General features: G+C 68.9%; 44 protein-coding genes, 3 pseudogenes and 1 riboswitch (2 of these 48 only partly in view). Of the genes and pseudogenes, 26 read left to right on the forward strand and 21 right to left on the reverse strand.

The features are described 5' to 3' along the window. On the reverse strand, positions 1-1023 hold the beginning of the coding sequence (locus ABT294_RS03410) for a DNRLRE domain-containing protein (RefSeq protein ID WP_350803210.1). 1671 nt of this gene lie to the left of the window's left edge; 1023 of the gene's 2694 nt are visible here — the first part of the coding sequence; it begins with the start codon at positions 1021-1023; its stop codon lies beyond the left edge, outside the window. Between the two features lie 575 nt (positions 1024-1598). Between ABT294_RS03410 and ABT294_RS03415 the strand changes: the two genes are divergently transcribed. From ABT294_RS03415 to ABT294_RS03425, 3 genes are all read left to right on the forward strand, one after another. Continuing rightward, positions 1599-3092 (forward strand): nitrilase-related carbon-nitrogen hydrolase, encoded by a 1494-nt coding sequence (locus ABT294_RS03415; RefSeq protein WP_350803211.1) that lies wholly within the window; start codon positions 1599-1601, stop codon positions 3090-3092. A gap of 61 nt (positions 3093-3153) precedes the next feature. Continuing rightward, a complete protein-coding gene (locus tag ABT294_RS03420; RefSeq protein WP_350803212.1) occupies positions 3154-4371 on the forward strand; it encodes a sensor histidine kinase in 1218 nt (405 codons plus the stop codon). 44 nt (positions 4372-4415) lie between these two features. After that, positions 4416-5006 (forward strand): LuxR C-terminal-related transcriptional regulator, encoded by a 591-nt coding sequence (locus ABT294_RS03425; protein WP_350803336.1) that lies wholly within the window; start codon positions 4416-4418, stop codon positions 5004-5006. Between the two features lie 88 nt (positions 5007-5094). On the opposite strand, the gene ABT294_RS03430 is transcribed toward ABT294_RS03425, so the two are convergent. Then, the gene (locus ABT294_RS03430; RefSeq protein ID WP_350803213.1) at positions 5095-5499 is read right to left on the reverse strand and encodes a hypothetical protein; all 405 of its coding nucleotides are present in this window, start codon (positions 5497-5499) and stop codon (positions 5095-5097) included. Between the two features lie 319 nt (positions 5500-5818). Further along, positions 5819-6733, reverse strand: a complete 915-nt coding sequence (locus tag ABT294_RS03435) for a helix-turn-helix domain-containing protein (RefSeq protein ID WP_350803214.1) — start codon at positions 6731-6733, stop codon at positions 5819-5821. 100 nt (positions 6734-6833) lie between these two features. Between ABT294_RS03435 and ABT294_RS03440 the strand changes: the two genes are divergently transcribed. Then, positions 6834-7625 (forward strand): phytanoyl-CoA dioxygenase family protein, encoded by a 792-nt coding sequence (locus ABT294_RS03440; protein WP_350803216.1) that lies wholly within the window; start codon positions 6834-6836, stop codon positions 7623-7625. A gap of 350 nt (positions 7626-7975) precedes the next feature. Here the strand turns inward: ABT294_RS03440 and ABT294_RS03445 are convergent, their stop codons facing one another. Next, a complete protein-coding gene (locus tag ABT294_RS03445; protein WP_350803217.1) occupies positions 7976-8665 on the reverse strand; it encodes a FadR/GntR family transcriptional regulator in 690 nt (229 codons plus the stop codon). Between the two features lie 460 nt (positions 8666-9125). Continuing rightward, on the reverse strand, positions 9126-11045 hold the full coding sequence (locus tag ABT294_RS03450) for an exo-alpha-sialidase (protein ID WP_350803218.1): 1920 nt from the start codon (positions 11043-11045) through the stop codon (positions 9126-9128). Positions 11046-11582: 537 nt separating this feature from the next. Between ABT294_RS03450 and ABT294_RS03455 the strand changes: the two genes are divergently transcribed. Next, the gene (locus ABT294_RS03455; RefSeq protein WP_350803219.1) at positions 11583-13052 is read left to right on the forward strand and encodes an FAD-dependent oxidoreductase; all 1470 of its coding nucleotides are present in this window, start codon (positions 11583-11585) and stop codon (positions 13050-13052) included. A 222-nt stretch (positions 13053-13274) separates the two neighbouring features. On the opposite strand, the gene ABT294_RS03460 is transcribed toward ABT294_RS03455, so the two are convergent. After that, the gene (locus ABT294_RS03460; protein ID WP_350803221.1) at positions 13275-14732 is read right to left on the reverse strand and encodes an ankyrin repeat domain-containing protein; all 1458 of its coding nucleotides are present in this window, start codon (positions 14730-14732) and stop codon (positions 13275-13277) included. Between the two features lie 517 nt (positions 14733-15249). Then, positions 15250-16512 carry a trypsin-like serine peptidase gene (locus ABT294_RS03465; RefSeq protein WP_350803222.1) on the reverse strand — a complete coding sequence of 421 codons (1263 nt, stop codon included), beginning with the start codon at positions 16510-16512 and terminating at the stop codon, positions 15250-15252. A gap of 119 nt (positions 16513-16631) precedes the next feature. Here ABT294_RS03465 and ABT294_RS03470 point away from each other — a divergent pair, with 119 nt between their 5' ends. Continuing rightward, positions 16632-17192 carry a TetR/AcrR family transcriptional regulator gene (locus ABT294_RS03470; RefSeq protein ID WP_350803223.1) on the forward strand — a complete coding sequence of 187 codons (561 nt, stop codon included), beginning with the start codon at positions 16632-16634 and terminating at the stop codon, positions 17190-17192. A 16-nt stretch (positions 17193-17208) separates the two neighbouring features. On the opposite strand, the pseudogene ABT294_RS03475 reads toward ABT294_RS03470, so the two are convergent. After that, positions 17209-17678: pseudogene (locus tag ABT294_RS03475) on the reverse strand (ISL3 family transposase); the annotation flags it as partial. Positions 17679-17816: 138 nt separating this feature from the next. Continuing rightward, the gene (locus ABT294_RS03480; protein WP_350803224.1) at positions 17817-18512 is read right to left on the reverse strand and encodes an SDR family NAD(P)-dependent oxidoreductase; all 696 of its coding nucleotides are present in this window, start codon (positions 18510-18512) and stop codon (positions 17817-17819) included. Positions 18513-18606: 94 nt separating this feature from the next. Between ABT294_RS03480 and ABT294_RS03485 the strand changes: the two genes are divergently transcribed. Then, on the forward strand, positions 18607-19206 hold the full coding sequence (locus ABT294_RS03485; protein ID WP_350803225.1) for a TetR/AcrR family transcriptional regulator: 600 nt from the start codon (positions 18607-18609) through the stop codon (positions 19204-19206). Between the two features lie 531 nt (positions 19207-19737). Here the strand turns inward: ABT294_RS03485 and ABT294_RS03490 are convergent. Continuing rightward, positions 19738-20718: a threonine ammonia-lyase gene (locus ABT294_RS03490; RefSeq protein ID WP_350803226.1), complete on the reverse strand. Its 981-nt coding sequence runs from the start codon at positions 20716-20718 to the stop codon at positions 19738-19740. Between the two features lie 597 nt (positions 20719-21315). Here ABT294_RS03490 and ABT294_RS03495 point away from each other — a divergent pair. Then, entirely contained in the window at positions 21316-22509 is a 1194-nt protein-coding gene (locus ABT294_RS03495) for an Nramp family divalent metal transporter (RefSeq protein ID WP_350803337.1), read from the forward strand. Between the two features lie 290 nt (positions 22510-22799). Here the strand turns inward: ABT294_RS03495 and ABT294_RS03500 are convergent, their stop codons facing one another. The 3 genes and pseudogenes from ABT294_RS03500 to ABT294_RS03510 all read right to left on the reverse strand — a co-directional run bounded on the left by ABT294_RS03500 (position 22800) and on the right by ABT294_RS03510 (position 25448). Then, entirely contained in the window at positions 22800-23843 is a 1044-nt protein-coding gene (locus ABT294_RS03500) for a cupin domain-containing protein (RefSeq protein WP_350803227.1), read from the reverse strand. A gap of 560 nt (positions 23844-24403) precedes the next feature. Next, a pseudogene (locus ABT294_RS03505) lies at positions 24404-24816 on the reverse strand (IS5 family transposase); the annotation flags it as partial. Positions 24817-24899: 83 nt separating this feature from the next. Then, positions 24900-25448 carry a GNAT family N-acetyltransferase gene (locus ABT294_RS03510; protein WP_350803228.1) on the reverse strand — a complete coding sequence of 183 codons (549 nt, stop codon included), beginning with the start codon at positions 25446-25448 and terminating at the stop codon, positions 24900-24902. A gap of 1493 nt (positions 25449-26941) precedes the next feature. Between ABT294_RS03510 and ABT294_RS03515 the strand changes: the two genes are divergently transcribed. The 3 genes from ABT294_RS03515 to ABT294_RS03525 all read left to right on the forward strand — a co-directional run bounded on the left by ABT294_RS03515 (position 26942) and on the right by ABT294_RS03525 (position 34443). After that, positions 26942-30553 carry an NPCBM/NEW2 domain-containing protein gene (locus ABT294_RS03515; protein ID WP_350803229.1) on the forward strand — a complete coding sequence of 1204 codons (3612 nt, stop codon included), beginning with the start codon at positions 26942-26944 and terminating at the stop codon, positions 30551-30553. Between the two features lie 414 nt (positions 30554-30967). Further along, complete coding sequence (locus ABT294_RS03520; protein WP_350803230.1) at positions 30968-31363, forward strand: hypothetical protein; 396 nt, start codon at positions 30968-30970, stop codon at positions 31361-31363. 203 nt (positions 31364-31566) lie between these two features. Then, on the forward strand, positions 31567-34443 hold the full coding sequence (locus tag ABT294_RS03525; RefSeq protein ID WP_350803231.1) for a LamG domain-containing protein: 2877 nt from the start codon (positions 31567-31569) through the stop codon (positions 34441-34443). A 147-nt stretch (positions 34444-34590) separates the two neighbouring features. Here ABT294_RS03525 and ABT294_RS50800 read toward each other — a convergent pair. Next, positions 34591-34688: pseudogene (locus ABT294_RS50800) on the reverse strand (transposase); the annotation flags it as partial. Positions 34689-34861: 173 nt separating this feature from the next. Continuing rightward, complete coding sequence (locus tag ABT294_RS03530) at positions 34862-35635, reverse strand: SDR family NAD(P)-dependent oxidoreductase (RefSeq protein WP_350803232.1); 774 nt, start codon at positions 35633-35635, stop codon at positions 34862-34864. A 116-nt stretch (positions 35636-35751) separates the two neighbouring features. On the opposite strand from ABT294_RS03530, the gene ABT294_RS03535 reads away from it, so the two are divergent. Further along, positions 35752-36483: a FadR/GntR family transcriptional regulator gene (locus ABT294_RS03535; RefSeq protein WP_350803233.1), complete on the forward strand. Its 732-nt coding sequence runs from the start codon at positions 35752-35754 to the stop codon at positions 36481-36483. A 26-nt stretch (positions 36484-36509) separates the two neighbouring features. On the opposite strand, the gene ABT294_RS03540 is transcribed toward ABT294_RS03535, so the two are convergent. Genes ABT294_RS03540 through ABT294_RS03550 form a run of 3 tightly spaced genes read right to left on the reverse strand, consistent with a single transcriptional unit; the run spans position 36510 to position 39454 of the window. Then, positions 36510-37469, reverse strand: coding sequence for a DUF4432 family protein (locus tag ABT294_RS03540; protein ID WP_350803235.1), 960 nt, complete (start codon positions 37467-37469; stop codon positions 36510-36512). 2 nt (positions 37470-37471) lie between these two features. Further along, positions 37472-38335 carry an SMP-30/gluconolactonase/LRE family protein gene (locus tag ABT294_RS03545; RefSeq protein ID WP_350803236.1) on the reverse strand — a complete coding sequence of 288 codons (864 nt, stop codon included), beginning with the start codon at positions 38333-38335 and terminating at the stop codon, positions 37472-37474. A gap of 12 nt (positions 38336-38347) precedes the next feature. Continuing rightward, a complete protein-coding gene (locus ABT294_RS03550; RefSeq protein ID WP_350803237.1) occupies positions 38348-39454 on the reverse strand; it encodes a mannonate dehydratase in 1107 nt (368 codons plus the stop codon). 123 nt (positions 39455-39577) lie between these two features. On the opposite strand from ABT294_RS03550, the gene ABT294_RS03555 reads away from it, so the two are divergent. The 6 genes from ABT294_RS03555 to ABT294_RS03580 all read left to right on the forward strand — a co-directional run bounded on the left by ABT294_RS03555 (position 39578) and on the right by ABT294_RS03580 (position 45723). Beyond that, positions 39578-40288, forward strand: a complete 711-nt coding sequence (locus ABT294_RS03555) for a FadR/GntR family transcriptional regulator (protein ID WP_350803239.1) — start codon at positions 39578-39580, stop codon at positions 40286-40288. A gap of 162 nt (positions 40289-40450) precedes the next feature. Further along, positions 40451-41434 carry a substrate-binding domain-containing protein gene (locus ABT294_RS03560; protein WP_350803240.1) on the forward strand — a complete coding sequence of 328 codons (984 nt, stop codon included), beginning with the start codon at positions 40451-40453 and terminating at the stop codon, positions 41432-41434. Positions 41435-41458: 24 nt separating this feature from the next. Then, entirely contained in the window at positions 41459-42985 is a 1527-nt protein-coding gene (locus ABT294_RS03565; protein ID WP_350803241.1) for a sugar ABC transporter ATP-binding protein, read from the forward strand. Further along, complete coding sequence (locus ABT294_RS03570; protein ID WP_350803243.1) at positions 42975-43982, forward strand: ABC transporter permease; 1008 nt, start codon at positions 42975-42977, stop codon at positions 43980-43982. Before ABT294_RS03565 ends, ABT294_RS03570 begins: the two co-directional genes overlap by 11 nt. Before the next feature lie 31 nt (positions 43983-44013). Beyond that, a complete protein-coding gene (locus tag ABT294_RS03575; protein WP_350803244.1) occupies positions 44014-44679 on the forward strand; it encodes an RraA family protein in 666 nt (221 codons plus the stop codon). Between the two features lie 84 nt (positions 44680-44763). Then, a complete protein-coding gene (locus ABT294_RS03580; RefSeq protein WP_502911946.1) occupies positions 44764-45723 on the forward strand; it encodes a mannonate dehydratase in 960 nt (319 codons plus the stop codon). Positions 45724-45876: 153 nt separating this feature from the next. Here ABT294_RS03580 and tsaD read toward each other — a convergent pair whose 3' ends face one another. Further along, on the reverse strand, positions 45877-46890 hold the full coding sequence (gene tsaD / locus ABT294_RS03585) for a tRNA (adenosine(37)-N6)-threonylcarbamoyltransferase complex transferase subunit TsaD (RefSeq protein ID WP_350803246.1): 1014 nt from the start codon (positions 46888-46890) through the stop codon (positions 45877-45879). A 23-nt stretch (positions 46891-46913) separates the two neighbouring features. Between tsaD and ABT294_RS03590 the strand changes: the two genes are divergently transcribed. From ABT294_RS03590 to ABT294_RS03620, 7 genes are all read left to right on the forward strand, one after another. Further along, entirely contained in the window at positions 46914-47081 is a 168-nt protein-coding gene (locus tag ABT294_RS03590; RefSeq protein WP_350803247.1) for a (2Fe-2S)-binding protein, read from the forward strand. A gap of 164 nt (positions 47082-47245) precedes the next feature. Continuing rightward, on the forward strand, positions 47246-47434 hold the full coding sequence (locus ABT294_RS03595) for a CbtB domain-containing protein (RefSeq protein WP_350803248.1): 189 nt from the start codon (positions 47246-47248) through the stop codon (positions 47432-47434). Between the two features lie 8 nt (positions 47435-47442). Further along, the gene (locus ABT294_RS03600; RefSeq protein WP_350803250.1) at positions 47443-48180 is read left to right on the forward strand and encodes a CbtA family protein; all 738 of its coding nucleotides are present in this window, start codon (positions 47443-47445) and stop codon (positions 48178-48180) included. A gap of 5 nt (positions 48181-48185) precedes the next feature. After that, positions 48186-48743: a histidine phosphatase family protein gene (locus tag ABT294_RS03605; RefSeq protein ID WP_350803339.1), complete on the forward strand. Its 558-nt coding sequence runs from the start codon at positions 48186-48188 to the stop codon at positions 48741-48743. Further along, complete coding sequence (locus ABT294_RS03610) at positions 48740-50851, forward strand: putative cobaltochelatase (protein WP_350803251.1); 2112 nt, start codon at positions 48740-48742, stop codon at positions 50849-50851. Before ABT294_RS03605 ends, ABT294_RS03610 begins: the two co-directional genes overlap by 4 nt. Before the next feature lies 1 nt (position 50852). After that, positions 50853-51455: a cob(I)yrinic acid a,c-diamide adenosyltransferase gene (gene cobO / locus ABT294_RS03615; RefSeq protein WP_350803252.1), complete on the forward strand. Its 603-nt coding sequence runs from the start codon at positions 50853-50855 to the stop codon at positions 51453-51455. Beyond that, positions 51449-52762 (forward strand): cobyrinic acid a,c-diamide synthase CobB, encoded by a 1314-nt coding sequence (locus ABT294_RS03620; RefSeq protein WP_502911947.1) that lies wholly within the window; start codon positions 51449-51451, stop codon positions 52760-52762. The genes cobO and ABT294_RS03620 overlap by 7 nt, the downstream gene beginning before the upstream one ends. Here the strand turns inward: ABT294_RS03620 and ABT294_RS03625 are convergent. Both ABT294_RS03625 and ABT294_RS03630 read right to left on the reverse strand, forming a co-directional pair. Then, positions 52734-53354, reverse strand: coding sequence for a precorrin-8X methylmutase (locus ABT294_RS03625; RefSeq protein ID WP_350803254.1), 621 nt, complete (start codon positions 53352-53354; stop codon positions 52734-52736). The genes ABT294_RS03620 and ABT294_RS03625 overlap by 29 nt on opposite strands. Beyond that, positions 53351-54337: a ferredoxin-like domain-containing protein gene (locus tag ABT294_RS03630; RefSeq protein ID WP_350803255.1), complete on the reverse strand. Its 987-nt coding sequence runs from the start codon at positions 54335-54337 to the stop codon at positions 53351-53353. The genes ABT294_RS03625 and ABT294_RS03630 overlap by 4 nt, the downstream gene beginning before the upstream one ends. A 16-nt stretch (positions 54338-54353) precedes the next feature. Further along, positions 54354-54535, forward strand: a riboswitch (cobalamin riboswitch). 31 nt (positions 54536-54566) lie between these two features. Here ABT294_RS03630 and cobN point away from each other — a divergent pair. Then, on the forward strand, positions 54567-57671 hold the 5' portion of the coding sequence (gene cobN, locus ABT294_RS03635) for a cobaltochelatase subunit CobN (protein ID WP_350803256.1). 438 nt of this gene lie beyond the right edge of the window; the window shows 3105 of its 3543 coding nt (coding positions 1-3105); the start codon lies at positions 54567-54569; the stop codon falls past the right edge of the window.

Consider the following 57671-nt stretch of genomic DNA (forward strand, 5'->3'; position numbering starts at 1 on the left):
CGACGCGTACGCCTTGGTGACTGTTTGTGCACCTTCATCCGCCGAGGACGGTTTGTTCGCCCAGGTGAGGTTGTTGGGGTCCCACCTGCTCGTCACCCGGCGCACCTGGATGCCGTCGCCAACCGGATCGCCACAAGCTGGCGCATCGGTGTTGAGCAGCGACAGTTTGGCATCCACCACCTTCTTGCCGATCAGGCCCTTGGTGTCGAAACTCAGGTAGACCCTGTTGGGGGTGCCGAAGATCGTGCCAGCGGTCAGGATCGGGCGCGTCGGATCAGCCGCGGCACCGTCGTCCGCCACGTCGGCATCGGCATCACTCGTCGTGACGGTGGACGCGATGGTGAGCGGGTAGGTGATCGCCGAGTCCTGGAGCAGGGAGTTGTCAACCCCGACGACCAGCGATTGGCCATCGTCGGCGGTCTTCAGCGTGGGGTTGGCTCGTCCCGGCTTGCTCTTGGTGGCGAGGGCTTGTCGGCCGTCCGGCGATCCTGTGAAGAGGCTTGCGCTGAAGGGGCGCGCGACCTGATGACCGGAGGCGTCGGCGAGTTCGACGCGGCCGTCCTTGCGCGTCTGGAACTTCAGGCCCTTCGCCTTCACGGGGAGGTTGATCTCCATCGGCTTGGCAGGCTTCGCGCGAAGAACGATCTCCTGGCGATACCCCATAGGCAGGGCGGTGAGCACCAGATCGGCTCCTGGCCCGGCGGCGTTGGCGTATGTTGCCTTGTTGCCCGCGATGGTGGGGCGCGGCAGAGGGGTCGGCCAGCTAAGGCTCACGGACTGTTTGGTATTCGGGCTGAAGGTGACGAGCGGGTGGCCCGAACCTCCTGCGGAGAATTCCGAAGCCGCCTTCGCGACCTTGGGGCTGAGGAGCCCGTTTTTCTCGGTCAGAGTGGTGTCAATCCATGCCCACGCTCCTGCGGACTGTTTGACACGTACAGGCTGGGACCAGGTTTCCATGGTGATGCGTCCGTCTGGATGGCGTATGGCGCGCATCGTTTCGGTCGCTGCTCCGAGCAATTCCACAGGCTGCTTGGGATCCTCGTCTACGAGGCGGACACCTGGGGCCGGACTGGCTGACGCTGGAATCTGCGGGATTGCCAGAGCGCTTACTAACAGGGTGCTTCCGGCTACGGCCTGTAACAGTCGACGCTGGGGTGTAGAGGGGTTCCTCACTCAACCGTCCTTTCGGTGATCTTGTAAGGGCGACGTAAAATTACAAGACAGATCACACTTGTGCAATAGCGGCGTAAAGCTGGGCGAATCGCTCCACGTTGCACATAAGTGGCAGACCAGGCAAAACGCAGTGCCAGATGAGGGCAAGTGAGGCGCCTGCTGGGCCCGTTGAGTCGTCGAACAACCCCTCGCCCAGTGATCGGGGAGAGCCGCCTGCGCGGCCACGCCAGTGGTCAACGGGTACGGCCCCCACCGGTCCGGCGAGTCCCGGAACAACCCGTGATGGATGCACGGTCGCATCAGCCTCGGCCTCGTCGAGAAGCTGTCGCCCAAGTCCGGCTCGGGCCGGAGGTGGAGATAACTACAGGGAGAGTAGGGAGCCACCCGCAATGGCGGCGGCCGCGTGATCCGGGAGGCTCCGGTGCATGGCAAACACATACGTCGCCACCAGTTGGCGAAAATACGCCTGGCTGGCGACAGGTATAGCGCTAGGACTGTTCGGCACGAACAGCGAATGGTCGATTCCGATCGCCGGCTGGCTGTTCTCCATTGGCCTGATGCGGTTCACCCGAAGCTCCGGGGTGCTCGCCGGACTCGCCTGCGTCGGCCTTTCCGCGACGGCGACGACCATTGTCTATGTCGCGGCCGCAGGCCAGCTCGGTGTCCTGCCGATCCTCCTGGGCTGTCTGGTCCTGAGCCTGATCCTTAGTATTCCGCTGCTGGTCGACCGGCTGCTTTTCCGGCGGTTGACTCCGTTTCTGGCCACACTGGTCTTCCCGGCTGCTCGAGTGGCGGTCGAATTCCTGGTCGCGGTGATCAGCCCGCTCGGGACGATTTTCGGGCCGTTGGCCGCGACGCAGTCGGCGAACCTGCCGTTGCTCCAGACGGTGTCTGTCACCGGCATTTACGGGATCAGCTTTCTGATGGCCTGGGTGGCGCCGGTCGTCAATGTCGCGCTGGAACGCCGGCTGAGTTGGCCGTCGATCCGCGCCGTCGCGTTGACGTACGTCTCGGTGCTTGTTCTCGTCCTCATCGGCGGTGGCATGCGGCTCGCCATGGCGGCGACGCCGCCGAGTCTGGTGCGCGTCGCCGGCATCAGCGCGTCGCTCGCGGCCGAGGACCGGATGCGACAGATCAACAACTTCCATACGCCGCAGGTCCTGCCCGAGCAGAAGCCGACGCTGCGCAAGGCGTTCGCGGTGCTCAACGACGATCTGTTCGCCCGTAGCCGGATCGAGGCCGACGGCGGCGCGAAGATCGTGGCGTGGGCGGAGACCGCCGCGGTCGTGCTCAACGAGGACTTCGCCGTTTTCCTGCGGAAAGCCCAGGACCTGGCCAGAGAGAAGCAGATCTACCTCGACATGGGGATAGCCGTCATCCTCGACGGGCAACCGCACTCACGCGACATCGCCGTGCTCGTGGCACCCGACGGCCAGGTGCTGTCCACCTTCGACAAGGCGCATCCCGTACCCGGTATGGAAAGCCTGCGGCCGGGCGACGGAATCGTGCCGGTGTCCAAGACGCCGTACGGGAGGCTGGCCAACGTCATCTGCTTCGACGCCGACTTCCCCAGGACGCTGCGCACGCACGCCGACATCATGTTCGTCCCGGCCAACGACTGGAAAGGCATCGAGCACACGCACGCGGCGAACGCGGTGTTCCGTGCCGTCGAGAACGGATACAGCCTCGTCCGGCAGACCAGCAATGGCATCGCGATCACCGTCGACGCCTACGGTACGAGCCTGGCCAGGACGAACTACTTCAGCACCGCGCAGCAGAGCATGGTCGTGTCCGTGCCGACGCGAGGCACCTGGACGGTCTATGGCCTGGTCGGCGACCTGTTCGCCTGGCTCTGCGTCACGGGCGTCGTCGGACTGGCGGCGTTGGCCGTCTTCCGACGGATCGGGCACCAGGGCTGACCATCGGATTTCCGGGTGAAGGTGCGATGATGCCACCTGCGAGGAACGGGGAGACACAAGGATGAGGGCGAGACTTGCGACACTGGTGCGCGCACTGGCCATGATCGGCCTGTCCGTCGCCGGGATCGGCGCGGCCGTCCTGGTCGTGGTCAGCGCGGCACTGATGGTGGTCGGCGCCGGCCGGTACGTGTTCCCGCCTGCCGTGTCGCTGCTGCGGACGGTCGCGGACGCGGCCCGGCGGCTGGCCGGTCGGGTCGGCGTGCACATCGAGCGCCCCTACGGTCCCCAGACGGATGCGGTCGCGCTGCTGAAGGAGCGTGCGACCTGGCGGGACGTGCTCTGGGCGGTCCTCGACCCGATCATCGGCACGTGGGCGGCCGCGTTGGCGCTCGGCATGCCGCTCTACGGGTTGTACGGCGCGGCGGTGCAGCCGTTCGTGTGGCAGGCCAACGTCCGGGCCGGCGGTACCAACTCCTACGGCGTCATCCATGTGACCTCGACCGCCAGCGCGCTGGCGGCGATCCCGGTCGGGCTCGCGTTGATCGCGCTCGGCCTGTACATCGGGCCGGAGCTGTTGCGGGTGCGCGCCCGGTGGGCGCGCGCGCTGCTCGAGCCGTCGCGGACGATCGAGTTGGAGCAGCGGGTCGAGACGTTGGTGGAGACGCGCGCGGGCGGTGCCGACGCACAGGCCGCGGAACTGCGCCGGATCGAACGCGACCTGCACGACGGCGCGCAGGCACGACTGGTCGCGCTGGGCATGGGGCTCGGCAATGCCGAGCGGCTGCTCGACGAGGATCCGGAGGCGGCCCGCGCACTGCTGGTCACGGCGCGGGAGGCGTCGTCGAAGGCCTTGGACGAGCTGCGCGACCTGGTGCGGGGCGTTCATCCGCCGGTCCTGGCCGACCGGGGCCTCGCCGACGCGATCCGAGCCCTGGCGCTGGATTGCCTGCTCGATGTCGAAGTGTCATCCGATCTTCCCGGACGGCCGGCGCCCCCCGTCGAGTCGGCCGTCTACTTCGCCGTCAACGAACTGCTCGCCAACACGAGCAAACACGCGGGCGCGGCGTTGGTCCGTGTCACGCTCCACTACCGACACGGCGTGCTCAGCTGCGACGTCGTCGATGACGGCGGCGGTGGCGTTGATCCGGCCAACGGCACCGGGCTGCGTGGCATCCAAAGCCGGCTGGCCGTCTTCGACGGAACGATCGCCGTCGACAGCCCGCCCGGCGGACCCACCCGTGTCCATCTGGAGGTGCCGTGCGCGATCAGGTCCGCATAGTTGTCGCCGAGGATCTGTTCCTCATCCGGGACGCGTTGATCCGCATGCTCACCGAGCACGGCTTCACGGTCGTGGCCGCCGTCGACAACGGCCCGTCCCTGCGCAAGGCGCTGGCCGAGGAGCGGCCCGACGTGGCGGTCGTCGACGTACGGCTGCCGCCATCCTTCACCGACGAGGGCTTGCAGGCCGCGATCCAGGCGCGCCGCGAGCGGCCCGGCTTCCCTGTGCTGGTGCTGTCGCAGTATGTCGAGCAGCTCTACGCCCGTGAACTGCTCGCGGACGGAGCCGGGGCGGTCGGCTACCTGCTGAAGGACAGGGTGTCCAACACCAAACAGTTCATCGACGCGGTCGCATCGGTGGCCCAGGGCGGCACAGCGATGGACCCGCAGGTCGTCGCCAAACTGCTGACCCGGGGCGACGCGCGCGGCCGTACGGCCGAACTGAGCCCCCGCGAACGCGAGGTGCTGAGCCTGATCGCCGCGGGCCGCTCCAACGCGGCGATAGCTCATCAGCTCACGATCTCTGCCAGCGCGGTCACCAAACACATCGCGAGCATCTTCGGCAAGCTCCAGCTGCCAGAGTCCGAGGACGACAACCGCCGCGTCCTGGCCGTGCTCGCCTACCTCAACCGCTGACCGACCGGAGGTCGCGAGGTCCGTGCGGCCACCACCCCGGCCAGCGGCGCGGCCGCCAGCGCCGCGACCCCCACTCGTCGACATCCCATCAGGCGGCGTCGAGGGCTGCGGTGATCTTGCGGGCCATCTCGGCCAGGGTGGGGCTGGGCTCGCCCTGGCCGGTCCGGGCCGCCGCTTCGATGGCGACGATGACGGTGCTGCGGAAGTTGTCCGCCTCTGCCGGGTCCTGCTGCTTGAGCAGGGTCATGGCTGCTGTCAGGGCCGGCAGTACCTGGTCGGCGAGTTCGGCTACGGTCTTGCCGTACTTCACGCCCTTGGGCGCCTTGGTGAGCACGTGCCCGACCAGGCCGGTCGCGGAGGTCAGGGCGATGGAGCCGTGGGTGGCGACCTTGTGCGCCGAGCCGGCGGCGCCGGCGGCGGACATCAGTGAGACGGCGCCCCACGCGGCGATCCGCAGGGTGAGCTTGTCCTGGTCGGTAAGGGTGATGGACATGGTGGTGTGCTCCTTTGAATCTGTGAACGGCGGATGGTGGGATGCGGTCCTGTTGGTGCCCGGGAGTCTGGATCACTCAGGTCGGGTCGCCCGAGTGAATCTCACCCGGCCTTGGGTCGCAATCGCTGAACCGTTCATGGCATCCACCATCGCCGACCGCTCTGATACCGGGCCGTCGCCGTGCTGACACGGCCGCTGACACGACACCGCACCAGGCCTCATCGCCGCCGGCGTCCTTGGGCCGCTTGTGAGTCATCCTGCCCGTGCTCGGTCCTTCGCCTGCGGCCGGGGCGCGCGTCTGAGCATGCTTCCCGCAGCCTCAGGAACTCTTCCGCTCGTCCGGCGACTCGGCCGGGGCGCTGAGCTGAGTATGGGCGGCTGATCGGCTACGTCGCCGGTACTCGGTGGGTGTCAGTCCGACCAGCGTCCGGAAGCGGCGGGCGAAGTACGTCGGGTCGTCCCAGCCGACGGCGGCGCCGACTCGAGCAGCCGGCAGGGCCGAGTGCGCCAGTAGCGTGGCGGCGCGCTCGGCCCGCAGCCGGGCCAGGAAGCCCAGCGTCGTCAACCCGACGTGCTGTACGAACAGCCGGCCGAGATAGGCGGGATCCAGGTTGGCCGCCCGGGCGAGATCATCCAGCCGCCACGGATGGGCAGGCGCCGCCTCGAGCCGGGCGATGGTGGCGGCGACGGCGGGGTGGATGGCGGACTCGAGCGTCTTTCGTTCGGGGTCACGGCCGTCGGCCAGGACGCCGAGCACGGTGACCAACCGGCCCAGCACACGGCCCGGCCGGCTCTGATCGGCCCCGAGATCCCGTTCGAGCAGGCCGATCTCTGCGACGGCCTCCTCGGCGGCGGCCGGATCGACGGTCGTGACCGCCACGCCGTGCATGCCGGACGCCACCGGATCGGTCCACAGCATCCGGCGCAGCATCGGGATGTCGTACAGCGCCGCCAGTTCGGCCCGTAGCGCCTGGGCGGACAGGCAGCAGTTGGCGACGGTCAGGTCGGTGCAGTCCCGGAACCCGTGCCAGGCACCGGGGCGGAGCACGATGACCTGCCCGCGCCGCAGCGGATGCTCGCCCTGACTGGTCACGTGGCGGCCGCAACCGGATCCGATCACGGCGATCTCGAGGAAGTCGTGCGCGTGCGGCTCGATGTCGGCGTTCAGGTGGTGGACACCTGCCAAGACCGGGCTCCCGGCGAACAGCGCGTGCTCGTGCAGCGTGGCAGGCATATCGGGATCGTACGACTACTTGCCGGGATCGGCCTAGCCGTGGCGGCACACCACGACGACGCTTGCAGTATCCCAACGGAAAGAACCCTGGAGGTCAGTGATGACAACGACCACGAACGAGCAGTCCGGCAGCGACGTCGGCGCCGACGGCCGGGTGTCGGACGAGCTTGTGGCGGCGTATCGCGAATACGGTTTCGTCCGAGTAAGAGGCGTTCTCGAGTCCGACCAGATCGAGCGCTTCCGGACCCGCGCCGAGGCGTTCCTGGAGGCGCATCGCGCGGAGAGCCTGGAGAAGCAAGGCGTCTTCAGCCAGCTGGTCAACGTCTGGCAACGCGACCAGACGTTGAGGGAGCTCACGTTCGATCCGCGGCTCGGCCGGATCGCTGAACAGCTCGCCGGGTTCTCGCTGCGGCTCTGGCACGATCAGATGCTGGTCAAGGAGCCGCACAACAACGCTGCCACGGAGTTCCACCAGGATCGTCCGTACTGGCCGCATGCGGGCGACCGGCTCCCGCTGTCGGCGTGGATAGCGCTGGTCGACGTTCCCCCGGAGCGGGGCTGCATGACCTTCCTGCCCGGTACCCAGCATCGCACCGGCCTGCGCCCGCAGGACCTCCACCACGAGGAGGACCTGTTCGAGATGGACCCGTCTCTGCGCTGGATCCCGCGGGTCACCGTGCCGCTCCGCGCCGGCGATTGCACCTTCCACAGCGGCTACACCGGCCACATGGCGCTGCCCAACCGCACCGACCAGGCCCGGCTCGCGCACGTCACCATCTACATGGACGAAGCGACCCGCTACAGCGGGACCGAGCACATCGTGACCGATCCTCTCGGACTCGCCGTGGGCGACCGGTTGGACGGCGACACCTTCCCCCGCCCCTGGGCTTAGCCGGCTGGTGTCAAGCGGGTCTCGCGGGTGGCGGCGTCAGCCCTGGGCGCGAGTCTGGGCCAAGGGCCACTGGCGTGTGGACGTACATGGCCTTCAACGACGATCGGCGCCTCGTCCCAGCGGCGGCTGGGACGCCCGACGACGTTCGCCGCGACGATCCGCTGGAGGCCCTTTAGTCCTGACCGCCCGTTGACAACCCACGGGCGCGCCCGGCTGCTGTGAAGGTCTGGCCTTGGGCGTCGCGTGCCCTGCCCCAACCTTCGGGACTGCGGACCCGCGTAGAGGTTCGTCCTGGAGGAGTACCCAACCGCCGTCGGCCTGGTGTGACCGGGTACGGCCGAGCGGCCGGGTCAGGTCGGCTCAGGTGCCGGCCGGGGATCCGCCCGCGCGATGCGCGCCTTGACGTCGCGGAAGTGCAGCCGCATCGCCTCCCGGGCGGCGTCGGCGTCCCGAGCGCGAAGCGCCGCCACGATCCGGCGGTGGTTGACGGCGATCTCCGCGGTCCGCTCCTCCGGCGGGCCGAGCGTCGGCTCGACCTCGTGGTAGACGTCCCAGAACAGTCCGATCAACTGCAGCACCAGCTCGTTGCCGCACGACTCGTACAGCAGCGCGTGGAACGCCCGATCGGCTTCCCGGTCCCGATCCATGCCATTGGCCAGGGCGTCCAACGCGGCAAGCCGAGGAGCGCTGGTGCTCTGGGCCACCTGGCCGATCAGCCCGGTCTCGAGCAGCTCGCGGACCTCGACCAGATCGTGCAGCGCGCGGATCCCGCCGCCCGGCCCCGAACGCACCCGGAAGGCGAGCGACGGGGTCAGTACGTCGAGCGACGCGTGCCCGACGAACGTCCCATGACCGTGCCGGATCTCGACGATGCCCAACGCCCGCAGGGCCCGCACGGCCTCGCGGATGCTGTTGCGGCTCGCCCCGAGCAGATCCATCAACTGCACTTCGGTCGGCATCGGCGCCCCGGGGGCCAGTCCGCGCTCGTGGATCAGGGCGACGATGCGCTCCTGAAGCGACGCGCCGTCACGCGCACGCATGCTGCCTCCAGGCTCGTCGAAGACCTCGTGTCAAAACATCCCACCTCTCGGTCCCGGAAGGCCAGGCGAGACAGGAAAGTTTACGCCGACGACACGGATGGGCCACCGGACGGACGCCGTGCGGACGGTGCCGGCTGCCGTTCCAGATCGGTGCCGGCCACATGAGCGCGCAGACCTGCGCAGCGGATACGCCGACGCCGCGCTGGACCCTGGCCGACCTCGGCGACTGGGCCGGCATCGGCACTCGAGTCCGGTGGCCGCACGACTCGGTCGACGCCTGTTCGCCGTACGGCTCAGGCCACTGGCCCGGGCACAACTGCCCAAGCTCTTCCCAGGGGCGTAGCGGGCACCTCCAGGACGTAGGATGTCCTTCGCCGCCAGGTAATCCAATACCGTCAAGGCGCGGCGATGACGCCCGCCGGGGCCCCGCGAGCGCCATCGCCAAGCAGTTCGTTTCGCCTTAGCTGACGCGATCGAACGGCAGCCGCAGCCCAAGCTGACCGCCGATCGGGAGGTTCCGCTGTCGGATCAGGTCCAGCTCGGCGTCGGCGAGGGCGCGCCGGTAGACGCGTACCTCATCCAGCGTCCCGCGGAAGCGGTCCACACCGTCCATCCGCTGTCCGATGTGGATTCCCTGGAGCCCGAACTCCTTGCCGAGGGTCAGCGAACCGGCCGGCGCCGCCGCCGCCGAGACCTGTACGCCGTCCACCAGGAGCCGGAGCTCGCCGCGTACCCGCTGGAGCACCACGAAGTGCCACTGCCCGTCGTTGTACGCGCTCGGCGACTGTACGGTCACGTTGAACCGGTCGACGGAGAGGACCGCCCGGATGCGGTTGCTGGCCGGTTCGGCCCGCAGCCACAGCGCCGGCGGGTTGGTGCCCCGGTTCACCCGGTGGAACCAGAGGATCGAGTGCGCGCCGGTCCGCTCCGAGTACCGGATCCAGGAGGTCAGCGTGAAGTCCTTCGCGCCGAGGTCGATGGAGTCGTTGAACGCCACCTCCACCCGGTCGTCCACCCGGTCCAGGGCCAGCCCGTTACCGAACCGCCCGTCGGTGGTCTGCGCGCCACCGCGGACATACGCCTCGTTGCGGTACGGCGACTCGTCCGGCGTCGTCGGGCCGGGTGCCGGGGGTCCGGGGATGCCAGGCGGGGCGCCGTTCGGCGTCTCCAGGTACGCCTCGTTGAACCGCGCGAACCGGATCTGCTCGTACGGCGTGATGTTGCCGGCCTCGTACATCAGGGCCGCCTCGTCGCCGTCCAGACGCACCATGTCCGAGTACGCCGACGGCCCCCAGTAGAAGACCTTGCCCTCGTCCCACGTCTCGAAGCGGCGCCCCTCGTCGTAGGACGACCGGATCCCCATCGCTTCCCGGGCGCCCGGGTGCATCGGCGAGGAGAAGAGGATGCGCTCGTCGTTGAACCGCAGCAGCGACGCCTGGATGTCGGTCGTCGCCAGCGCCGGCATGGTGCGGAACGGCGCGTCCCACGTCTCGCCGCCGTCGCTGCTGGTCGCGTACGCCCGGTTGCCCTCGTCGGTGCCGCGCTCGCGGGCCGAGGCGTAGATCCGCCCGTCGGTGAGCTCGACGACGGTGACCTCCTGGGCGATGACCGTGCCGTCGTCGCGGGACGTCTCGGCGCCGATGTTCCAGGTCACCCCGCTGTCGTCGCTGTAGAGCAGGTGCGTGCCGTAGACGTGCTTGCCGACCCGGTCCCAGCTTTCGAAACTCGCCCCGACGACCAGCCGGCCGGCGTGCGGGCCGAGCTTGAGCTGGATGCCGTGCATCGGGCCGGTGGCGTACCAGAAGTTCCACTCCGGACGCTTGCCCTCGGTCATCTCCCTGGCGGCCGACCAGGTCGTCCCGTGGTCGTCACTGAACTGCACCCAGGGGTCGCGGTCACAGCCGTTCGGGCACGGCTCCGCACCGTTGTGGGTGCTCACCAGCACGACCCGCCCGGTACGCTCGTCAACGATCGGGACCGGGTTGCCGTGGGTCGTGCCGTTGCCCTCCGAGATCACCTGCAGTGGCCCCCAGGTCCGCCCGCCGTCGGCGGAACGGCGCAGCACGAGGTCGATGTCCTCGTCGTCGCCGCAGTCCTTCACCCGCCCTTCGGCGAACGCCAGGAGCATGCCGTTCGTGGCCCGCACCACGGCGGGGATCCGGAAGCAGCCGTATCCGAAGTCGCCCTGCTTGTAGAGCACCTGCTCGTCCACGAACGGTGCGGTGTCGCCGGTCGCGCCGGCCTCGAAGGTCTCCGCCGGCGCCGCGGCCGCCGGCCCGCCGAACGCGCTGACGAGTAAGCCGACGAGCACCATGACGGCGCCCGCCCGACGGCTCCGGGAGCGCCCGGTACGGCCCTCCGGGAGATAACCATCGTGCATGTCCTCGCCCTTCCTGATAGGAGAAGGTAATGACGGGACATCCTACGTCCAACGTTGGATGTTAAATAGATGGTGAACCTAGAATGTTCACCGGCGGGCGAATGTGTTGCCGGCTTGTAACAGCGCGTCCGGCGCCAGAACCGGCGCAGGGCAGTTGACCTGGTCTTCCAGGCTCGGCTGTTGTGCCGGGAGCTCCGATCGAGGTGGCGCCGGTCCGGGCTCCTGAGACACTGCGGGCCGTCTGGAGCTGAGAGCTCAGGCAGGCGAACGCCGCTGGTTTCGGCTGGGTGGCCGCGTGAGCGAGGCCGACGGGCCAACTGATCTCACGGCGCATCCGCTTCAGCAGGTGGGGTCCACCTGCAGCGAACCTCCCGTGCACGCATACGCGGCCGCGACCTCCTCGGCCGGCCGATGCAGCACCCACCGCGCGCAACCCGATGGCGGGTCGTTCGATCAGCTGCGTTCGGACGGTTTCTCCAGATCCACCCTGTCAGGCTAGCTTGACAGCCGCGATTTCGTCAATCTAGCCTGACATCCATGGAAGACGTCGTGATCATCGGAGCAGGGCCGGTCGGACTCATGCTGGCCTGCGAGCTGAGCCTGACCGGCTCCCGCACCGTCGTACTGGACAAGCGACCAGAACCGGGCCACACACCCAAGGCCAACGGTCTGGGCGGACAGATCATCGAGTTACTGGACCATCGAGGCCTCCTGGAGCGCTTCAGCGCCGACAGCCCGTTCTTCGGGGTCCCGCCGGGGTTCCCCTTCGGGTCGGTCCCGCTGCGTTTCACCGGAGTCGCTGACGTCCCGCTGCGCATGCTGATGATCCAGCAGCCCCGGCTGGAGCGGCTGCTGGGCGAGCGAGCGGCCGAGCTGGGTGTGTCGATCCGCTGGGGGCACGAGTTGGACTCGCTCACGCAAGACGAGTCCGGAGTGACAGCCGAAGGCGCCGGATTCAGCCTGCGTGGCCACTATGCGGTGGGCTGCGATGGGAGCCGCAGCCGGGTCCGCGAGCTGGCGGGGATCGGCTTTCCCGGCACCACTGATGAGGAGGTGGCATGGATCGGCCACTTCGCCGCAGACACCGAGACCGGCGTGTTCGACCACCCCACGGTGGCTGGGCTGGAGCCGGGCTGGAACCGCACCCCGGCCGGGCGGATCCTCGTCACCTCACTCCAGCCCGGCGTCCACATCGTCGGCGTGCGGGAGAAGGAAGGTCATACAGCGGGGCCGACCACCCTCGCCGACTTCCAGGCAGCCATCCACCGCGTGCTCGGCATGGACCTGCCCTTGGGCGATCCGATCTGGCTGTCACGCACGACCGCTCAGGCCCGCCTGGCCGACCGCTACCGGACCGGCCGGGTGTTCCTCGCCGGCGATGCCGCCCACCTGTTCCCCGCGGGCGGCTCGGCACTCAACGTCGGCATGATGGACGCGGTCAACCTCGGCTGGAAACTATCCGCCCAACGCCGGGGCCACGCGCCGGAGGGGCTGCTCGACACCTACGAGTCCGAACGCCGTCCCGTCGCCGAACGCGCCCTCCTGCACACCCGCGCCCAGGCAGCCCTCGACCACCTGCAGGGCGAGGAAGGCGAGGCTCTGCGGGCCCTGCTCACCGAGATCTTCGCCTTTGAGGAGCCTCTGCGCCACCTGGCAGAGCTGCTGCACGGCTCCGACGTCCCCTACGGCACCGCCGCCCATCCGCTGGTCGGCCGCCTGGTGCCGGACCTGCGGCTGACCACCGACACCGGTGAGCTGCGCATGGCCGAACTCATGCGCAAGGCCCGCCCGCTCCTGCTCGACCTCGGCGGCGGAGTCATGCTCGACAGCGACACCGGCGACTCGATCGACGTAGTCAGGGCCCGCTGCGACACCCCTCCCGCCGACAGCCTCCTCATCCGCCCGGACGGATACGTGGCCTGGACCGGCACAGACGGGCTGACAACGGCAGCCGAGAAATGGTTCCACACCCCGCACCCGCCCCTGAAGGCCGCCAACCCGAATTAGGGGGTGGGCTGCTCGGTGAACCGCAGATCACCCTTGCGTCCTCATCGTCCCGCCTTACGACGAACTCACGGCCTTCCCGCGCCATGCTGCGCTGGTCTGAAAGCCCGTCAGTAAGTAGGGCAAACCGTGCGGCACGGTCAGCAGCCCAGTGCGATGGCGTGACCGACGGTGGTCGGGTCGGCCGGTGATCGACGGCCAGGCTGATCACGCCGTACTGGACGGTCACCACTCTGGCCCCAGACTTCGGAGGTACGCCGCCACGCGGTGCTTGCCGCCGTGCTCGGCCCAGCCGAGCGGGGTCGCGTCGTGCTCGGTGTCGGTGATCGTTGGGTCGGCGCCGAGCTCGATCAGTGTCCTGGCCGTCTCCACGTCGTCGTTCCAGGCCGCCGCGTGCAGCGGGGTGGATCGATGCAGGTGGTTCACGCCGAAGCCGAGACCGGCGAGCAGCCGCACCGCCGCGGGCTTGCGCTGCTCGGCCGCGCTGCTGATCAGCTCGGGGAATCGGGCGAGCGCTCGCGTCAGCAGTTCCGGGCCGAATCCGGCCACCGCGTCGGCGTCGGCGCGCATGCAGGCGGCGGTGAACGCCTCCATCTCGTCCAGTACCGCCGAGGCTCCTGCCGTGGCGAGGATGTCGGCGACCTCGGTGTGTCCGTTCAGCACGGCAAGCGCGTAGGGTGTGCGTCCGCCGTACGCCGGATGCCCGCCCAGGCCGTTCACCTCCGCGCCGTGTGCGAGAAGCAGCCGAGCCCGCTGCGGCCCGCCCCGCAGCGCGGCGGTGGCCAGCTCGTCCCGCATCATCTGCTGCGGGGACAGCATCGTCGGCCCCAGCCGGGCATGCCACGGCCCACCCTCGCCGCGGCCCAGGCCGAACTCCAGCAGCAGCTGAAGGTGGGCGGTGTCATCGGAGCAGGACCCGCCGAGCCCGAGGTTGTACAGGGTCTGGCTGTCGTTGGGGTCCGCTCCGGCCTCCAGCAGCAGCCTGGCCAGCGCCAGGCCCTGCCGATGCGGTGGCTGGTGACCCTCTCCGCCGCCGAATGCGCCGGTGAGCGCGGTGAACGGCGAGGTCAGCCCGTCCCACAGGAATCCGGCGTTCGGATCGGCACCGTGGTCGAGCAGTAGCCGGGCAGCCGGCACGTACCGGCCGGGAGCGCTAAGACGGGCGTAGGTCAGATACAGCAGCGGCTCCCACCCGAAGGGGCCGCCCTGCGCCCGAGCCAGCCCCGGATCTCCGGCCAGCGCATCGGCCAGCGCATCGGCCGAGCCGGTGGCCGACATCGTGAAGACGTTCGCGGTGGACAGTTGCGGATGCCGGGCCAGCAGCAGGTCGGCCTCCCCGGTCCGGCCCGGGTAGTCCGAGCCGTAGGTGAGACAGGCCAGCCGCAAGAACTCCTCCGGCAGCTGTTCGCTCGGCGCCACCCGGTGCGGCGACCGGGAGTACCGCTCGACGGTGTCGATGTGCTCTTTCAGCCTGGGCCAGCTCGTAAAGCCGTACATGCGGGCGGTGACGAGCTGCGCGTCGGACAGCTTGAGCGTCTGCGGCGGTTGGGGATGGAACTCGGTGACGAGTCCGATCGCCTCAGGAACTCCTGCTTTGACAGATTTAAGGAGTGTCTTGGCCTGCTTGCGGAGCCGTTCGATGCTGGGGTTGTCGGGCAGGCGATGGCGATGATGGATAGGCATGAGGGCCTCCTTTCCGTCTGGCCTGGCGTCCGCATGATCAGGCCGGAAAAGAGGTCGGGCCGGGTCGTTCGATGAGCGTCAGGTGGGCTTGACCCTTCCCGCGGACCGGTGGCGCCCTGGGCGCGCGTCACCAAGCCTACGCCGGCAAGTCGTCCACTGGCCGACTACACCAGCCGTTCATGGCGTTCTCGGAGCCGGGAGCCGACCACGCCATGCACTGGACCAACCCGAGCTCGCCATGATGGGCTTGACACCCTAGGCAGATCGGATGTCTCCCCTACGAGGGGTCGCAACGCCCCCTTTGTCGATGCGTCTGACAAGGGTCAGCCAGTCTCGTCGGCGCGTCGGGCCTGTTCCGGAGGCATGCGCTTCCATGTCGGGGTCGAGGGTGCGAGCCTGGTCGTCAACGTCTGGTGCCCGTTCGGCCCGCTCTGCGCGTTCGTGTAGTGCCCCGGGTTGGAGAAGGACCTTGACGCCTACCGGCACCGATTTCCGCACGGCCGTGAGGAGTGGGCGACTACGCGCGCGGAGTGGTGGCGGCGGCGGTTTGGTAGACCGCTCGTTCTTGGTCGGCGAAGTGGGTACCGGCCATATAGGGCCGGGCGGGGTTCCAGAGCTGGTCGAGGCCGAAGCCACCGGAGCTGCTGGAAACGAAGTGGGACATGACGCCGATGAGGGTGCCTGTGCCGGTGGCCGGGTCGAAGGTGTCGAACCAGGGTCCGCCGCTGGAGCCTTGGGCCTGGGCCATGGGCATGATGTCGTCGACGTTGCCGCCGGTGTCGGGGGTGGTGGCGCCGCGGGAGGCGAACAGGGCCCGGCCGTCGTAGGTGCGCACCTGGCCGGCGGGGACGCCGTTGGCTCCGGGCTTGCCAACCAGCGGCAGGTTGTTGCCGTCGTACTGCGGGGCGTACCACTGCGCCGACCCGGAGGACGAGACCCGGTTGAAGGTGGGGTAGCCGAACGCGGTCACGAACTGGCCGCGTGGGTGGTCGAATGCGATTGCCTGCCCGCCGGTGATGTCCTGGATCGGGGCGGTGGCATCGGGGTTGTCGACCAGGAACGCGGCCATGTCGTTGCCGGTGAAGTTGTTCTTGTTCCACGCCCAGGTGTTCGTGAGCCATACCCGGGTGACGCCCCACACGCCGTAGGGGGCGATGTCTGTGCCGGGCAGCGGCGTGTTCTGGACGTAGTCATTGATGGCTTGTGTGTCGGTGAGGTCGGCGGGGATGCGGGTCAGGCGTGTGCCGTCGAAGCCGGGAATGAACACGGCATTGACCGCGATGTGGTTCGGCCCGCCCAGGTTGCTGGCCAGTTGCTCTCGAAAGCAGTGCCCGGCGGTGACCGCTACGCTGCGGTTGGCGCTTTGCGCCACCGTGGCGGTGCAGGCCGCCAGATGGTCGAACTGGCCGGTGGCGGCGTTGTCGACCCGCAGCAGCAGTTTCCCGGCGGTCCTGGTGATCAAGCCTGGTCCCTTCCAGGGCGCGGCCAGGTCATTCCAGCCGTCGGCGGGGGGCACGGCGTCCGAGCCACGCCCGATGGCGTTGCCGGTGTCGTCGTTGAGGGCGGCCACCGCGATCCTGCCTGTGGTCCAATAGTTGATTTCCGCCCGTAAGGCGCTCTGATAGCCCGCCCCGGCCGGCACCATCCGGGTCATTTCGTACGGGGTGGTGTCGGCGTGCGCGGCCGGTGCGAGACCGCCGGCCGCGGTTGCGGCCAGCAGCATCGTGGCGGCGAAGGTGCCGACCCGCGTGCGTATCGATGTCATGACGGCGGCTCCCATCTTTGACCGACCGGTCGGTCATAGCGGATCGGCCATACACTGATCGGGAATGGATCCACCGTCAAGGGGTGTGTGGCCGACATCACAGTGGTGCGGCAGCGTCAGGAAGGACGTGACTCATGGCGCGGCCCGCAGGCCCAGGACGTGAAGCGCTGCTGCGTGCGGGACTCCACGTCGCCCAGGAACGCGGGTTGACCGGGATGTCGGTCAACGCTGTGGTTGAGGCGGCCGGCATGTCCAAGGGGAACTTCTACCAGCACTTCACCGACCGCAGAGACTTCCTGCGCGCGTTGCACCGCCTCTACCATGACGAGGCCGAACAGCGACTGGTCGCCGCAGTGGGCCACCTACCCCCCGGGCGGCAACGGCTGATCCAGGGCATCACCTTCCACCTCGACATGTGCCTGGAAACCCGTGCCACCCGGGCCATGCTGGTGCAGGCCCGCACCGATGCCGACCTGTTCGACGAAATGCGCGCCCGCAACGACCACATCGCCGCCCTGGTCGTCCATGACCTTGCCGCCATCGGCTGGGACCCACCCGAACCGGTCGCCCGGATGATGGTCACCATGGTCGGAGACGTCAGCCTCGAAGAACTCTTCGACGGCCACCGCCGCGACGACCTGCGCGACGCCTTCTTCCAGCTCCTGCTACGCGAACCCACCCATCCACCCAGCTGAGGCGTGAGCCATTGCCATGAGGCAGATCGGCGGCACGGGCGGTGGTGATCCACGTGTCGAGGCGATCGGCGTTGCCCTCGCCAGGCCGCAGCAGGTCGGCGAAAAACCGCGGACGTGCCCAGCCAGGTCATCTCGGGGCAGGCGGCGGTGCTCGTCTTCGAGGTCGCCGGGCCGCGTCAGCACGAGCCAGGTCAGGCGGCGAGGTGCGACGGGCAGGCGGTCGGCTGCTTTCAGGACGGCCTCGCGGAAGTTGTGCCACAGGTGCCAGCGGCCGGCGACCTGGATGGCGTCCGGCAGCGCGCGGCGGATCGCTTCGGCATAGGCGCCCGAGCCGTCCCGGCAGACGACCTGCACCTTGGGATGGGCGCGAAGCCACGCTTCCAGCACATCAGCGGTGCGCCCGGGCAGGACGTCGATGCGCTCGCGCGTCTCGGCGTTGACGTAGCGGTGACGTCGGCACAGGGCGAAGCCGTCCACCCCCAGTACTCAGGCCCGTGGACGCAACCCGGGGAGACCGCGCCGGACGCACGCCGCCTACCGGCCCACCCAGGAGCGGGCCCCGCCACCAAATGTCAAGATCGTTAAGCTGTCAAACCGCAGCCCCCGGTGCTTTGGCCTGGGGCTCTACCACGGGACGGTCTCGCCATGGCGATCCAGGAACTGCAGGCCGGGCGCGCCGGTCTGCGCTTCGAGGACGTCGACGACGGCCGGGATGCTCTCCTGGGGGGTGAGGGGCGCGTCGGGTCCGCCGAGCTGGGTCTGATTGTGGCCGGGGTCGATGAGCAGCTTGGTCTGTCCGTCGTCGGCGTGGCGGGTGGCGTAACTGCGCATCAGCTGGTTGAGCGCGGCCTTGCTGGCCTTGTAGAGCTCATAGCCGGGCTCGGTGTTTCGCGAGATGCTGCCCTGTTCAGAGGACATGACCGCGACGGTTCCGCCGGGCGCGACGAGTCCGCGGAGGGCGTCAAGGGCGCGTAGCGGGCTCAACGCATTGGTGATCATCACCTCGGTGAACATGTCGGTCGAGACCTCGTCGATGGGCAGATCACCTCGGTCGATGGCAGCGTTGACGAAGAGCAGATCGAGTCGACAGCCTTCCAGGCGCTCGCGCAGAGCGGCCAGCTGTTCGGAGCTGGTCATCTCCAACGATTCGACCTTCAGCTGTCCATTCCAGGCGTCGGCATTCGCTTGCAGCTCGCCGCCGCTCTGGCGCGTCGTGGCGATGACTCGCCAGCCGCGTCGGGCGAGCTCGTTGGCGAGGACGAGCCCCAACCCTCGAGAGGCTCCGATAATGAGAGCTTGGCGGTTGGACGTGGGGGACATATTCACTCCTTCGCGATGCGGAACACACTTAGTTTAGACGCGACGTTGCGTCTAAACTAAACCACGAAGACGGCTGACGGGTATCGTGTCTCGCATGCCCGCCGTGAACTCTCCGCCCCGCAGGCCGCGCTCCGGCAGCCGGCGTGACGAGGCCGCACGTCTGGCGGTGCTTCACGCCGCAGACGATCTGCTCGTCGAGCACGGTTTCGGCGCTCTGACCGTCGAGGCGATCGCGCGTCGCGCCGGCGTCGCCAAGCAGACGATCTACCGCTGGTGGCCCTCGAAGGTCGAGATCCTCCTCGACACGCTCATCGAAGACAGCAACAAACGCCTTCCCGTCCCGGCAGAGAAGGCCACGGCAGAGAGCATCCGTGGCTACCTGCGCGGCTTCGCGCGATTCCTCACCCGCGACCCTGCCGGCAAGGTCCTGCTCGCGCTCATCGCCGAGGCGCAGCACGATCCCGGCACGGCCAAGAGCTTTCACGAGCGCTATCTCGGTCCACGCCGTGACCAAGAACGCGACATGCTCGCGCGCGCGATCGACGCCGGCGAGGTCTCGCCCAGACTCGGCCCCGACGCCACGATGGACGCTCTTGTCGGCCCGATCGTCTATTGCGCCCTGACGGGGTCGAGTATCCCCCGCGGTCTGGTCGACACCCTTGTCGAAGACCTGCTCAGGCCCCGCTCCAACTGAGTGTCAGCTCAGCTGTTCGCCGACCCGATCAGCCATGCGCCTTGTCCCCCGCCCGTCCCCGGCGGTGCGCGCGGCCGAACTGCGACGGCGGATCATCGAGGCCATCGGCGAGCGTTGCTCCTTGGTTGGAGCCCAGGCCGTTGCGGTTCAGCCCGAGGGTTTCGAGACGCGGATGCCGGGCGGGCCTTTGACGGTGTGTAGGACTAGTGAGCCGTCCATGCCTTGGACGTTCGTAACGTGTGGCGATCGTGCCGGTCAGGTAGGTGTAGCGGATGCGCAGACCGACGCGGGCGCGTTCGGTGTCGACGTCGAATGGAGCACGCCTGCGTCGCGCAGTTCGGTGATCCGGCGTTGCACCGTGGAACCTCCCAGGGCCGTGCGCAACCGGAGGTTCACTGCGGTCCGACCGGCAAACGCAGTCTCGCGAACCGCGCTCACCTGCGGTTTTACTCTGGGTCCTGCATCGCCCCTGCGAGGGGTCTCAACGTCACAGGCCGGTAGATGTGTTTCGCCGTCCGGCAGGAGCAATTGTCAAGACCTGTGGATGGGAGCCGCACCGACCCAGCGGTGATAGGCGTCTACGTCGACGTTGCTGCCGCACACGATGGTGACTACGTGTCGGCCGGCGAAGCGGTCACGGTCTTCGAGGATCGCCGCGATGCCGAGCGCGGCCGACGGTTCGACGACGAGGCCGGCGTGGTCGAGGAGCATCCGCATACCGGCGATGATCGACGCCTCCTGGACCAGGACGGCGTCGTCAGCGACCAGGAGGAGGTCGTCCAGGACGGCCGGGATGGGACGCCGGCCGGCGACGCCGTCAGCGATGGTGTTGGTCGAGTCGGTGGTGACGACGTGTCGTTGGCGCCACGAGTGTGTCATCGCCGGTGCGCCCAGCGGCTGGACGCAGATCACCTCGACTTCGGGCGCCCAGGCCTTCACCACGTGACCCACACCGGTGGCCAACGCCCCGCCGCCGAGAGCAATCAGGACGGCGTCGAACGACGGCACGGTGTCCACCAGTTCCAGGCCGATGGTCGCCGCGCCCTCGCAGGTCTCGATGTCCAGGCTGTCTTCGACCAGCCGGATGCCGTCGTACCGCGCCACGGCCGCCGCCCGCTCGCGAGCCATGTCGAAGTCGCCGTCCACCAGCTCCAACCTGGCGTCCAACGCGCGGATGCGATCAAGCTTGGCCGCAGGCGCAAAGCGGGATGCCACGACGGTGACGTCGATCCCCCGGCCGCGACCGGACCAAGCGAGGGCTTGGCCAAGGTTGCCCGCGCTGACGCACACCACGGCTCGCGAGCCATTGTCGGTGAGCAGGCTCGCGACTACCTCGGTGCCGCGGGCCTTGAAGCTGCGGACCGGGTTCGCCGTTTCGAGCTTGATGCTCACCGTGCACCCGAGGTCGGGCTCCAGCGCCTCGCAGCGGTACAGCGGAGTGTCGAGAAAAATCGGGTCGATTACCCGGCGAGCCGCCCGGATCCGAGCAGTGTCGAGGCGCGTCTCCTGCACGACACAGCAGCGTAGCGCCACCGCCGCTGTTTCATCTGGGTGAACGCCCGCGCTGGGAGGTGGGTCAACAGAGAGGGAATACTGTCCGACCTGCCACCGTGGTGACCGCAGGACGCCTGGCCGAGACGGAAGACAGAAAGGGCTTGCGTTCCTGCGCACAATCGACAACCGCAACACCGCCACGGCGTACCCGATCGCGCTGCGTGCCCTGGCCGCAGTGGTCGGCGTCGATGCGCGCTGACCGCACTGGTGCCTCGATTTGCGAGAAACCTGAAGATAAAGATCTACGAATGGATTGATAGCCATTTATCACTCCCGCGATATCGATCCGATCCTTTCGTGAAATGATCGCGTTTCACGACTCTCTTTGTGTGGGCATCTCTGGCCCGGCGTGCCGTTTCTGGCGACACGGAAGAATGTCAAATAGATAATCATTAGGGAAGCTCGGTGACTGCTCGCCCCAAGCCGACGAATTCGAGTAGGTGGTCCAGCAGACGCGCACCACTGTGGATCATTCCCACCAGGCGCACCGGCGGCGTGGCCGTCGATCTTCGCACCGCCACCACCACTGCGAGGCCGGGAGGCATGAGAATCACCATGCTGGGGCCGGCCTTCGTCGCGGCGATCGCGTACGTCGACCCCGGGAACGTGGCCACCAACCTCACCGCGGGCGCGACACTGGGCTACACCCTGGTCTGGGTCGTCGTGGCGGCCAGTCTCGTCGCGATCCTCGTGCAGTTCCAGGCGGCGAAACTCGGCATGGCGACCGGCAAGAGCCTGCCGCAGTTGTGCCGGCAGCGGTTCACCCGGGCGGGCAGCCTCATGCTGTGGTTGCAGGTCGAAGTCGTCGTGCTCGCGACCGACCTCGCGGAGTTCGTAGGCGCGGCGATCGGGATGCAGCTGCTGTTCGGCATGCCGGTGGGGGTGTCGGCGGTGTCAACGGCGGTGGTGTCGCTCGCACTCCTGGAACTGCGGCGCAAGGGCCGGACCCGCCCGTTCGAACTTATGAGCGCCACGGCTCTCCTGTTCGTCGGCGCGGGCGTCGGCTACGACATCATCGTCACGGGCAATCAGTCCGCGAGCGGACTCGCCGCCGGGTTGATCCCGAGCCTCGGAGGTGAGGGAGCGCTGCTCCTGGCCGTGGGCATTGTCGGCGCCACGGTCATGCCCCACGCGGTCTACCTGCACTCGGCGCTGGTGCAGGGACGCGGCATGACGACCGCTGCCGCCTGCTCGCAGCCAGACCTCGTCCGCCGGATCCTGCGCCTGGACTGCTCACTGGCCTTGGGCGTCGCCACGGTCGTCAATGTGTCGATGATCGCCCTCGGCACCGGTCTCGGCGCCGAGACCGGCGGTGCGTGGGCCGGTGATCTGCCGGCCGCCCACGTGGAACTGAGCGCCCGGATAGGCGGAGCCGCCGCCCTCGCCTTCGCCATCGCGCTCCTGTCGTCCGGGATCTCTTCCTCCGGGATCGGAACGCTCGCAGGCGACATCGTGATGCAGGGCTTCTTGGGCTGGCGGGTGCCCGTGCACGTGCGCCGGATCGTGACCATGGCGCCGGCCGTCCTCGCGCTGTTCTCCGGCGCGTCACTGACCGACCTGCTGATTCTCAGTCAGGTGGTCATCTCCCTCGGCGTGCCCGTGGTGCTGTTCCTGCTCGTCCTTTTCTGCCGCGATCGGTCGCTGATGGGTCCGCTCGTCAACGCCCCGCACACGACCTGGATCGCAGGCACTGCCGCGGCGATCGTCGCGCTTCTCGGCTGTTCGCTGCCGGTTCTCCTGCTGTTCTGACCTGTGAACGGGGTCTTTCGATGCACGACCACACCGGGTCCGACGAGGACCATGCCTCGCCTGAGACGGTGATTCCGATTTCGCTGGCCAGAATTCGGGTCAAGTTCTTCGTCTTCGCCGGACTGACCGCCGGCTGTGCGATTTTCGGGACGACCGCATGGCTCCCCCTCACGCTGCTGCTCACGTGTGCCGCGATTCTGCTCGCCGTGGCGATCATAGGAGGGAAGAAGCTGATCCGTTCCCTTTCTTCATGTCGCCGAAGCGAGACTCGCGATAGGAGCCGCGAGCCGTCATTGTCGAACAGGATCGCTGGGGTTGGCCCGGGCGACGATGAGCGGATCGATCGGCGTGAAGGGGAATTGCGGAAGCTCACGCTCGGGAATGCCGAAACTCGCGGCGAGGACTTCGCGGGAGAACGCCGACGCGGTGGCCCGATAGCCGATGTCGCCGGGCGTAGGCTGATCGAAGAAGATGAGGAAGTGGATGTCCTCGTCACCGATGACCTCGATATGGTGCGGGAAGGCTCGTGGCACGAAGTACACGTCGCCGGGGCCGAGCAGATACTCGTCGAGGGTGTTGTCGGGGTCCAGGACGCGCATGCGGGCGTGACCTTTCTCGACGTATCCCATCTCGGCGGTGATCGGATGCCAGTGCGGTTCGCGCATCCCGCTCTCCCTGATGCGCAGGGAGTACATGGAGATGTCCTCCAGGGCGGCCCAATACTGCTTACGGGCCAGGCGAGCGTCGCCGTAGGCGTAGGACAGCGGCGCGTGCTGGCCTTCGGCGTCGAACAGGTGAGCATTGGACAGCCCAGCCGTGGACGGGACGTCAGCGGCACCGGTACGGCGGACGATCTGCTGAGCCGGAGACCGATCGAAGGCGTCGAACGCCGATGAGGGGAGGTCATAGGTGTTGCCGAGCACCGCATCGGTCATGGCGTTGAAACTGGCGTGCAGCGAGAAATGCTGCGGGCGCTCGCTGCGTAGGGCGAGGAGGAACTCGGCGCGCTCGGCACCGAGGTTCTCGATGTGGTAAATGGCGCCAGACTCGACGTGATACATCTGACCGGCGCTGACGATGAACGAGGAGAAGGCGTCGGCGTTGCCGAGGATCGACACCAGGACCGTGCCGGAAAGGCAGTAGCCGAGCTGGTTGGCGTTGACATTCCATTGCGGCTCGCGGATTGCGCCGGGTTCGAGGACGACGCGCTTGAGCGAGAGCCGGTTGAGGATCGGCAGTACGGTGGCGTCGACCATCGTGACCGATCCGAGCTCGTTCTCGAATGCGGGTGGCACGGTTGCCAAGGAGGTGGTGTGCGGCGAGGCGTTCGTCATGGCTTTCCCTTCGTTGCCGCAACCCGCACGTTCAAGGTCGGATGCGTGCCGCCGCGAAATGTCGTCCCGGGTCGCATGGCGCGTCCACGCCGGTGGTCTATGAGTTGGCCTTCGCGTGCTCCCGTTTTCCAAGGTTAAGCATTAAGTGTCCGCTGCAGCGGATTGTGGTGCGGCGTGTCGCCTGATCGGGGCTTTCGCGGACTTTGTCTACAAGCCGATCAGCTCATCCGGCTCCACTCCGCACGCACCCAGTCCCTCCCGGGCCACAATCGCGATCAAGAAGCCCGGCGCCGGTTTGGGGCACTTGATCCACTTTGAAACCGCTACGAAACGAATTCAGCCGGCGGCTCCGGCACCATCGCTGGGTGGTCGAGCGCCGCGAGGCGCCACAGCGAGACATGGCAGACATCTGCACCCCCACACGGTGGGGCGAACGAGCAATGGTCAAGAGTTGTGGTGGGGATGTCTCCGGAGTCGGGCTCGTGGGGACTTCGGCGAGGGCGAGGGCTGCTTCTTCGCGCACGGAAGCGTGGGCGTGATCGAGGAAGGGCTTCGGTGATCAGGTGGAACTTGGTGGTCAGTCCTCCTCGGGACCGGCCAAGCGCCTGCCGTTTTTGCGATTGCTTCGTATCGATCGAGCGCCGGCCGCGTGCTGGTGGGCCTGGGCGATAGTGGAGTCGATGCTGAAGCTCCACTCCACATTGACTATCGAATCGTCCTTGACCTGTACTTCCTCAAGCAAGCGGGCCCAGGTGCCATCCTGGTCCCAGCGTTTGAACCGCTCGTAGCAGGTCTGCCAGGGGCCGTACCGTTCGGGGATGTCACGCCAGGGCTCTCCGGTGCGTAACCGCCACAAGATCCCGTCGATGACCTGGCGCTGCCCCCGCCACGGACGGCCTCGCCCATCCGTGGCGGGCAGTAGCGGTTCGATCCGCTGCCAGGCCTTATCGGTCAGCTCACCACGTCGCACCATGGACGCCTATCTAACCGCACCAAGCGTGATCATCTGTCAGACACGCCACAGCCCGCCATGTTCACGAAGTCCCGACGCGAAGATCAGAGATAGGCCTTCGTGGCCGGCTTCCAGTCCTGGACGAGGAGTCCGAGCAGCACCTCGTCCAAGAACTCGCCCATCACCCAGGCCGAGGAGCGCAGCACGCCCTCGCGGACGAAACCGTTACGCTCGGCGGAGCGCAGCATCGCGGCGTTGTCCGACAGCGTCTCGATCTGCAGTCGCTGCAGGCCGCGCACGACGAAACCGTAGTGGCACAGCACCGCGACCACGTCAGTGCCGTAGCCCTTACCGCGAGAAGACGGCAGCAGCCCTAGCCCGATGTGCGCGGACCGGTTGTGGTTGTCGATGCCCCACAGCGTCGCGGTGCCGACCAGCGTGCCGCCGTCCAGCTCCACGACCGAGAACGGGACGTGCCGTTGCTCCGTGTCGTCCACCACGAGCCGCGGATCCTTCGAACCGGGCGTGATCGGCCGCCACGGCCCGCCTTCGGCCCGCGAGGAGTTGACCACGTCATCGTAGAGCTCGGCCCGCAGGATCGGAATGTCGTCCTCGTGCCGGGCCCTGAGCCCGACCTTGTTACCTCTTAGCATGCAAGCTTCCTATCCGACCGGGTTGTCCGACGGCAAACCAAGCCCATCCTGACTGGGTGCTCGCTATCGAGTTCGCAGACAGACACGCCGCGCCTCATGCGCCACAATCCGCTATGCGGTCCATGACGAAGACCGAAAGGCCGCCCCGAGCTGGGACGACTTCGTCCGCATGCGCTGGAAGGGTGCCACCGCGGGCGATGAGTTGGCCGTCCGCCGAAACGGCAGAGGCGGTGTGGAGGAGCCCTGACTTTGGCGCAGAGACAAGGGGGAGGGGTCCGCCTTCGACCGACTGGTCGTCACCCACCTGGGCGAGCACCTTGAACAGATATCTTGGTCTCCCGAGACGAGTGGGAGTCGGGGCGCCGGCCATGGGTGGCGAGGGATTCCAACGGCCAGACCTCGATCTCGGGGTTCATGCCATGCCGGGGCGGCCGCTGTATCTCTGGGGTGTCCGGCAGGGTGAGTTGCCAGCCGCCGTCAGAGCCGGGGCGTCCTTCTCTGAACTACGCCTTCTGGCGCCTTTGCGACGCTCGCTGCGCAGCAGCTTGGAAAGGTAGGAATCCAGCTGCGCTCGCCATGCCTGCTGGGATTACCTCATTGGGCCGGAAGAACCCATTTTCCGCCTCTGCAGGCAGGAGGCCCGTAGGTAAACCGCCGTCCGTTGCTTGTCTCGGCCACGATCACGTCTTTGGCGCCGACATGGAAACATCCTTTCTTGTCCGCGACTGGAAGCCGCGTCAATCTTCCCGCTGGAACGTCCTGGCTGTGGATGGTGTCGCCAAGCCATTTCACCCTAACGGTCTCGCCGGTGCGGTTCTCGATATCCAGCCAGCGGGTAGTCGGTGGCTGGCATGCGGCGAGGGCAAGGACAACCGCGAGGAGTATCGCCGATCTCCCGATATGTTTCGCGGAACCCCTTAGGCCGCGTCCTGCTTTGTTTCCAGGTAAGCACGTTGCACCCTGCGCCACCACGCGACCGCGCCTCAAGGGGAGATCATGCAGGAGCAGTTCTCCGCGCCAGGACGCATCAGACCAAACTCCGGAAGCCTGTACGGAGTTCCGACGCCTGCCGTATCTCCTCCTTCAGGGCCTTCAGCTCGGTTTCCGCCATCGGGGCCGGAGCGATGTAGCGCACTACTGGGCAAGGCGATCGAGGCATGGGAAGCAGTCCCGAACAACCCACACCGACCGCAAGGCCGGCGCGCAGGCTGTCGAGCTCGAAGCGTCCGGAACAGGGCCGACAGACCCCGCCGGTCGGCCGGGCTGAGCCGCCGCTCCTGATTCCCATACCGTTCGGCGCCCGGAGTTCACCCGCCGGCGTGCGCTACAGCACCGTGACTCGCGCAATCACCGGCCAGCGCATCACCCGGTCACTGATCGCCTACGACCGCTGCCCTTGTTAGGGCTTACTCGTCCCTTGCCGAAATTTGACGGATGAGCTTACGGTGTGCGCAGAAATGCGCACATCTCACCCCCCCCCGGAGGTCAAGCGCATGCGCAGACTCGCCTGCTGGTTAGCGAGCGCGGTGGTCGCCGCTCTCTGTACCGTCGTGACGCCGGCCCCGGCGCACGCGGCCGCCCTCGACTCGATCACCGCGTTCACGGCCGAGAACGGCGTCTACACGATGGAGGCGGGCACCGCCAGGCTGCGGCTCACCTTTCAGAAGGACGACGTCTTCCGCCTTGAACTGGCCCCCGACGGCACGTTCACCGACCCGGCCAACACCGGCGCCGGCGCAAAGATCATCGTCAAGCCGGACCACCCGCGGGTGCCCAGCTCCTGGACGGAGTTCGACGACCGCTACGAGATCGCCACCGGCGCGGTGACCGTGCGGGTCGGCAAGAAGCCGGCGCTGTTCAGCGTGCGCAGGGCCGACGGCAGCCTGGTGTGGGCGGAGAACGCCCCGCTCTCCTGGGACGCCGCGGGCACCAGGCAGACGCTGACCCCCGGCGACAAGGAGCAGTACTTCGGCGGCGGCATGCAGAACGGCCGCCTCAACCACACCGGCACGACCATCCGCGTCACCAAGGACTTCGACTGGGACGACGGCGGCAACCCCAACGCCGCCCCCTACTACATGAGCACAGCCGGTTACGGAGTCCTGCGCAACACGTTCGCGCCCGGCGGCTACGCCTTCACCTCGCCCGCCGTGCTCAGCCACGCCGAGCAGCGCTTCGACGCCTACTACTTCGTCGCCGCCAAACCGTACGACCTGAAAACCCCACTCGACCGCTACACCGAGCTGACCGGGCGGCCGATGATGCCGCCGATCTACGGCCTGGAGATGGGCGACGCCGACTGCTACAACCGCAGCAGCCCGACCTACACCGGGCCCAAGGACCCGAACAAGTGGACCACGCCGAGCGCCGTCAAGGTCGCCGACGGCTACGTGTCCAACGACATGCCGCGCGGCTGGATGCTCGTCAACGACGGGTACGGGTGCGAGTACCAGCAGCTCAAGGAGACCGGCGACGCGCTGCGCGAGCGCGGGATCCAGATGGGCCTGTGGACCCAGCGGGCCCTGGACAGCCAGGAGGACGAAGTCAGGCAGGCGGGCGTGCGGGTCCGCAAGCTCGACGTCGCCTGGATCGGGCCCGGCTACCGGCACGCGCTGACCGAGTGCGAAGGGGCGCGGGACGGCATCGAGAAGTACTCCGACGCGCGCGGCTTCGTCTGGATGGTCGAGGGCTGGGCCGGCTCCCAGCGCTGCGCCGTCCAGTGGACCGGTGACCACTCGGGCACGCTCGACGCGATCCGCTGGCAGATCCCCGCGATCACCGGCGCCGGGCTGAGCGGCATGCCGTTCACCGCCGGCGACATCGACGGCATCTTCGGCGGCAGCGCCGAGAGTTACGTACGCGACCTGCAGTGGAAGGCGTTCACCCCGGCCCTGATGTCGATGTCGGGCTGGGCGGACAAGGACAAGCAACCGTGGACCCGGGGCGAGCCGTACACCTCCATCAACCGGAAGTACCTCAGATTGCGCGAGCGGCTGCTGCCCTACCTCTACACCTACGCCGCCGAGGCACACCGCACGGGCGCGCCGGTGAGCAGGGCGCTGGTGCTGGAGTATCCCTCGGACCCCGCGGCCTGGCAGGTCAAGGACGAGTTCCTCGCCGGCCGGGACTTCCTGGTCGCGCCCGTCTACACCGGCGGTGAGGTGCGCGGCGGGATCTACCTTCCCCAGGGGCGCTGGGTCGACTACTGGAGCGGCAAGGTCTACGACGGTCCGCGCACGATCGACGGCTACCACGCGCCACTCGAGCGGCTGCCGCTGTTCGTGCGGGCGGGGGCGATCGTGCCGATGTACCGCGACGGGATCAACAACCACGCCGAGGTCCGCGCGGACGACCCGCTGACGCTGGACGTCTACCCCCTGGGCGACTCGTCGTTCGACCTCTACAGCGACGACGGGAAGACCCGCGCCTTCGCCGCCGGCCAGTCGGCGACGCAGCGGTTCACCGTCGACGCGCCCTCCCACGGGCTGGGCGTGGTGCGGATCGGGATCGGCCCGGTCTCCGGGTCCTACACGGGCAAGCCGGCCGCCCGGCCGTACGAGCTGAACGTTCACACAGGACGCGCGCCCACCGCCGTCCTGTACGGCAAGCGGCCCCTCGAGAAGGTGACGAAGGCCGCCTACGACGGCGGCGCGACCGGCTGGTACGCCGACGGCGACCTGGTGAAGGCGCGCATCCCGGCACTGGCGACGGCGGCCTCCGGAGAGCTCGAACTGGTCGGCGCGGGCGTGGTCGGCGGGCTCTTCCCCGGCGACGGCGACGCCACCGTCACCTCCGCCGTGCCCGCCATGCTGACGCCGGGCGGCACCGTGGAGGTGCCCATCACGTTCACCAACAGCACCGGCCTTCCGGCCGGCGACGTACGGCTCTCGCTGCGGGTGCCCGCGGGCTGGACGGCTCCCGCCCCGGTGCGGGCCGGGATCGTGCCGAACGGGAAGTCCTTCGACGGGAAGCTCTCCATGACCGTGCCGGACGACGTCCAGCCCGGTCCCACCACGCTGATCGCGACGGCCACCTACAAGGTGCACGGCGACACACGGGAGGTCACCTCGGCGGCCGCCTCGAAGGTGCCGCACAAGTCGCTCGCCGCGGCCTTCGACAACGTCGGCATCAGCGACGACGCCGACGTCGCCAAGGGGAACATCGACGGCGGCGGGTCGAGCTTCTCCCGGCAGCGGCTGGCCGCCGCCGGGCTGACCGCCGGCGCGACAGTCCAGGCGCAGGGCGTCTCGTTCACCTGGCCGTCCACCGAGCCGGGCCGTCCCGACAACGTCTCCGGCCACGCGCAGACCGTCGCGCTGGCCGGGCAGGGCAACACCCTCGCCTTCCTCGGCACCGGCACCAGCGGGTCGGCCACCGGCACGCTGACCGTGCACTACGCGGACGGCTCCGCCGAGAACCGGCCTCTCGGGTTCGCCAACTGGTGCTGCCTCGATCCCGCCGTCTACGGCTCGAAGATCGCCTTCTCGACCAAGGGCAAGAACACCGCCGCCGGTCCGAACCAGTACCCGACCGTGGACTACCGCGTCTTCTACAACGCTGTACGGATCAACCCGGCCAAGAAGGTCGTGGCCCTCACCATGCCGGACAACGGGGCCGTGCACGTGTTCGCCGCCACCGTGACGTCCGCTGCCCTTCCACCGGCGCCCAGAGGCGAGGTGTGGGCGTCCGACCATCCCTGGCTGTCGGCCACGAACGGCTGGGGGCCGGTGGAGAAGGACCGCAGCAACAACGACAGCGCGGCGGGTGACGGCAACCCGATCAGCCTCGGCGGGACGGTTCACGCGAAGGGGCTCGGGGCGCACGCGACGTCGGTCGTGTCCTACTACACCGCAGGCGGCTGCTCGGCCTTCACCGCCACCGTGGGCGTGGACGACGAGATCCCCGACTACGGATCGGTGGTGTTCGCGGTGATCGCAGACGGCAGGGAGGTGTACCGCTCGGCGACGCTGACCGGGACCTCCGCGCCGGTCGCGATGACCGCCTCGCTGGCCGGCGCGCAGTACGTCGACCTGGTCGTCGAGGACGCGGGCAACGGCAACGCCGGCGACCACGCCGACTGGGCTTCGGCCAGGTTCACCTGCTGAACCGGGCCCCTTGAACGGCCGAAGCGGTCCCGGTCACGTGCCGGGACCGCAGGCCGGCGCCGCAGGACTGCCGCCCGGATGCCCGGAGTGGAGAAGGTCGTGACCGCGCTCGTGCCCGTCGAACGAGAGGCGTCCGGCGAGCTGCCTGCCTCCCCCACGACCGGGACTTCGGCGGATGGATCGCATGTCGTTGAGATCGGTCACGTCGCGAGCGCCCCGATCACACAGCAGAATCCCAGCTCGCAGCGCGAAACCGTGTTTCCGAGGTGGACAGGGCGGACGACCCGGCGACGAGTCCGCGCCGTTGTCCCATGGTCGGAGTATTGACACTGCACATTGCGCCTCTTAGCATCGGCCTAACTACTTATCATATAGGTAGCCTAGCTGATGTGATGTGGAGGAGATCGGCTTGAAATGAACCGCCCTTGCGGTGACCACCGGGCTCCCCGGCTGCAACTCGTCCGCCCGGAAGGCGGGCGGTGGCTAAAGAGCCTGATCATTCGCCAAGGGGACAAGTACTTCGAGGAAATCCCGGCGGGTGTCAAGGCCGCGGCGAAGGCCGACGGCGGCGTGATCACGTCGAACTCGAACAACGACTCCAGCCCAGAATCTGATCCAGCGCCAGGTCAGCGCCGTTTCTGCTGGATCAGCGGATTCCTGCTCGGCCGGTATCGGAGCATCGGTCTGCTTCCCAGTTCCGCTGCGGCAGGCGGGCGCCAATCAGATGACCATCCTCGAGCTGCACAAGCCAGGCAAGGCGATCACGTTGCGCGCCGCGCAGATATCGGCCCCACCGGCGCATCAGTCTGATCCCTCATACGTGATGCAGGGCGTTGACCTGCACGGCCAGAGACTCCGCCCAACGCTGAACGCCCCAGAGCGTTCTGGCCGCAAGTGACCGATGCCACGGTCCTGCGCACACTCGACGGGTGCGGGCCGACATATTCGCTCGGGCGATCGCTATCGAGACAACAACACGGCGTCTAGGCGCCCCCAACCTCTGGGAGACGATCATGTCGGACATCGACCGCCGCTCATTCGTCACGTGGTCCGCGGTGGTGGGCGCTGCGGCATTCGCCACTCCGCTGTTCGGAGAGGGGCTGGCCGCTGCCGCGTCTGGCAGGGCACCAGCCCTGGACTCGCTGACCAGCGACTGGCTGCCGCAGCGGGAGCTGGCGCATTTACCCGCCGTCAGCAATTTCTGGGGAGCTGTGGGCGTCGCCGGCAACGTACTGGCGATTCGCAACTTCACGCTTGCGCCTTATCTGGACGGGGGCGGTGACTCCTGTGCGCTGAGCGTGGATGGTGTGCCCATCACGACCAGCGAATCGCGCTGGTCGGCGTATGAGGTCACGCGTAAGGCGACGACCGGTTCCGGGGTGAGGATCCAAACCGCGACCCGCCTCGCCTTCGAGCGCAACGAACTGCTGCTGCGCGTCACCGTGTCCAACCCCACGGCGGCACAGATCACGGTGTCGGTCAAAGCCAACCCGCGCATCGCCAAGGCGCCGACAGGCGCCGCCTGGGCGTGGGATTCCCCGCGGCCGGGCGGCGACCACACCTTCACCGCGTACAAGACCTCCAGCTCGAGCCTGTTGATCTCCGACAGCGGCTCTTCGGCGGTGACGGCGTTCGCGTTCGCTCCAGCGCCCATGCTGAGTACGGCCTCGGCCGGCGGAACCGCTCAATGGTCGGTCGCCGCGGGAGGATCAGCGACGATCACCATCGTCATGAACGTAGGCCAGACCTCGACGGGGGCGCCACTGAAGGACGTCCATGACGGCAACGGCGTTGTGGACGCCTGCAACGCCACAGTGGGCGCTTTCCAAGCGGCCTTCAACGCCGCCGCCAAGGGCTGGGAGAAGCGCTGGCAAGACGCCTTCACCCCCGAGAACGGCCACTATTCGGGCAGCCTGCCGACTCTGGACACCGACGACAAAGCGATCGCACGCCTGTACTACATGGGCATTCTTTCGGTGCTGGCCTGCGAGCGCACGAATCTGTCTTCTGCCTTCTCTCGCGTTCTGGGTAGGCCTACCGGATCTGGCGCCTTCCGTGGATTCGACCGTATCTATGTGACCGGGGCGCCCGAATGGGCGAACAACGTCCACTACTTCTGGGACACCTGCTACGTTTCGGTCATCCTGGCTCTGCTCGATCCGCAGATGGTCAGGGCCTGGACCACCCACTGGCTCGCCAAGGACATCCATAAGGGGTACGCCGTAGACTGCGTGTCCGGCGATCTCGTCGGCCCGTGGTACAGCGCAAACGACTTCTCTGTCTTCCTCACGATTCTTAGCTACGTCGACTACAGCGGCGATGTCTCCTTCCTCGACACCACGGTCTCCGGCACCGGAAAGACCGTCCGTGAGCATATGAAGAGCATGGCCACGGCTTGGCAGAGCCTGGTGCCGCAGGGGCAGTCGCTGGCCGACTACGGCGAGAACAACAACCTCTTGGAAGTTCTGCCGAAATACGTCCACCAGGTGGCGTCCTTCAACGCGGCCAACGTGTGGATGATGCAGCAGGCGGCACAACTGTTCACACGTGCGGGTGACTCGGCAACCGCCAACGACCTCACCAAGAGAGCCGACGCGCTGCTCAGCGAGGTCCTCAAGCTGTATGACAGCGCCAACAAAGGGGTGTGGAACTGTCGGCACAATGACGGCACGACCGTTGCGGTACGGACCGTTGTCGATTTCGTGACCGCGGGGAACATGCTTGCCCCGGCGCTGACCAACGAGCAAAAGACCGAAATGAAGAACTTCGTCACCACCGAGTTGCTGGCAGGCGAAGACTGGATGCGTGCCTTGTCCCTGTCCGACTCCCAGTCGCCGGTCTCACGCACCGACCACGGAAGCGCAGGCAGCTACGATACCTGGCCCTCGCTCACTGCCCAGACCTTCGCCCGATTCGGCGACTATCCGGGCTTCTTGTCGCTGCTGAGAAGGTTCTCGGGGGTGACCCGCCAGGGCCCGTTCAGCCAGTCTCACCAGCTCCTGCAGATCGCGGGCGTGTCGGTCACCGACCGGGCGGCGTTGAACCCCGCGAAGGCCATCACGGTATCGGCGTGGATCAATCCCAAGAGCTGGCCGACAGAGTACTGGCAGGGCAGCATCATCGCCAAGGACTCCTGGGGTGCCCAGGACGTCGGCTACGTCCTCCGCGGCGGCGCCGACGGCCAGATCAACTTCCTCATCGCGCTCGACGGTCGCTTCATCGGGGCGCGGACCACCAGCACGCTCCCGACCTCGGAATGGCACCATGTCGCGGGCGTCTACGACGGCAACCAGATCCAGGTCTTCATCGACGGCACCCTGAAAGCCACGCAATCGGCCACCGGGACGCTGACGCCGTCCACCGGCACTCCGGTGATGGCGGGCGACTGTCCCGCCGACCCCAGCCGTCTTTTCAACGGCAGCATCGACGAGGCCCGCGTCTATGCCCGGGCACTGTCCGCCGCCGAGATCAACGCCGAGTACTCCGCCACCACCCCCGCCACGGACGACTCCCTGGTGCTTCGCCTGCCCTTCGACGAAGGCAACGGCACCACCACCACCGAGTCGATCACCCGCGAGACCGAAAAGATCAACGGGGCGACCTGGACTGCGGGCAGGACCGGCTTCGGTCATGCGCTGACCTTCTCCAACATGCCCGACTACAAGACCGTCATCGCCTCACCCGCCAGCCTCCAATGCTTCAATGCGTTGGCCGGCGGCTTCTCCGACGTGATCATCAGCGACCTGTTCGGCTACACCCCCGACGGCACCACCGCCAAGCTGAGGGACGCCAAGATCTCCCGAGGACTCACCGCGACACTCTCCGGAGTGTTTCTCCATGGCAAGCACTACAGGATCACTAGCGGCCCCAACGGCCTGTCCATGACCTGAACCGCCCAGCGCACGTCCGGTCCTCGACTCCCGTCCTGTCGGCGTGGTGGTGATGCGCGGGACTGTACGATCTTCGGCTCTTTCGCAGATCACTGGACGGCCCTGCACCCCGCGAGCGCGCAGCTCGCCGACTTCGCCTCCGCCGTACAGGAAGTCCGGGAACCACGAGCCCTGACGCAGCCGTGGCACAGCCAGTTCGATCGTCCCGGCCCGGGTGTCCCACGGCCCCGGGCCCGGTAACCGTGCGGATCTTGACCCGCTCGGCGCCGGCACCGCACAACTGCTCGACCTCGGCATCCATCATCCGCAGCAGGTCCGGGGATCGCCGCGGCAAGGGTGAGTCATTGCCGTCCCCTTCGGCTCACCGCCACGACCGACCTGGACATCCGACCGCCGTAACCCCAGCCGTTGAAGCTCTCTAGCGGTGGCTGGAGGCCCGATAGCGGACGACGTGGTGGCTGTAGGCACCGTCTACCACGAGGGTCGCGCCGGTCATGTAGCTTGCGGCGTCGGAGGCGAGGAAGACGATGGGCCAGGCGATCTCGGGCGGGACGCCGACCCGGCCGAGCGGGATCCACTCGGCGAACCGTTCGCGGCCGATCTCGTCGAGGAGGTGCCGGTTCATGTCGGTCTCGACTGCTCCGGGCGCCACAGAGTTGACCCTGATTCCCTGTGGGCCGAGTTCGACGGCCAGCGTCTTGGTGATCATGCGCAGGCCCGCCTTGGCCGCACCGTAGACGCTGTTGCCGTAGGACGGCACATCGTCGTGGATCGAGGTCACGTTGACGATCGAGGCGTGGGCGGAGGCCGCGAGCGCGGGTATCAACAGCTGGATCAGCCGCAGCGGCGCGTTCAGGTTGATCTCCAGCTGGCGGCGGACCTGGACCGGGTCAAGGTGCTCGACGGTCGCCCCCACCTCCATGCCCGCGTTGTTCACCAGGATGTCGAGCCGCGGGGCGAGATCGACGACGCCCGCGGCGAGGGCGTCGACCTCCTCCGGGCTGGCGAAGTCGGCGTCGATGACGGCGAATCCGTGAGCCGCGGCGAAGTCCCGGCCGGGTTGGCCGCCGTGGTTGTGCACGATGACGTCTGCGCCCGCCGCCTGGAGCGCCAGCGCGGTTGCGGCGCCGATGCCTGCGGTGCCTCCGGTGACGAACGCCATACGGCCCGTGAGATCGAAAACACTGTTCATCGGCTTGCTCCTTCCTCACGTCTCACCAGGCGACATATATGATAGGTAGACAAGATGTTTAACTGCCTCGGACGTGCGGTGGCGCGCCCGAGGCGTTGACCGCCCGAGGGGGGCCGATGCCCGAGCCGCTGCAGCGCGTGTCGCTGACCGACATGGCGGTCGACGCACTCATCCAGCTGATCGAGGAACGCGGTCTCCGCGAGAACGACGCGCTCCCGTCCACGGCCGACCTGGCGGCGGAGCTTGACGTGTCCCGCGCCGTCATCCGCGAGGCGATCGCGGAGCTGGCCGGGCAGGGGTTGCTCGAGCGGCGGCAGGGTCGGGAAACCGTGATCACCTTGCCCGGAGCGCGGCAGCTCGAGCACCTGTTGCGGCTGCGGTTCGCGATCCAGGGCCGCGACCTCGACGACATCCAGGCCTACCGTGAGGTTGCCGAGGTTGGAGCCGCCCGGCTCGCGGCCAGGAACGCCACCGCCGCCGACATCGAGGCGCTGGAAAAGCGGTTGGCGGCACTGAGGTCCGTCGAGAGCGACGACGAACTGCACGAGGCCGACATCGCCTTCCACCGCGAGGTGGCGCGCGCAGGCGGCAACGACATGGTCCTGCTGACGCTCGACGGCATCACACCGATCCTCAAGCAGCTGCGGGTCGCGGCGTGGCACGGTTGGAAACGGTCGGGTAAGGGCATCGAGCCCATCGTCGAGGCGCACGCGGTGGTCCTCGAGCGGATCCGCCTGCGCGACGAGGCGGGTGCGGCGGCCGCGATGCTCGAGCACCTGCAGCAGGCGCGCGAGGGTCTCGACGTCGAGGCCACGCGGGTAGCCACCCGGCGCACGGGTCGGCGGTAGTGACCGCGCGCGCTCACTCACGGGGGTCACCGCGCTCGCCCTTCGATCGAGACTGTCATCGGCAGGCGCACCGAGCTCCCGCCGGGCACTCGAAGCACGCTGCGGCGTGACGGGCCGCTCGTCACGGTGCTCGACGGTTCGATAGCGATCACGCGGGCGCGGCGGTACCACGGAAATCCCTTCATGTGGTTGATCTCCTGCCACCACCAGGCGTACGGGAGGTGGGTCCCGTCCCACTCCATGCGAACAGTCAAGCCGAGGTCGTGGTTGGTGATCGCCGCATAGTGCCCGTCGAAGTCCGACAGCCAGCCGAAGGCCATGTGGCGTTCACCCGGGGGCGGCACGACGCGCAGGTCGACCGTCGTGCCTTCGGCGCGCTCGATCCAGGGCCAGGCGTGTGAGGTACCGCCCGCGGCGATGTTGCCGTCGGTGTCGGGGTCCGCGGTGAAAACCCGCGCCCCGGTGTCGACCGAGCACCGGCCGTCCAGCAGCGGACCGGCGAACGCCGGGTGGTTGACGTAGTCGATCTCCACTTCGACGTCGCTGAGGTTGTGCAGGACGTCGCAGGTGGAGACGGCCGCCCGGTCGGTGTCGAGACTGACCAGCCGTTCGATCTCGATCGGCACAGAGAACAGGGTCGTGCGCAGTTCGGTCGACATCGGGGCCGACCGGCACACCTCCCACGGCACCGAGGACGCCTCGCCGTGGAACCCGACCGGCGCGCCGCAGACCGAACGCGGCGGGCCCGCGTTCGGAATGAGGGTCTGCCACCCGCCCCGGTACCGCTCGAGCCAGGCGGCCGTGGGATCGGTTGTCGACGGCGCCCTCGTCCCCGCGCGGATCGCGTCCGCCACGTCCCGCCATGGAGTGGCGAACAGGACGTCGATCCCGGAGTCACGGTGGGTCAGCGACAGGATCTCCGCGCCCCGGCCCGCATCGATGACGACCGAGAGGAGTCCGTTGTCGAGGGTGAGGAGGTCGGTCATGGTCAGCCCTCGAACGGGTGAACGGGCACGCCGGTCGTCCCGGTGGCCACCGCGAACACCGATCCGGCGTGCGGTTGGGCGGCGAGTTGCCCGGCGGTGAGGCCGTTGCGGGCGGAGGTGATGTAGAGCGTCCCGTCGGACCCGAACGCGCAGCTCGACGGCTGGGTGACGGGCATGTCGACGACCGCGACGACGGTGCCGTCCGGGGTGTGGCAGCGCACCTGTCCCGCACCCCACACGGCGAGCCAGACACAGCCGTCCACGTCGACGGCCAGCCCGTCCGGGTAGCCGTCCTCGACCGCCGCCAACGTCCGCAACTGCCCGATCTCGCCCTCGTCCGGCCGGTAGTCGACGGCCATCAGCCGATGTTCCATGCTGTCGGCGAGGTACATCGTGGCGTCGTCCGGGCTCCACCCGATGCCGTTCGGCAAGGTCAGGCCGCGTGCGATGACAGTGCTCGGGCCGCGGCCGTCCCACCGGTGCAGCAGCCCGGTGCCGGGCTCGAACTCCTTGTGGTTGCTGCCCGCCCATAGCCGACCGCGCGAGTCACACTTGGCGTCGTTCATGCGGCGGTACGGCTCCGGCAGCACGGGGTCGAGCACGGTCAGGCAACCGTCCGCCCACATGCCGAACCCGTCCTCGGCCGCCACCGCGAACCCCGCCTGATCACGGCGTGGCGCGATCGCGCCGACCATCATGCCCACCGACGCCGCCGTCGTTTCGCCCGTGGCCAGGTCGCTCTGGAAGATCTCGCCTTCGGTGATGTCGACCCAGCAGAGCCGACCCGTCCGGTGATCCAGCACCGGCCCCTCCCCCACCTGGGCGGTTCCCGGCACCACGACATCGGGAGACTGCAGTCGCTTCACGTCACCACCTCGCTAGTCCTGTACCCATGAGTCGACGCGGCGGGAGATCCGCGAGTCCTCGACAGCGCGCATTGCGGCCTTCATCCAGCCCAAGGCGTAGGCCATGCCCGCGTGCCAGGGCGCGGCGCAGGTCATCTGCGGCGTGTGGTCGGGGATGAACACCCCGTCGTAACCGTTGTCCGCATACGTGCGAAGGGCTCGGAACATGTCCACATAGCCCTCATCGAGGAAGACCTCGTGGTACTTCGGAACTCGTCCCACGACGTTGCGGAAGTGCACGTACCCGATCCGGCTCTGGCGGGCGAAGGACGCGATGACCTCGTAGATGTCGAGATCGGGCATCTCCGACACGGTGCCCTGGCAGAACTCGAGCGCGTTGTGGCGGCTTGGCACCATGTCGACCAGCCGCTGTAGCGCCGCTTCGCTGGTCAGGACGCGCGCGGTGTTCCGGAGGACGGGGGCCGGCGGATCCTCGGGGTGGGCACACAGGCGCACGCCCGCCGCCTCCGCGACGGGGACGGCCGCGGCCAGGAACCGCTCCAGCCGCGACCACAGCGCGTCGGCGGACACCGCGCCGATGGTCTCCTCACCGTCGACCTCGGCGAAATCCATGTTCCAGACCTGACCGCACGGGATCTCGGGCTGCTCACCGAGCGCCTCCTGGTCGAAGCCGATCGATTCGGCGCCACCACGCGCCAGCGGCTCCGCAGTGTGGCCCCAGACCCCGGCGAGGGAGAAGTTGTAGCCGATGTTGGGGATGCCCGCCTGACCGACCAGCCGAATGCTCTCCAGGATCTGGTCGAGTTGTTCATCGCGGCGCGGACCGTCGAGCAGGACGTCGTGCCAGTGGCCGGGGTCGAAGTTCTCGACCGCGTGCAGCACCAAGCCCTGTCCCTCGACGAGGGCCTTGACCCGCTCGATCTCGTCCAGGGTCCACGGCAGGCCCGCACGGTGGGTCGGCCCCCAGCCCGAGTGCCGGGAGACCGAGGTCGGGATGCGCGGCCCACCACCGAAGTAGTCGACAAGGTGGGCCACGATGTGCGTGGCTCCCGCCTGCTTGGCGAACCGCAGGTTGTCCTCGGTGAGCATGTGCCGGTAGAGCCCGAGTCCCACGTTCATGCCGCGATCAACTCACTTCAGAGATCAGCTCATCTGAGACCATTTGTCCCATGAATGGGATTAGGTTAACCTCGAGCGTGCCGAAGTCAAGGCACGATCGCCCCCGGGATCGTCGAGGTGCTCATGGCTGAACGACTGAGCAAGTCCGTCGCGGACGACCTGCTCGCCCGCATCGCGGGCGGCGAGTTCCGGCCCGGTGACACCCTGCCGTCGGAGCTGGCGCTCACCGTGGCGTACGGGGTTGGGCGCAACACCGTGCGCGAGGCCATGCAGAGCCTACGCGCCCTAGGCCTGGTGGAGATCCGCCCCCGGCTTGGCGCCCGCGTACTCGCCAGCCGAGCCGAGAACGCCCTGGCCTCGTCGGCGATCTCGGCGCTCTTGCGCGACCAGACCGTCCACGAACTCTATGAGGTCCGGCTCATCCTCGAGCCCGCCGCCGCGGCGAAGGCGGCGGTCAACCGCACCGACGAGGACCTGCGCGCGATCAAACAGGCACTGGGGCGCTTCCGGGTCGCCTACGAACTGGGCGCGCCCTCCTGGAAGGAGGACATCGAGTTCCACCAGGCCGTCGCCGAGGCCAGCGGCAACTCAGTGCTCAGCCGCCTGCTCGCACCGATGGCGGATTTACTGAGCAACGCCCGGCAGGCGACCTCCGCGATCCCGGCCGCCGCCGAACGGGCGCTCCACGAGCACGAGGCGATCGCGGTCGCGATCGAGGCCCGGTCGGGCAGGCAGGCCAGGACCGCCATGGCCACGCACGTCCGGTCCGCGATCTGGGCGCTCGGCCTCCTGGAGGAAGCGGACTCCGCCCCGACCGCGACCGCAACCTCCTGACCGCCCCGAAATCTCATGATCGGCGAGTTCGCCCGCCGTCGCGACAGATGTCCGACATGTATCCGCCATGTCACGCGCGGATGACATCCCGTTGACGAGCCTTTATGGCATGTCCTAATCTCCACTTATCTGACAAGTAGTCACCCAGATAGAGGTGAACCCATGACAAGCCGTCGTCTCATCGGGCTGGTCGCCGTCGCGGCGACCGCCACCGCGCTAGGCGCGTGCAGTCCAGCGAACTCAGGCGCAGGAGCTGATGGGAAGTCCACGTACACCATCGGTCTGGTGCTACCGCAGGGTGACAAGTACTTCCAAGGCATCCAGGACGGCCTCAAGGCCGCTGCCAAGGCCGACGGCAACGAGATAGTCGTCGTCAACACCAACAACGATGCCTCGACCGAGGCAAGTCAGGTGCAGAACCTGATCCAGCGCAAGGTCAACGCGATCGTGATGCAGCCGGCGACCTCGTCGGCCGGGTCGGTCGCGACCATGAAGTCGGTGACGGCCGCGCACATCCCGCTGATCTGCTTCGGGAACTGCACTGACCAGGCGGCGGATCCCTCGATCGTCAAGGGTGTCGCGCAGTCGGACAACACCGCCCTGGGAACCGGGACGGGCGACGTCGCGGCCAAGTACATCAAGGCGAAGCTCGGCGGCAAGGCCGTCGTCGGCATGCTCAACTGCGACTCGTTCGAGGTGTGCAAGCTGCGCAAAGCTGGCTTCAAGGACGCTCTGGCCAAGGCCGGCGTCCAGGTCCAGTACGTAGCCGACCAGGAGGGCTTCCTCCCGGACAAGGCGACCCCTATCGCCACGAACATGCTGTCGGCCAACCCCAACATCAACCTGATGTGGTCGGCCAACGAGGGCGGCACGATCGGCATCGTCACCGCCGTGAAGAACAGCCGGAAGTCCATCCCGGTGTTCGGCACCGACATCAGCGACGAACTCGCGCGCCACCTGCAGGACTCCAACAACATCCTGCAGGCCACGACCGGCCAGGACGCCCAGGGAACCGCGGAGAAGGCCTACGCACAGGTAATCAAGGCGATCAAGGGCGAGGCGAACTCGCCGCTGGAACTCCTCGTGCCCGGTATCACCTTCGATCGAGCCAACCCGGACGGCATCAGCAAGTACCTGGCGGGCTGAGTCGCAGGGCCGAGCGGAGGACACATGAACGACCTGCAAGCCCCCGCTCTCGACATCGAGGGCTTGAGCAAGAGCTACGGGCCGGTCCACGCCCTGCGCGCAGTGGACTTCACGCTGCGCACCGGCGAGGTCCGGGCGCTGCTCGGCAAGAACGGCGCGGGCAAGTCCACCCTAGTGAAGATCATCTCAGGGGCGGAGCATGCTGACGCGGGCACCATCCGGTTGAATGGCGAGGTCGTTGCCTGGCATGGTCCCGCGGACGCGCAGGCGCGCGGGGTCGGCATCGTCCACCAGGAACTGTCCCTGGTGCCGGGCCTCACCGTCGCCGAGAACATCTCCCTCGGCCGTTGGCCCCGGCGCGGGCGGTTCGGCGGCTTCGTCGACAGTTCCACGGTCAACGAGATCGCCGAGCGCGCGTTGGAACAGCTCGGCGAGCGGCTGCCGCTGTGGCGACCGGTCGGCACGTTGAGCCTGGCCGAGCAGCAGCTGGTGGAGATCGCCAAGGCGCTGGCGTGGGAGCCACGCATCCTGATCCTCGACGAGCCGACGAGCGCGCTCAACGCACACGAGGCCGATGCGCTGCTCGCTCTGGTGCGCAGGCTCGCCGGGACCGGTGTCTCCATCATCTACGTGTCACACCGGATGCAGGAGATCCCCCGGGTCGCCGACACGATGACCATCCTGCGCGACGGCGCCGAGGTCGCCACGCTCGGCGTCGGCGAAGCGAGTCCGGCCCAAGTGGCCGACATGATCGCGGGCGAGTCCGCCGAGCGGGTCGTCACTGGCGCCGAGTCCGTCCCCGAGGACGCCCCCACGGTTCTCGAGGCTGAGGGACTCACCAAGGAGCATCTGCTCGCGGGCGTGTCGTTCTCCCTGCGCGAAGGAGAAGTGCTCGGGCTGGCGGGCCTGCTCGGATCGGGCCGGACCGAGATCCTCGAAGCGATCTTCGGCGCACGCGACGACGTGCGCGGCGTGGTTCGGGTCCGCGGAGCCGAAGTCAGCAGGCGGACACCGGGCAGGATGCTGTCCCTGGGGGTGGGGCTGGCGTCGGAGGACCGCAAGACCGCGGGCATCGTCCCGATCCGCAGCGTGGCCGAGAACCTCATGCTGTCCGCGCGGGGGCGGGTCCTGCCCGGCTGGTGGATCCGGCCGGGTGCCGAGCGCGCGCTGGTGAACCGCCAGATCAAGGACCTGACCATCGCGACCGCCTCGGCCGAGACACTGATCGAATTCCTGTCCGGCGGGAACCAGCAGAAGGTCGTGATCGGCCGCCTGCTGGCGGCAGGGCTGAAGGTCCTGCTGCTCGACGAGCCCACCCGCGGCGTCGACATCCACGCCAAACTCCAGATCTACACGCTGATCCGTGCCCTCGCGCGCGAGGGGGTGTCGACCGTCTTCGTCTCCTCGGAACTGGAGGAACTCAGCGAAGTTTGCGACCGCGTCCTCGTGCTGCGCGAAGGAACGGTCGTCGGCACGCTGCGAGGCCGGCAGGCCACACCAGAGCGGCTGTTGTCGCTCGTCATGGGAGGAGACACCACCGATGCAGCTTGACGCAGTGACAACATCCGCCGGGCGTGGCCCATCCCAGCACCAGGTCTGGGACCGGTTGCGCGCGTGGGACAGCCTCGGGCTGTTCGTCGTCGTGATCGTCGTCTTCGGGGTCTTCGCCGCCACTGCGCCGAACTTCCTCACCCAGGACAACCTGCTGAACATCCTGCAGCAGACCGCCTTCTTCGGGATCATCGCCTTCGCGATGACGCTGGTCATCGTCGCGGGCGAGATCGACATCTCGGTCGGCGCCCAGACCGCCTTGACCTCCGCCCTGCTGGGCGTCCTCGTCGTGCAGGAAGGCTGGCCTTTCTGGCTGGCCTGCATCGCGGTGCTGGCGCAGGCGGTTGTCATCGGTGCGGTCGCCGGGTGGGTGCGGTCGCGGTTCGGGGTCCCGAGCTTCATCGTCACGCTCGCGCTCTACATGTCGCTGCGCGGGCTGGCGATGCTCGTCACCGACACCTTCGCCATCTCGATCGACTCCTCCGAATTCTTCTACTGGGGCGACGGGCGCGTGTTCGGGGTCGTCCCGATCGCGGCGGTTTACCTGGTCATCGCCTTTGTGGCGTTCGGCGTGGTCGCCCGCTACACCGTGTTCGGGCGGTCGGTCTACGCAGTCGGCGGCAACCCCAAGTCGGCGACCCTGTCCGGTATCCCGGTGACCCGGGTGCGGATGGCGGTGCTGGCTCTGACCGGGCTGACCGCGGGCATCACCGGCCTGCTCCAGTCGGCGCAACTGTCGTCCGGAACCCCGACGATCGCGGTCGGCCTGGAGTTCGACGCGATCGCCGCGGCGATCATCGGCGGTACCGCTCTGTCAGGCGGCAAGGGCACCATCTCCGGCACGTGCCTCGGCGCCCTCTTCGTCGCGATCCTCGCCAACGGCATGGTGCTGCTCGGGGTGAACCCGTATGGGCAGAACGTGGTGCGCGGCGGCATCGTCGTCGGCGCAGTGCTCGTCAACGTCCTGCGAAGCGCCAGAAGCGCGCGCCGCGCCTGAACTTCCCCTCACACGAAATGCGGAGCACCGAATGAGCATCACCGACATCGACGCGGACAGACTGGACCTGGTCCGACGGCACCTCTACACCCCCGTTGTCGGGGACGTACTCGACGCCATGGGCCGAACCCACCAGTTCCTGCCGCCCGAAATCCGGCCGCTGCTGCCCGGCGTGACCCTGGTCGGACGTGCGATGCCCGTCCTCATCACCGACGTGTTCGGACCACAAGCCCAGCCGTTCGGCAAGCTCACTGCGGCGCTGGACCAGCTCCAGCCCGGCGAGGTCTACCTGGCCCGCCGCGGCCGCGTGAACTGCGCGGCCTGGGGCGAGATCCTTACCGCGACCGCACGCATGCGCGGCGCCGTCGGCGCGGTCATCGACGGCTACCACCGGGACACCCCGAAGGTCGTCGAGCAGGCGTGGCCGGTGTTCTCTCGCGGCGGATACGCCCAGGACGCGGCTGTGCGCGCGTCGGTCGTCGACTACCGGGTGCCCATCGAGATCGACGGGGTCACGATCAGCCCGGGAGACCTGGTGATCGGCGACGTCGACGGTGTGGTGATCATTCCGGCCGACATCGAGCACGAGGTCCTCGAACGCGCGTTGGAGAAGGCCACCGCCGAGAAGACCGTCCGCGCGTCGATCGAGGCGGGCATGTCAAGCACCGAGGCCTTCGCCACCTACGGCATCCTCTGACACTTGGGACTCTGCATGATCAAGCTCAGTGAATTGCTCGCTCCCCAGCCCAGTGAGCTGTGGACACTGGTAAAGCAGTGCGGAGTGGACGATGTGGTCGCGCTGCTCGACGGCGGCGAACAAGAGGCGCGCTGGTTGCGCTCGGGCGACGTTGAGCAGCCGGTGGCCGTTGAGACCGAGGCCGCGCCGTGGAGCGAGGATGGACTGCGAGCCGTGGTCTCCCGGTTCGCCGAACACGGCCTGCGGGTCGTCGCGTTCGAGGACACCCCACCGATGGACGCCCTGCGGATGGGCCTCCCGGAAGGCGCCGAGGCACTGGCCCAGCTGCACGAGCAGATCCGGGCGATGGGGCGTCTAGGCATCGGGGTGCTCTGCTACAACTGGATGACCTTCGGCAGCTGGGCGCGCACGGCGCCCGCGATCGTCACCCGGGGCGGCGCGCTCACCACCGGCTTCAGCCTGGCCGACGCCCTGGCCATGCCGCGGCACCCGCGGGCGGACGAGGTCACCCACACCCAGCTTTGGGACGCGCTCGACCAGTTCCTCGACGTGACCCTGCCCGTCGCCGAGGAGGCGGGGGTCAAGTTGGCGCTGCACCCGGACGACCCACCGCTGCCGGAACTGCGCGGCGTCCCGCGCATCGCCAACTCCCTCGACGCCTACCGGCGGATCCAACGGGACCACCCGTCGCCATCGAACTGCATCACGTTCTGCCAGGGCAACTTCGCCCTGATGACCGACGACCTGCCCGCGGCCATCGAGGAGTTCCTGCCCAAGATCGCGTTCGTGCACTTCCGCGACGTCGCCGGCACGGTCGAGGATTTCGTCGAGACCTTCCACGACGCAGGCCCGACGGACCTGGCCCGCTGCATGCGGCTCTACGTGGAGGCGGGGTTCGACGGCCCGATGCGCCCCGACCACGTCCCCACCCTCGCCGGTGAGTCCAACGACCGCCCTGGCTACGCCACTCTTGGCAGGCTGTTCGCGCTCGGCTACATCCGAGGACTGCAACACGCCACCCTGAATTCGGCCGCGGATCGATGAACCCGCCGTTGGTGGCACTCGCGCCCGGCCGCGCCGGTCCACTTCACACGGCGTGGACCAGGCGGGCCAGGTCGTCGTCGAAGTGCTTCACCGGGCGGCACGGGGTGTGCAGCACCGGTGTGCCGACGATGATGATGGGGCGAACCGCACCGGTCATGAACAAACCGCCTTGGTCAGCGGGGATGAAGGATCTGCGGACAGGTCGAGCGTGGCCGGTGGATGGCCGGCTGCCACCAGGAGATCGCCGACCGCTGCGATCATCACGCCGTTGTCGGTGCACAGCGCGGGCGGCGGGACGCGCAGGGTGATGCCCGTGGCGGCACAGCGTTCCGCGGCCACCTCGCGCAGCCGGGAGTTCGCGGCCACGCCTCCGACGATCACCAGGGTGTCGATGCCGTGTTCCAGGCAGGCGGCGACGGCCTTGCGGGTGAGGACGTCGACCACGGCCTCCTGAAAGGAGGCGGCAACGTCCGGGACGGACAGGTCCGGGTTCTGTTCGACGTGACGGGCCACGGCGCTCTTGAGGCCGGAGAAGGAGAAGTCGAAGCCCTGGCCGAGCATGGCGCGGGGGAAGGCGATCGCGTTCCGGTCACCGTCGGCGGCCGAGCGGCTGACCGCGGGACCGCCCGGATAGGCCAGTCCGAGAAGGCGGGCGACCTTGTCGAACGCCTCGCCCGCCGCGTCGTCGCGGGTGTCGCCCAGGTGCACGATCGGGTCGCGGGCCAGGTCGTTGAGCAGCAACAGCGACGTGTGGCCGCCGGAGACGATCAGCGCGATCGAGCGGGCGGGCAGCGGGCCGTGCTCCAGAGTGTCGGCGGCTACGTGCCCGGCCAGATGGTGCACGCCGTACAGCGGCTTGCCCCAGCCCAGCGCGAGCGACTTGGCGGCGGCGAGCCCGGTCTGCAGCGCGGTCGCCAGTCCGGGGCCGGAGGTGACCGCTATCGCGTCGATGTCGCCGGGCTTGATGCCTGCCTGGTCCATGGCCGAGCGCAGGCAGGGCACCAGCGATTCCAGGTGCGCCCTGGCGGCGATCTCCGGGACGACGCCGCCGAACCGGGCGTGCTCGTCCATGGAGGAGGCCAGCGCTGCGCCCAGGATGCGCCCGTCGGCGACGATGCCGACGCCCGTCTCGTCGCACGAAGTCTCGATCCCCAGGACTACAGCCACACAACCCCCTTAATGCGAATAATTTGCAACTGAGAATTATATGCGGTTACGAGAAGCGCTGGACGTCGGAGGTCACCCTGAGCACGGGTGGGTTCACTGGGCCGGATCTCTCCTTTCGCCGGCGTGCCTGTTGCCTCTGCTACCGCGTTCCGGGCGGGTCAGAGTGCGGCGACTGCGTGTTGACGCTTTGAGGCTGGGAGGATACATTCCGGTAGATTTCACAGCAGTTCAGGGGAAATCCGGTGAGATGCCGGTGCGGACGCGCCACTGTATCCGGGGCCTAGACCTCGGGAGCCAGGTCGCCTGGACTGTCGTGACCTCATAGCACGGGACGCGTCATCCCTGAGGAGGCACTATGAGTGGCCTGTCCGGTCCCACCACAATTCCTTTGCCACGCCTGCGGCTCTGGCTGCTGGCCGTACCCGTCCTGCTCCTGATCGCCTACCTCGTCCTGATGGACAACGGGGCGGTCTCGCAGAGCGGCGCCTTCCTCCACGAACTCATGCACGACGGGCGGCACCTGCTCGGCGTGCCGTGTCACTAGGGGCGGGTGTGATCAAGACCCTGGTGGTCAGGGGGCTGCTGCTTGGCCTCCTGGCCGGATTCGTCGCGGGCGGATTCGCCTTCTTCTTCGGTGAGCCGCGCGTCGACAGCGCCATCGCACTCGAGGAGGCCGCCGCCGCGACTGCCGCTCCCGAACCCGAGCCCGCCGGGCACAGCCACGAGGTGGAGATCAGCCGACCGGTGCAGAAGGCCGGGCTGTTCCTGGCCACCGGGCTGTACGGCCTGGCCGTTGGCGGAGTCTTCGCGCTCGTCTACGCCGGGCTACGCGGCCGCGTCGGACCTCGCAACGACGGCGGGCTGGCGCTGGCGGCTGCGGGCACGGCGTTCGTGGCGATCATTCTCGCGCCGTTCCTGAAATATCCGGCCAACCCGCCTGCGGTCGGCGATCCGGAGACCATCAACAGCCGCACCGGCCTCTACGTGGTGATGGTCCTCGTCGGCCTGGCCGCGACCGCGATCGCGGTCGCGGTGGCCCGGCGGATCACGGCCGGATCGTGGCAGCGCTGGATCGGCGCGGTCGCCGCCTTCCTGGTGCCGGTGATCGCCGCGTGGGTGTTGCTGCCGACCGTCAACGAGGTTCCTCGAGGCTTCCCCGCTTCGCTGTTGTGGGAGTTCCGGGTGGCCTCGCTGGGCACGCAGCTGGTGTTCTGGACGGCGTTCGGTGTGCTGTTCGGGTGGGCCTGCGACCGGGCCGCCCGCCGTGCACACATCCTGGCCGCCGCCTGACCAGGGTGCTGTTCGTCCGGCATGCCAGCACGCCTGGCATGCGTGCTGCCCGCTTTCCCGCCGACGAGGCCGCTGACCGGGCGGAACTGGCGAGGGCCTCGGCTCTGGCCGGGAAGCTCGGGGACGCGCGGGTCGTGTGGGTCTCTCCCGCTCCGGCCGCCGCGCAGACCGCCGCGACGCTGGGGTGGGAGCCGCGGCCGGTCGCCGCGCTGGCCGAGGCCGATCACGGGCGTTGGCGCGGCCTGCTGTACAGCCAGGTCGCCCGGGACGAGCCGGAGGCCATGGCCGCCTGGCTCGCCGACCCGCACGCAGCCCCGCACGGCGGCGAGAGCCTGGCTGAGGCGGCGTCCCGTGTCGCTGCGTGGCTGGAGTCCGTGCGGGACCAGCCGAACGTCGTGGCGGTCTGCGATGTCGGCGTGATCCGGGCCGCCCTCGGCCACGCGCTCGGCCTCGACCCGTCGCGCGCCGCCCTCTTCGATCTCGCGCCGCTGTCCACCACGCGGCTCGCGCCCGGCCGTGGCGGGTGGCGCGTCGTTCACGTCAATGGGAAGGCCACGTTTTGACGATCACCTATCCGTTCAGCGCCGTCGTCGGGCTCGCCGATCTGAAGCTGGCCCTGCTGCTCAACGCCGTCTCGCCGCGGGTGGGCGGGGTGCTGGTGCGCGGTGAGAAGGGTACGGCCAAGTCCACGATCGTCCGCGCCCTGGCCGCCCAGCTGCCCGCTGTCGAGGTTGTGGCCGGGTGCCGGTTCGCGTGCGATCCGGTGGCGCCCGACCCCGGCTGTCCCGACGGGCCGCACGAGCCGGGCGAGCAGCGGGCGGTACGGCCGGCCGCGCTGGTCGAGCTGCCGGTGGGCGCCTCCGAGGACCGGCTGGTCGGTTCCCTGGACGTGGAGCGGGCGCTGACCGAGGGGGTGAAGGCGTTCGAGCCGGGCCTGCTGGCCGCCGCGCACCGTGGTGTGCTGTACGTCGACGAGGTGAACCTGCTGCACGATCACCTCGTCGACCTGCTGCTCGACGCGGCGGCGCTGGGCACCTGCTACGTCGAGCGGGAATCGGTGTCGGTACGGCACGCGGCGCGTTTCCTGCTGGTCGGCACCATGAATCCGGAGGAGGGCGAGCTGCGGCCGCAGCTTCTGGATCGTTTCGGCCTCACCGTCGAGGTGCGGGCGTCGAGGGATCCGCAGGAGCGGGCCGAGGTGATCCGGCGCAGGCTCGCGTTCGACGCCGATCCGGATGCTTTCGCGGCCCGCTGGACTTCGGCGGAGTCCGAGCTGGCCGAGCGGATCGCCCGGGCCAGGACGAGGCTGCCCGAGGTGCGGTTGCCGGATGCCCGGTTGCGGCAGATCTCCACGGTGTGCGCGGCGTTCGAGGTGGACGGGCTGCGGGCGGATCTGGTCACGGCCAACGCGGCCATCGCGCACGCCGCCTGGCACGGCCGGGACCGGGTGACGACCGAGGACGTGCGGGCGGCGGCGCGGCTGGCCTTGCCGCATCGGCGGCGGCGTGATCCGTTCGACGCGCCAGGGCTCGATGAGAAGCTGCTGGACCGGCTGCTGGACGAGACGTCGGGCGATGACGATGACGACCCGCCCAACGGCGGCTCAGATCCCGAAATTTCTGGACCCGATCCCGAGAGCTCCCCGCAGGGCAAGCCGGAGCAGGATCCGGCGACCGGCGCGGGACCGGAGCAGCAGGTGCGGAACGGCACGGATCAGCCTCCGCCCGACGCGGGGCAGGTCGAGCACGCCCCCGGGGCAGGGCAGCCGGATCCGGAGGCAGGGCGGCCGGGCTCCCGTGCGGGTCAGGCCGAACGCGACGCGGGGTGGGGCGAGCCTGACTCCGGGACAGGACGGCCCGATCCCGGTGCGGGGCAGGTGGCTGCGGTGGCGGCGCCGTACCGGGTCCCCCTCCTGGAGGTGCCCGGCATCGGCGAAGGCGCGGCGGGACGGCGCTCGCGCTCGCGCACCCCGCGCGGCCGGTCCACCGGCTCTCGTCAGCCGGAAGGCCGCCTGCGCGACCTGCACCTGACCGCGACCCTGCTGGCCGCCGCCCCTCACCAGCGAAAGCGGGGCAGGACCGGGTCGGGGCTGCGGCTGCGCCCCGAGGACCTGCGCGAGGTGGTCCGCGAGGGCCGCGAGGGCAACCTCGTCCTCTTCGTGGTCGACGCGAGCGGCTCGATGGCCGCGCGCAAGCGGATGACCGCGGTCAAGACGGCGGTGCTGAGCCTGCTGCTCGACGCCTACCAGCGCAGGGACAAGATCGGCCTGGTCACCTTCCGCGGCGACAGTGCCAGCGTGGCGCTCCCGCCAACCTCCTCGGTCGAGGCGGGAGCGGCCAGGCTGCGTTCGCTGCCGACCGGCGGCCGCACGCCGCTGGCGGCCGGGCTGATCGCGGCGGCGGAGGTGCTTCGGGTAGAGCGGTTGCGCGATCCGGACCGGCGTCCACTGCTGGTGCTGGTGACCGATGGGCGGGCCACTGCGGGCGGCGACGTGGACCGGGCCGCCGGACTGCTGCGCGGCACGGCGAGCGTGGTCGTGGACTGCGAGAGCGGCCCGGTGCGACTCGGCCTGGCCGTACGGCTGGCGGTAACGCTCGGTGCCGTAAGCCTGCCCCTCGACTCACTGGGCGAGCTGGGCTCGGTGGTACGCGACTATCGGAAGGCGAGCTGACATGCCTCAGGGCAAGCCGGAGAACGTGCCCGACGACGGGCTGACCACGCGGCAGCGCAGGACCAGGCCCTTGCTGATGGTCCACACCGGGCCGGGTAAGGGCAAGTCGACGGCGGCGTTCGGCATGGCGCTGCGCGCGTGGAACCAGGGCTGGCCGATCGGCGTGTTCCAGTTCGTCAAGTCGGCCAAGTGGCGCATCGGCGAGGAGCGGGCGCTGAAGGTCCTCGGCGACACCGGCGAGGGCGGTCCGGTGACCTGGCACAAGATGGGCGAGGGCTGGTCGTGGATCCAGCGCCCCGGCACGGAGGAGGACCACGCGCGAGACGCCCGTGAGGGCTGGGAGCAGATCAAGCGCGACCTGGCCGCCGAGACCTTCCGCTTCTACGTGCTGGACGAGTTCACCTACCCACTGAAGTGGGGCTGGCTCGACCTGGACGACGTGCTGGCGGCGCTGCTGGGCAGGCCGGGAAGCCAGCACGTTGTGATCACCGGCAGGGACGCGCCGGAGCGGCTGATCGAAGCGGCCGACCTGGTGACCGAGATGGGCAAGGTACGTCACCCGATGGACGCCGGGCAGAAGGGGCAGAAGGGCATCGAGTGGTAGTCCCGCGCCTGGTCATCGCCGCTCCCGCGTCCGGTAGCGGCAAGACGACGGTGGCGACCGGCCTGATGGCGGCCCTGCGGGCGCGCGGGCTGCGGGTCTCGCCGCACAAGGTGGGACCCGACTACATCGACCCCGGTTACCACGCCCTGGCCAGCGGCCGGCCAGGGCGCAACCTGGACCCGTGGCTGGCGGGCGAGGAGCGGATGGCGCCGTTGTTCCTGCACGGGGCGCGCGGGTGTGACATCGCCGTGGTCGAGGGCGTCATGGGGCTGTTCGACGGCAGGGGTGAGACCGACTTCGCCTCGACGGCGCACGTCGCCCGATTGCTGGACGCGCCGGTGGTGCTCGTGGTGGACGCCGCCCGGCAGAGCCGGTCGGTCGCAGCGGTCGTGCACGGCTTCGCGACCTTCGACCCGCGGGTACGGGTGGGCGGGGTGATCCTCAACCGGGTGGGCTCGGACCGGCACGAGGAGATGTGCCGTGCCGCGCTCGGGGATGTACCGGTCCTCGGGGTAGTCCGGCGGGACGACGCCGTGGCGACCCCCTCCCGTCACCTGGGACTGATCCCGGCGGCCGAGCGCGAGTCCGAGGCGTTGGCCGTCGTGGGGCGGCTGGGCGAGTTGACGGCCCGATCGTGCGACCTGGAAGCCTTGGTACGGCTGGCCGCTACGGCTCCCCCGCTCGACTCACGACCGTGGGAGCCTGACGTGGTCGCGCAGCCGTACAGGAAGACGGTCGCGGTGGCGGGCGGGGCGGCCTTCACCTTCGGCTACGCCGAGCACGTCGAGTTGCTGCGTGCGGCGGGCGCGGAGATCGCGGTGTTCGATCCGCTACGGGACGAACGGCTGCCCGAAGGGACAGAGGCGATCGTCATCGGCGGCGGCTTCCCCGAGGTCTACGCCGACCGGCTCGCTGCCAACGAGCCGCTGCGCAAGCAGGTGGCCGCCTTCGCCGGGCCCATCGCCGCGGAGTGCGCCGGGCTGCTCTACCTGTGCGAGGAGTTGGACGGGCTGCCGATGTGCGGCAGGGTGCCGGGCGTGGCCCGGATGACCGACCGGCTGACGCTCGGCTACCGGGAGGCGGTCTCCGGGACGTCGCTGCTGACCCGTGCAGGCGAGCGGTACCGCGGCCACGAGTTCCACCGCACCACGATCATCTCGCCGAAGGAGCCACTGTTCCGCTGGGAAGGCGGTGCCGACGGGTACGGCGACGCCCTCGTGACCGCGTCCTACCTGCATCTGCACTGGGCGGGCAGGCCGGAGCTGGCTCAGCGGCTGGTCACTCCTCCTCGCTCGCGATGGCGTTGATCGCCGCCACCGCCATCGCGCTGCCGCCCCGGCGGCCGTGCACGACCAGGTAGTCCAGGTCGCTCCTGGCCAGCGCTTCCTTGGACTCGGCCGCGCCGATGAAGCCCACCGGGAGACCCAGCACCGCAGCCGGGCGGCCCGCTCCCTCGGCGACCAGCTCCAGGAGCCGGAAGAGCGCGGTGGGGGCGTTGCCGATGGCCACCACCGAGCCGGCCAGCCGGTCGCGCCACAGCTCCAGCGCGGCGGCGCTGCGGGTGGTGCCCAGGCGTTCGGCCAGCGCCGGGACACCGGGGTCTGACAGCGTGCACAGGATCTCGTTGTCCGCCGGGAGGCGGCGGCGGGTGACGCCGGAGGCGACCATCATGGCGTCGCACAGGATCGGCGCTCCCGCACGCAGAGCGGTTCGGGCATGGGTGATCACCGAAGCGGACCAGCCCAGGTCGTGGGTCAGGTCGGTCATCCCGCAGGCGTGGATCATCCGGACCGCGACCTGGGCGACCTCCGGCGGCATCCCGCTCAGGTCGGCCTCGGCGCGGATGGTGGCGAACGACTGCCGGTAGATCTCGGCGCCGTCGCGGAGATAGTCGATCACGTCTGCCTTTCCTGGTATCCGCCGGGAGTGGCGACCATCTGGACGACCGGCCCGGGCGGCAACCCGCACAGGCGCTCGCAGCCCGCCCAGTGCACGGGACGGTCGGTGTGGCGCTCGTGGACCCAGCGGGCAGCGTCGGCCCGCACGTCGGCCAGGGACTTGGCACAGCCAGGGCTGCCGACGCACGCGGTGACGCCGACCCAGGGAGAGTCCGGGTCGGCGATGAATCCGTCTGGCACCCGGGGCAGGACGACCGTACGCCACGGGGTGAACCGCACCTCTTCGGCGGCTTCGGCCAGAGCGAGCAGTTGGCGCGGGGAAAGGCGGCCGAGCGGGATCAGCGCTTGGCTGGGGCCTGGCCTGGTCGAGGGTGGGGTGCCGGGCCAGGTGGTCCCCAGTTTCGTCCCGAGCGCCTCGGCTATGCGGGCAGGGCCCAGCTCGGATATGCGCCATTCGGTGGAGCGCAGCCGGAGGAACACCTCAGCGGTGTCCAACATGCCGGCCACGGTCCCCGGCAACCCGGTCTCCCGCCCGGCCAGCAACAGCCGCCCCTCCATCAGGGCCACGTCGGCTGCCAGGCCCGTCTCGCCGAGGGCGAACAAGAAGCGCCCAGGCAGCTCGGCCAGCTCGGGGCGAGCGCACAGGGCACGGTCCAGGTCGATGATCAGCTCTCTGTCGACGAGCGGCGAGGCGACGATGTTGCGTACCCGCTCGTGGGTCGGTGAGGGCAGCAGCCCGGCGGCGGCGATGCGTTCGGCGAACAACCCCAGATCCCGCAACCCGCGCAGTTGCAGGTTGGCCCGCGAGGTGAGCTCGATCACTCCCGAGCCCAGCTCCTCGGCGCACGCCGCCAAGGCACGCAGCTGTGAGGCGGAGAGCAAGCCGCCCGGGATGCGGACACGGGCCAGAGGCCCGTCGGCGGCCTGGTGCACCTGGAGCGCCCCCGGACAGGCGTCCCGACGCGTTCGTCCGACTATCGACACGTTGAGGATAGTAACGTCCATTCGCCCTGCCGTAGGCTTGCCCGCAGGCGAAGGTCAGGAGGAAGCCGGTGCGAATCCGGCGCGGTCCCGCCACTGTCACCGGGGAGCGAGCCCCCACCACAGGCCACCGAGAGGGAAGGCCGGGGGTGAGCGCCGATCCGGGAGCCAGGAGACTCCGGCCTTCGTGACACCCGCGACCGGGGCGAGGACCCCGAGGGAGGACCTCTTCGTGCCCACTGTCCTGCTGCTGTCCACATCGGACACCGACCTGCTCAGTGCCAAAGCCAGCGGTGCCGACTACCGCCTGGGCAACCCCGCCAGACTGACTGCCGGCGATCTCCCCCTGGAGGGCGTCGACCTGATCGTGGTCCGCCTGCTCGGTGGCCGGCGCGCCTGGGAGGAGGGCCTGGACGCGTTGCTGTCCGGCCCCCGCCCGGTCGTGGTGCTGGGCGGCGAGCAGGCGCCCGACGCCGAGCTGATGGAGCTGTCCAGCGTGCCCGGCGGCGTGGTGGCCGAAGCACACGCCTACCTGGCGCACGGCGGCCCGCGCAACCTGGCCGAGCTGCACGCCTTCCTCTCCGACACCGTGCTGCTGACCGGCCACGGATTCGCCCCGCCCGAGGCCACGCCCTCCTGGGGCGTGCTGGAGCGCGAGTCCACCGGGACGGGTCCGGTGATCGCCGTCCTGTACTACCGGGCTCACCACATGGCGGGCAACACCGGCTTCGTCGAATCGCTCTGCCGGGCCGTCGAGGATGCGGGCGGCCGGGCTCTTCCCGTCTTCTGCTCCTCTCTCCGTACGGCGGAGCCGGAACTGCTGGACACGCTGAGGCGAGCGGACGCCCTGGTTGTCACCGTGCTCGCGGCGGGCGGCTCCCGCCCGGCCACCGCGGGCGCGGGCGGGGACGACGAGGCCTGGGACGTGGGCGCGCTGGCCCAGCTCGATGTGCCGATCCTGCAGGGCCTGTGCCTGACCACGAGCCGGCAGGCGTGGGAGGAGAACGATGACGGCCTGTCGCCCCTGGACGCCGCCTCGCAGGTGGCCATCCCGGAGTTCGACGGGCGGATCATCACGGTGCCGTTCTCGTTCAAGGAGATCGACTCCGAAGGGCTGACCGTCTACGTGGCCGATCCCGAGCGGGCGGCTCGCGTGGCGGGCATCGCCGTACGGCACGGCCTGCTCCGGCACACACCACCCGCTTCCCGGAAGCTGGTGATCATGCTGTCGGCCTACCCGACCAAGCACTCCCGGGTCGGCAACGCGGTCGGCCTGGACACGCCCGCCAGCGCCGTACGTCTCCTGAAATGTCTGGAAGAGGCTGGGTATGACCTCGGTGATGGGTTTCCCGGCGTGGCCGAGCAGGACGGCGACGCGCTCATCCACGCGCTCATCGCGGCGGGCGGGCAGGACCAGGACTGGCTGACCGAGGAGCATCTGGCGGGCAACCCGGTGCGCATCCCGGCGCAGACCTACACCGCTTGGTACCGCACGCTGCCCGAAGACCTGCGCGAGGAGATGGAGCGGCATTGGGGGCCGCCGCCGGGAGAGCTGTTCGTGCACGAGGGCGCCATCGTCCTGGCTGCCCTGCGCGCGGGGAATCTCGTGGTGATGGTGCAGCCGCCGCGCGGCTTCGGCGAGAACCCGATCGCCATCTACCACGACCCCGATCTGCCGCCGAGCCACCACTATCTGGCCGCCTACCGTTGGCTGTCGGCCGAGTTCGGCGCGCACGCGATGGTCCATGTGGGCAAGCACGGCAACCTGGAGTGGCTGCCGGGCAAGTCAGCGGGGATGTCGGCCTCGTGCGGCACGGACGCGGCACTCGGGGACCTTCCGCTGATCTACCCGTTCCTGGTCAACGACCCGGGAGAGGGCACGCAGGCCAAGCGGCGGGCACACGCGGTGCTGGTGGACCATCTGGTGCCGCCGATGGCCCGAGCCGAGACCTATGGCGATATTTCCAGACTTGAGCAACTGCTGGACGAGCACGCGACCATCGCCGCCATGGACCCGGCCAAGCTGCCCGCCATCCGCGCCCAGATCTGGACCCTCATCCAGGCCGCCCGGCTCGACCACGACCTGGGTCTGGAAGACCGGCCGCACGACACCGAGTTCGACGACTTCATCCTGCACGTGGACGGCTGGCTCTGCGAGGTCAAGGACGCGCAGATCCGCGACGGGCTGCACGTGCTCGGCCAGGCGCCCGAGGGGCAGGTCCGGGTGGACCTGGTGCTGGCGATGCTCCGGGCCAGGCAGATGTGGGCGGGCAAGGAGACCCTGCCGGGCCTGCGCGAGGCACTCGGCCTGGCCGAGGACGGCACGGCGAGCCTGTCAGCCGTGGACCGGGCGGAGGCGACCGCCCGTGCGCTGGTCGAGGGCATGGAGGCGCGTGACTGGGAGCCCGCCGCCGCCCCCGAGGTGGTGGCGCGGGTGCTGGCGTCCGAGGATGACCTCGTCACCCGGATCATGACCTTCGCCGCCACCGAGGTGGTGCCCAGGCTCCGCCGTACCGTCGACGAGATCGACCACATCCTGCACGCCCTCGACGGCGGCTACGTCCCCGCCGGGCCCAGCGGAAGCCCGCTGCGCGGCCTGATCAACGTGCTGCCGACCGGCCGCAACTTCTACTCGGTGGACCCGCGCGCGGTGCCCAGCCGCCTCGCCTGGGAGACCGGCCAGGCCATGGCCGACTCCCTGCTGGAGCGCTACCGCGCCGACCACGGCGAGTGGCCGCGGTCGGTGGGCCTGTCGGTCTGGGGCACCAGCGCCATGCGTACGGCGGGCGACGACGTGGCCGAGGTCCTCGCACTTCTCGGCGTCCGCCCGGAGTGGGATGAGATGTCCAGGCGGGTGACGCGGCTGGAGCCGATCCCCCTGGCTGAGCTCGGCCGCCCCCGAATCGACGTGACCGTCCGCATCAGTGGCTTCTTCCGCGACGCCTTCCCGCACGTGGTGGCCATGCTCGACGACGCGGTACGGCTGGCCGCCTCGCTGAAGGAGCCGGACGAGGACAACTACATCCGCGCCCACGTGCGAGCCGACGGCAGCGAGCGCCGCATCTTCGGCTCGGCTCCGGGAGCCTACGGCGCGGGCCTGCTGCCGCTGATCGACAGCCGCAACTGGCGCGACGACGCCGACCTGGCCGAGGTCTACGCCGTCTGGGGCGGCTACGCCTACGGCCGCGACCTGGACGGCGTGCCCGCCAGGCAGGACATGGAGAACGCCTACCGCAGGATCGCCGTCGCCGCCAAGAACGTCGACACCCGCGAGCACGACATCGCGGACTCCGACGACTACTTCCAGTACCACGGCGGCATGGTCGCCACCGTCCGG

The sequence above is a fragment of the Nonomuraea sp. NPDC000554 genome, from assembly GCF_040300065.1.
Lineage (GTDB): Bacteria > Actinomycetota > Actinomycetes > Streptosporangiales > Streptosporangiaceae > Nonomuraea.

Coding starts and splice junctions, on each gene's coding strand:
- ABT294_RS03500 (WP_350803227.1), bottom strand. CDS start 23,843: ATGACGAACGCCTCGCCGCACACCACCTCCTTGGCAACCGTGCCACCC.
- ABT294_RS03440 (WP_350803216.1), top strand. CDS start 6,834: ATGACAACGACCACGAACGAGCAGTCCGGCAGCGACGTCGGCGCCGAC.
- ABT294_RS03535 (WP_350803233.1), top strand. CDS start 35,752: ATGCCCGAGCCGCTGCAGCGCGTGTCGCTGACCGACATGGCGGTCGAC.
- ABT294_RS03430 (WP_350803213.1), bottom strand. CDS start 5,499: ATGTCCATCACCCTTACCGACCAGGACAAGCTCACCCTGCGGATCGCC.
- ABT294_RS03550 (WP_350803237.1), bottom strand. CDS start 39,454: ATGAACGTGGGACTCGGGCTCTACCGGCACATGCTCACCGAGGACAAC.
- ABT294_RS03495 (WP_350803337.1), top strand. CDS start 21,316: ATGCTGGGGCCGGCCTTCGTCGCGGCGATCGCGTACGTCGACCCCGGG.
- ABT294_RS03510 (WP_350803228.1), bottom strand. CDS start 25,448: ATGCTAAGAGGTAACAAGGTCGGGCTCAGGGCCCGGCACGAGGACGAC.
- ABT294_RS03455 (WP_350803219.1), top strand. CDS start 11,583: ATGGAAGACGTCGTGATCATCGGAGCAGGGCCGGTCGGACTCATGCTG.
- ABT294_RS03460 (WP_350803221.1), bottom strand. CDS start 14,732: ATGCCTATCCATCATCGCCATCGCCTGCCCGACAACCCCAGCATCGAA.
- ABT294_RS03555 (WP_350803239.1), top strand. CDS start 39,578: ATGGCTGAACGACTGAGCAAGTCCGTCGCGGACGACCTGCTCGCCCGC.
- ABT294_RS03415 (WP_350803211.1), top strand. CDS start 1,599: ATGGCAAACACATACGTCGCCACCAGTTGGCGAAAATACGCCTGGCTG.
- ABT294_RS03450 (WP_350803218.1), bottom strand. CDS start 11,045: ATGCACGATGGTTATCTCCCGGAGGGCCGTACCGGGCGCTCCCGGAGC.
- ABT294_RS03470 (WP_350803223.1), top strand. CDS start 16,632: ATGGCGCGGCCCGCAGGCCCAGGACGTGAAGCGCTGCTGCGTGCGGGA.
- ABT294_RS03595 (WP_350803248.1), top strand. CDS start 47,246: ATGAGTGGCCTGTCCGGTCCCACCACAATTCCTTTGCCACGCCTGCGG.
- ABT294_RS03420 (WP_350803212.1), top strand. CDS start 3,154: ATGAGGGCGAGACTTGCGACACTGGTGCGCGCACTGGCCATGATCGGC.
- cobO (WP_350803252.1), top strand. CDS start 50,853: ATGCCTCAGGGCAAGCCGGAGAACGTGCCCGACGACGGGCTGACCACG.
- ABT294_RS03425 (WP_350803336.1), top strand. CDS start 4,416: ATGCTCACCGAGCACGGCTTCACGGTCGTGGCCGCCGTCGACAACGGC.
- ABT294_RS03570 (WP_350803243.1), top strand. CDS start 42,975: ATGCAGCTTGACGCAGTGACAACATCCGCCGGGCGTGGCCCATCCCAG.
- ABT294_RS03480 (WP_350803224.1), bottom strand. CDS start 18,512: ATGTCCCCCACGTCCAACCGCCAAGCTCTCATTATCGGAGCCTCTCGA.
- ABT294_RS03485 (WP_350803225.1), top strand. CDS start 18,607: ATGCCCGCCGTGAACTCTCCGCCCCGCAGGCCGCGCTCCGGCAGCCGG.
- ABT294_RS03540 (WP_350803235.1), bottom strand. CDS start 37,469: ATGACCGACCTCCTCACCCTCGACAACGGACTCCTCTCGGTCGTCATC.
- ABT294_RS03435 (WP_350803214.1), bottom strand. CDS start 6,733: ATGCCTGCCACGCTGCACGAGCACGCGCTGTTCGCCGGGAGCCCGGTC.
- ABT294_RS03575 (WP_350803244.1), top strand. CDS start 44,014: ATGAGCATCACCGACATCGACGCGGACAGACTGGACCTGGTCCGACGG.
- ABT294_RS03515 (WP_350803229.1), top strand. CDS start 26,942: ATGCGCAGACTCGCCTGCTGGTTAGCGAGCGCGGTGGTCGCCGCTCTC.
- ABT294_RS03530 (WP_350803232.1), bottom strand. CDS start 35,635: ATGAACAGTGTTTTCGATCTCACGGGCCGTATGGCGTTCGTCACCGGA.
- ABT294_RS03445 (WP_350803217.1), bottom strand. CDS start 8,665: ATGCGTGCGCGTGACGGCGCGTCGCTTCAGGAGCGCATCGTCGCCCTG.
- ABT294_RS03565 (WP_350803241.1), top strand. CDS start 41,459: ATGAACGACCTGCAAGCCCCCGCTCTCGACATCGAGGGCTTGAGCAAG.
- ABT294_RS03525 (WP_350803231.1), top strand. CDS start 31,567: ATGTCGGACATCGACCGCCGCTCATTCGTCACGTGGTCCGCGGTGGTG.
- ABT294_RS03560 (WP_350803240.1), top strand. CDS start 40,451: ATGACAAGCCGTCGTCTCATCGGGCTGGTCGCCGTCGCGGCGACCGCC.
- ABT294_RS03520 (WP_350803230.1), top strand. CDS start 30,968: ATGAACCGCCCTTGCGGTGACCACCGGGCTCCCCGGCTGCAACTCGTC.
- ABT294_RS03465 (WP_350803222.1), bottom strand. CDS start 16,512: ATGGGAGCCGCCGTCATGACATCGATACGCACGCGGGTCGGCACCTTC.